The sequence below is a fragment of the Streptomyces sp. NPDC093510 genome, assembly GCF_040683555.1.
Classification (GTDB): domain Bacteria; phylum Actinomycetota; class Actinomycetes; order Streptomycetales; family Streptomycetaceae; genus Streptomyces.
The window spans coordinates 1-55,428 of the sequence record NZ_JBFBEE010000021.1 but is presented as its reverse complement, the minus strand read 5'-3'; the positions used below and the strand labels follow the sequence as shown (position 1 = coordinate 55,428).

The following is a 55,428-nucleotide window of genomic DNA, read 5'->3' as shown; positions in this document are numbered from 1 at the left end:
TGGGTCTCCCTCGTCAGTGGTAGGAGTGCAAGCGCGCGGACGCGGTGCGTGCGGCGCGGAGCCCCTCATCTCGCGACAGCTCCCGCGCGAGGGTGCGTTCGTCGGCGCCGAGGTGAGGGGCGTGATCGTGGGCGATGGCGTCGGCGAGGACTCGTACAGCAGCTAGTCCGTGTTGTCGTCGGGCGGCATCTGCCACGCGGTGCTGTCGTGGATGGCGAGGCGGGCGGCGACGTCAGCGTCCAGGCGGGGGGCGGCCTCCATCGCGCGGACGGGAGCCATCCGTCACCTCTGCTGGCGGGGTGGACGTGCTCGATGCCGTCATCGCCGACAGGTCTGTGGCCACCGTGCACGGCGTCGCGGTGTGCCTGCTAATCGGCCTCCACGTCGGCTTGTGGTCGCGTCTCGCGGGCGCCTCCGTGCGGTACTGACGGCAGGTGTACAGGTACGGCACAAGGGCTCCGAGGGGCTGCTACGACGGTCCGCTACAGCCGTAGCGGGGTTGGCTACATGGCTGGCCAGGGCGCAGCTACAGCGGTCGCTACGGGTCATGGGCCGGGGCGGGCTCCTCGTCTGGGGAGGGGCTGAGAGCGGCCGCCCGGTCGTCCCGGTGCACACCTGATTCACGCGGCCGTGGACGTCTCGGACGGAGGGCCGCAGGGGCACTCGCAGGGCCGCGAGTTTGGCCTCCACTACAGCCTTCGAGGGGCGGCTCCTGCCCCCCACCTCCGCAGCCCCCTTCTCGAGGTGCTTCCCGAGGGTCTTCAGGTGGGTTCCGGGGGGGCGTCCGCGATGAGGTGCCACAAGAGTGCGACGAGGGGGTTCGCCAGGGGCTCCTCCGCGGGCTCCGCCTCTTCCTCGGCGGCGACCTGTTGGCGGGCCTCGATGCGGGCGGTGAGCCGGTCGACGGTGGCGCCCGGCAGGAACGAACCGACGCCCGTGAGGAGGGCGGCCGCGACACCGACCGTGGCCCATCCGCCGTAGAACACGGCGGCCCACAGGGCGAGTCCGTGAACCCAGTACGTCACGGTGACGCTGGTTCGGCCGGTGCACCAAGCGAACCACCCGCGCACCGCGGTGGTCAGGGCCTGCGGCAGGCTGGGCACCTCGTCGGTGTCCTCGGCGGGGGCGGCCTGCTCGTCGACGGTGGTGTCGTCGACCTTCGCGGGCTCGGGGTCGGGTGTCTTCTTGCGCAGGCTGAAGGCTGATGTACATCACTGGAGTCCGATCCGCGCGTTCTCGATGGCGTCGGAAGGTACGTCCAGTTCCCGCCGGCGCCCTGCGCAAGGTAGAAGAACAGCAGCGCGACGAAGCCCAGTTGCTTGGTCGTGAGCTTCTTGTAGAGGACGAAGATCGCCACTGTGAGCGTGAGCGCGGGGATCGTGAGGCCCTTGATCAACCCTCGCATGAAATCGATGACGGTTCCGGCGGCGTCGGGCACGATGGTGAAGGGGCCGCCTGCGGCCTTGTAGGCGCTGGCCGCGAGCATGGCCACGGGGAGCGTGGTCCACCAGCCGAGCGGCTTGAGCTTCCCGTCGCCCGGGATACCGGAGATGAGCAGCGCGGTCAGCGCCGTGGCGATGCCAGCAGGGCCGAGGTCTTCAAACACGGGGTGCCCTTCAGGCGGTGGGGGCGTACAGGAGTACGCCGAGGACGGCGGAGGCGGCGGGGACGGAGGCGAGCCAGGCGACGGGTGCCGACTTCCCGCGGCCGACCTGGTGGAGGGCCAGGCAGGCGATGCCGACGCAGAACCAGAAGATCGACTGCACGTCGGCGGGCCCGTGCAGGTCGACCCACGCGCAGATGTCCTGGGTTAAGGCGACGAGGTGCAGTGACCACCCGAGTCCGGCTGCTGAGGCGTTGGCGATCAGGCGGCGACGCGGTGGGGCACGGCGTCCCAGGCCCCGACGAGGGACCTACGCGGGTCGGTGACGGCGGGGTGGTCGACAGCCGGCCCCGCCCTCTTGCCCCTACGTGGACCGGACTTGGGCCAGATCGTCTGGCGGCCGGGACACCAGTGCTGCGGGGCGTCCCCTCGGACGGTTCGGCCCCGGGGCGCGGAGTGGCCTGTGCTGGCGCGGGCTCGAAGGTGTTGCTGTCGAGAATGTCGTCGAGCCGGTCACGCGGGGACGCAGTCGGCTTCGGCGGTACGGGCGGCGCCGTGGCGTCCGGGCCGACGCCGCAGGCGCGGAGGATGCCGCGCACGCGCAGCTCGTCGGCGCCGGGCCACAGACCGAAGATGTAGCCGTGCGCGCACACCGCGCCCCCGGACACGAGCAGGGCCACGTGTCCGGCGCGTCGGGCGAGGGCGGCATGTTCGGAGTCGTAGCGGAGGAGCCACTCGACTGCCATGCACATGATCCATGTGGCGGACGGGCCCACTCAATCGGTAGTGCCGTACCGTCGACGTATGACTGTGAATCTCGTAGTGCTCGGCAAGGACGGCCAGGCCTCGGAGGAGCAAGGAGAGGAGATACGCTTCACCGACAGCGAGAAGGGTCAGTACTCGTACTCGATCGAGGGCGGGGCACTGCTCGTTTGGAAAGCTGACCGCAGCAACGCCGCGCTCGTTGAGGTCGCTTACGCGCCCCATTCCTGGATCAAGGTGAGCGGCGCCCGGAAGACGGGCTGATCGGCAAGCTCCACTTGTCTGCCCGCGCTGCGACTTGCGCCTGAGGTCGTCGTGCGCGGCCACGTGCGCGTGAGCACGCTTCCAGCGGCGGACGTGCCGCTCCCTCTCCCACTGCCGCTGTGTGTCATCGGTGCGGCTGCGCGGCGGTCGATCGGAGCGCCCCTCCGCCCTCATCCCGTAGCTCGACCGGTGCAGGCGGAGTCGGCCGAATGGTCCGTGCGATTACGCCCTTCGTTGCTCATCGGGTGATCCGGCGTGTCCATGAGCGAGGTTCAGCGTTGATCTTGCCGGGTGCCCTCACGGAGTGCTGCTCCGGCCGCGCGACACGGCCAGGCGCCCGCAAGCTGAACCGAACCACAAGGAGAACCACCATGAAGAAGACGATGAGTGTGGTGCTGGGCACCGGCGCCCTCGTGATGGGCGCCGCCGGTATGGCGACCGCCGACTCCGGTGCTCAGGGCGCGGCCGTGAACTCGCCGGGCGTGATCTCGGGCAACAACATCCAGGTCCCGATCCACATCCCGGTGAACGCCTGCGGCAACACCGTCGACATCATCGGCCTGCTCAACCCGGCCTTCGGCAACACCTGCGTCAACGACTGATCCGACGCACCTCACTGCAGGGGCCCTCGCGGCACCGTGGTCCGAACGAGCGCGCCACCGACCTTCCCTATCGGTGGCGCGCTCGTGGCGTATGCGGAGCAGTTGAGGGGCGCGTGTCGCATCGCGGCCACTTTCGCGAGCCTGCGAAAGGGTGAGTCCGCGTGTCGGCGATCACGTGGCGCAGGTGTGCGGTAGCTGACAGTTCCGATTGTCGTAGCCATCCCCTAGGCTGACGCCATGCCCTTAACCCCTCCACCCCATGGTTCCGTGCGGTCTTCCGTCGAACTGAACGAGCGGATCCGCGGCCTGTGGCTGCGCGCCGGCGGCCGGCTCTCCGCCGAACAGCGCCGGGAGTACGAACGGTTGGTGACGGAGTGGGCCGCCGCGGTCCGCGAGGAGATGGTCAAGGCTGCGTAGGGGTTCCTCAAGCCCCTCGAGCCCCTTGATCCCCTCAAGTTCCTCAAGCCCCTCAAGTCCCCTCCCCTCGTCCGCATACCGCCAAGAAGCCGTCGATCCTCCGCAGCGTGTCCGCCACGCCGGTGTGCACGTGGTGGCCCGCCACCCCCAGGGACCGCGCGGCCCCGCCGGTCGCGGCCGTGGGCAGGTACTCCCGGACCAGCACTCCGCCAACACCGATCAGCACGCCCTCTTGGCTCGGCACCTCCCGTGCCCAACACTGAGCCGATGACGCAGCGCGTGGAACTCGCCGCCGTGATCGACCGGTTGGCCGTCGATGCCCTCATCACCGAGTACGCGGTGACCGTCGACGACGGTGACTGGGACGCCTACCGACAACTGTTCGCCCCAGGAGGGCGCGCCGACTACCGCTCCGCAGGCGGCATCGAGGGAGAAGCGGACGCGATCACCGCGTGGCTCGCGGAGACGATGCGGATGTTCCCCATGCGCCAGCACCTGATCACCAACCGCAGGCTGGAGTTCGGCACGCTGGACCAGGACATCGGCGACACGGCCCACGTACAGGCCGACTATGTGAACCCCATGCGGTTCGCGGAGCGCGCCGGCCCCGCGCAGTCCGGGGAGCCGTCCACTGCCCCGGACTTCGTCTGCGGCGGCCGTTACGGCTTCGGACTCCTCCGTACGCACAATGGCTGGCGCTTGCGCCAAGTGGTCGTCACGGAGAAGTGGCGCCGGCTCGCGGACGAGGGGCAGCGGCGGAAGCCGCCGGAACGGCAGGAGCCGTCCGAGCAGCGGGAGCCGTCCGAGCAGCGGCCGCCGTCCGAGTGGCGGGCGGCGGCCTCCGACACGTGACCCCCTCTCAAGATTCCCCCTGAGCTTCCCTTCTCGTCCCGGTTCTGGTCCCGGTTCTGGTGCCGGTTCTGGTGCCGGTTCTGGTGCCCGGCCCACTGTCCTAGATCGTCTATGGCGCGCACACTGATAAGTACGACCGGCGTCGGGCACCAGGGAGGCACTGCATGGACCAGTTCGGCGACGGCCGATGGGAGCGGCACCGGCGGCGCGCCGTGCACATGCTCGCGTCGCGCTGGTGGCGCGGCGGCCTCGCCGTCACTGCCGGGGCACTGCCCGCTCTGGCGTTCCCCGCCCCGTCGCTCTGGTGGTTCGCGTACGTGGCGCTCGTGCCCTGGATGCTGCTGGCCAGGTCGGCCCCGACCCCCCGGCGGGCCGCGCTCGACGGCTGGCTGGGCGGCCTCGGCTTCATGGTCGCCGTGCACCACTGGCTGCTGCCGAGCCTGCACGTGTTCACGGTCGTCATCGCCGCGCTGCTCGGCCTGCTGTGGGCGCCCTGGGGCTGGCTGGTGCGCCGGTTCCTCGGCGGTGTGCCCGAGTCCGGGCGGGCCGCGGCCGCGCTCGTGGTGCTGCCCTCGGGCTGGCTGATGGTCGAACTTGTCAGGTCCTGGGAAGGGTTGGGCGGGCCGTGGGGGCTGCTCGGCTCCAGTCAGTGGCAGGTGACACCCGCGCTGCGGCTCGCCTCGGTGGGCGGGGTATGGCTGATCAGCGCGTTCGTCGTGGCTCTGAACACGGGGGTCGCGCTGCTCGTCCTCGCCGCGGCCACCCGCCTCTCGGCCGCGCGTGCCGTGGCCCCCCGCCCATCCGCTTCTCGCACATTCCCCCTGGGCACAGCCGCTTCGCTTGCCGTACGGCGACCCGCCTCGTTCGGCACCCCGGGCGTCGCCGCCGTCCCCGCCGTCGTCGGGATACTCGCCGTCGCCACCGCCACCACCGCCGCCTGGGCCTGGGCGCCCCGTCCCGAGCCCGCCGGACACATCCGCGTGGGCGTCGTCCAGCCGGGCGTCATAGAGGACGGGATCGCGAGCGCCGACAAGCGCCTGGCCCGCGAAGAGGCGTTGACCCGGACGCTGGCTGACCGGGACCTGGACCTCGTCGTCTGGGGCGAGAGCAGCGTCGGCTACGACCTGTCCGACCGGCCGGACGTCGCGCGCCGGATCGCCGCGCTCTCCCGCGAGGTCGGCACGGACGTCCTGGTGAACGTCGACGCGCGCCGCTCCGACCGGCCCGGCATATTCAAGAGCTCCGTCCTGGTGGGCCCGGACGGGCCGACCGGCGACCGCTACGACAAGATGCGGCTCGTGCCCTTCGGGGAGTACATTCCGGCGCGGTCCCTGCTCGGCTGGGCGACGTCCGTCGGCAAGGCCGCGGGCGAGGACCGCAGGCGCGGCGACCGGCAGGTAGTGATGAACACCGGGCACGACCTGCGGATCGGGCCGCTCGTCTGCTTCGAGTCGGCGTTCCCCGACATGAGCCGCCGGCTCACCCGCGACGGCGCGCAGCTGCTGCTCGCCCAGTCCGCCACCTCGTCGTTCCAGTCCAGTTGGGCGCCCCCGCAGCACGCGTCGCTCGCGGCGGTGCGGGCCGCCGAGACGGGCCGCCCCATGGTGCACGCCACGCTCACCGGCGTCTCCGCCGTCCACGCGCCGGACGGCTCCCGCGTCGGCAGCCCGCTCGGCACCTCGGCGAGCGCCGCGGCGGTGTACGACGTACCGCTGGCCACGGGTGAGACGGCCTACGTCAGGTGGGGCGACTGGCCCGTGCACGCCGCGCTCGTCGTGCTTGCGGCGCTGTGCGTGGCCGAGGGGAGGCGTGCGCTCAGGCGGCCTGCTCCAGAGCGGCACGGACCACGCGCTCGCACAGTTCATGAGTCGCCAGTGCGTCCCGGGCGCTGAGCACCTTTCCGGCGCGCACGGCGTCGAGGAAGGCGAGGACGACCTGCTCGATGCCGCGCTGGCGGGCCATCGGCACCCAGTCGCCGCGCCGCCGCAGACTGGGCTGGCCCTTGTGGTCGACGATCTCGGCGAGGTTGAGCACCTGCCTCTTGGTGTCCTGTCCGGAGACTTCGAGGATCTCCTCGGCGGAGCCGCTCAGCCGGTTCATCATGCCGATCGCGATGAACCCGTCGCCGGCCAGTTGCACCACCACGTGGTGCATGAGCCCGTCCTCGACGCGGGAGCGCACCGTGATGTCGTCGATCGTGCCCGGCGCCAAGAAGCGCAGCGTGTCCAGGACGTGGATGAAGTCGTCGAGCACGAGCGTGCGCGGGTCCTCGGGCAGTCCCACGCGGTTCTTCTGCAGCAGGATCACCTCACGCGGGTGCTCGACGCACTGCGCGTAGCCGGGTGCGTAGCGGCGGTTGAAGCCCACGGCGAGGCTCACCCCGCGCTCCTCGGCGAGCCGCACGAGCCGCTCGGAGTCGGCGAATTCGTACGCGATGGGCTTGTCCACGTAGGTCGGCACGCCCGCTTCGACGAGGCGGGTGACGATCTCCGGGTGCACGGCGGTCGGCGCGTGCACGAACGCGGCGTCGAGGTCCTGGGCGAGCAGCGCGTCCAGGTCGGTGTGGCAGCGGGACTCCGGGATGTGGTGGACGCCTGCGACCCGGGCGAGGGTCGCGGGCGTGCGCGTCTGCAGGTGCAGTTCGACCCCGGGCTGGGTGGTGAGGACCGGCAGATACGCCTTCTGCGCGATGTCGCCCAGTCCAATGCAGCCGATCTTCACCACTGTCTCCCTACCGACCACTACCACTGGCCTACCGCTGTGCTGGCTCACGATCCGTCGCCTCCGCACTCCGCTGGGCGGCTTCGATCGTCGTTCCGGCAGCATACGGGGCCTGCGGGGGACGCCAGTCGGCGATGGAGGAGAAGCTGCGCATGACGAAGTCCGGGCCGATCCGCGTGGCCGCCGAGATGAGCGCGTTGCGTACGGCGATGAGCGGGGCACTGTCGAGGTGCGTGACACGGGAGGCACGTGCGGCACGCCGGACGATCTCCGTGGTGCGAAGGACGCGGGCCGCGCTGTAGGCGGCTAGGCCCGCGGCGAGGTCGCCGCCCGGCGCCGTGTGGTGGGCGAGGACGACGGCGTCCTCGATGGCCTGGTTGCCGCCCTGGCCGAGGCTCGGCGTCATGGCGTGCGCGGCGTCGCCGATGAGGGCGACGCGGCCGCGGTGGTACGCGGCGAGCGGCGTCGCCAGGTGACGGACGTCGTTGCGCAGGATGTCCTCGCTCCCGACGGCGGCGATCAGACCGGGGATCGGGGCGTGCCAGTCGGCGAAGCGGCGCTCCAGCTCGGCCTTCTCGCCGTCGGGCGCCCTGCCGCCTTCGGGCAGCCGGGCGGTGGCGTACGCGTACACGCGGCCGTCCCTGAGCGGGTGCGTGCCCCATACGCCGCCGCGCCCCCAGGTCTCGTGCGGCGCGAAGGCCTTGTCGGGCGCGAAGACCTCTTTCGGCGCGGGGACGACGAAGCGCCAGGCGGTGAACCCGGCGTACACGGGCCCGGGGTGGGCGGGGAAGAGGGCCGTGCGCACGGCGGAGTTGATGCCGTCGGCCCCGACGACGAGGTCCGCCTCGATGTCCCCCTCGTCGGTGGTGACGACGGCGGGGCGGTCGGCCGCGCCGGGATCCGTGAGACGGGCCCGCGTGCCGGTGCGCACCGCCTCCTCGGGCAGCGCGGACACCAGGAGGTCGACGAGGGTGGCGCGGTGCAGCATGACGAGTGTCCCGCCGTACGTCGCCTCGGCCGCGGCCGCGTTCGTGCGCACCAGCCAGCGGCCGCCCTGGGCGCGCATGCCGCCGTCGCCCTCCCAGGCGGCGAGGGCGCGGACCCGGTCCCCGAGGCCGAGGACGTCCAGGGCGCGCTGACCGTTGGGGGCGAGACCGATGCCGGAGCCGACGGGGTCCAGGGAGGCGGCGCGTTCGAGGACCGTGACGCTCCATCCGGACTCGTACAGACCGATGGCCGCGGCGAGTCCGCCGATGCCGCCGCCGATGACGACTGCGCGGGGCTGCTGCTTCATGGCTCCTCCTCTGCGGTTCCGCACGCGACCGCCGCGTGCGCGCCGCCCACTCCTGGACCACGGATGCTGAACTACAGCTGTAGTGAGCGACGGGATGACCGTACTACACCCGTAGTGAGCGGGGTAGGGTTTCCACCATGTCCGTACGCAGCGCGGGGGCCGCCCGCACCGAACTCATCGCCGACGCCGCCCTCGCCCTGCTCACCGAACGCGGCATGCGCGGCCTCACCCACCGGGCCGTCGACGAGGCGGCGGGGCTGCCCCAGGGCTCCACGTCCAATCACGCGCGCACCCGGCTCGCCCTCCTGGAGGCGGCGGTACGACGACAGGCCGAACGGGAGGCGGAGGTACTGGACCCCGCCGAGCTGCCGGACCCGGCGGCCGGCCGCGAACAACTGGCCGCGGGCCTCGCCCTGGCCCTGCACCGGTACCTGACCGGCGACCACCGTCAACTCCTCGTGTCTCGCTACGAGTTGGCCCTCGAAGCCACCCGCAGGCCGGAGCTGCGCGCCCACTACGACACGGCGGGCGCCCAGTTCAGAGAACCCGTGGAATCACTGCTCCGCGCCGCGGGCTCCACCGACCCCGCACGCCACACGCTCTCCCTGGTGGCCTGGTGCGACGGCATGATGTTCTCGTGCGTGGCCGGTTCGTACCACGCCACGACACCGACCCAGGAAGAACTGCGGAGCAGTGTGCGGGAGCTGCTGCGCGGGATGCTGGACGGATGACGGATGACGGGTGACGGATGACGGGTGACGGGTGACGGGTGACGGGTGACGTGTGTTGAGGGCCTGTGATGGGTGACGGGCACGGGGGCCCGGGCGCGACTCCGCCACCGTCACCCGTGCGGGCCAACCTCACAGGTTTCTGCGCCAAGGCCCCACGGGCACAGCAGAGTTGTGCGGGTGCCCCGACCCAGGACCACCACCGCGCTCCTCGTCTCCGTGGCCGTCTCGGCCGCCGTCTCCGGCTGCGTGAGCGTCGAGCGGCCCACGGGGGCCGGCCCCACCACGGTCACCGCGCCGCCGCCCGCGCCCCGTACCGACGGGAAGAACCGGCCGCGGATCGTGCAGGCCCCGGCCCGGGAGGCCCTGGAGCGCATGGGCCCGACCGGGCGGCCCTCCCCGAAGAGGACCGCCGCCGGGCCCGAGCCGTCGCCCCCGCCGCCCAGCCCCGACCGCCCGGCAGCCGCTCCCCCGCGCGCACCCGCGCCAGCGGCCCCGGTACGCAGACCTGTGGCGACACGGCCCGACGCGGGAGCCACCCGCCCCGCCCGGACCACGCCCCCGACAGCAAAGGGCTCGGACGTCTGCGCGCTCGGCGAGACGTACGGCAAGTGGGCCCCGGGCAGCCCTCAAGCCGTCATCTGCCGGGAGACGTACGGACGTTGACGCTACGGTGCATGCGCGGTGCCTCACGCCAACGACACCACGACGCCATGACGCCACGACGTGAGCACGGGTGGCTGTGCAGCGGCGACACCCCCGTGGCCGCCGCTGCACAGCCTCACCCCCGCCACGCCCCACCCCGTACACAGCCGTACCTCTCCCCCACCCCCCTTAAGCCCCCCGTTCCTCGCCCCCCCGCTCCCTCTACTCCTCCTCGCTCCCCTCCCCCACCTCCCTCTCCAGCCTGGTGATGGCCTCCTTGATTCCCCTGCCGTAGCCGTCGTCCTCCAGTGCGCCCACCGCTCTGCGGGCCCGGCGCAGGTGGCTGCGGGCGGCTTCGGGGCGGCCCAGCTTCACGTAGTCCGCGGCGAGGTTCAGGTGCAGGGAGGGGTAGAAGCCGCGCACCGCCAGCGAGCGGTGGTGTTCGCTCAGGCGCTCGTCGGTCAGCTCGTGCGCCGCCGACAACGCCCGGAGGTCCCAGGCGAGTTCATCCGACGGGTCGGCCTGCGTGTCCGCCATGTAGTGCGCGAGTGTGCAGCGGTGCAGCGGGTCGCCGGCCTCGCCGATCTCCCCCCACAGGCCGAGGAAGCGGTCCTGCGCCTCCTCGCGGTCGCCGCCGTGATGCAGCATGACCGCCTGCCCGATCCGGGTCATCATCGCGTCCTCCGCCGTGTACTCCTGCTGCTCCGTCACCGGGTCCTCCGTGGTCGTACGGCCATCGCCCCCATCCCTGACGACGCTAGCGGCCACCACTGACAATCGCGGTCAGGCACGTTCGGACGCGGGGTGCTCACGCGTACCGCTGGGCCAGCCCGGTGACGCTTCTGGCCACCTCGGCGCGGAGTTCGGGCGGGCCGAGCACCTCCGCCTCCAGGCCGAGCCGGAGAATGTCGCCGACCGCGACCGGCAGGCCCTCCACGTCGAGGTCCACCTCGGCCCAGCCGTCGGCGTCCGCCTCTCCCGCCCCTTCCACGGCCCGCGCCCCCGCCGCCCCGAACATCGCGGGCAGCAGCCGCCGCCCCGCCGGGGAAACCCTCAGCCGCGCCGTGCCCTGCAACACCCGCGCCTCGAGGCCGCGCGACGACGCCTCCCAGTACGCCACCAGGTCGAAGCCACCGGGACGCTCACAGGGCTCCTGAGTTCCCGTCACCGCCAGGAACCGCGACACACGATACGTACGGACGTCACCGTCGGCCGCCGCCACCAGGTACCAGATGCCCGCCTTGAGGACGAGCCCCAAGGGATGCAGCTCGCGCCGGACTTCACCGCCCCAGCGCCGGTAGTGGGCCCGCAGCACCCGCTGCCGCCACACCGCGTCGGCGGCCACGGCGAGCAGCGGCGCCGGTTCCGCCGTGCGGAACCACGCGGCCGCGTCGAGGTGGAAGCGCTCCTGGATGCGCCGCGACCGCTCGCCGAGCCCGGCGGGCAGCGCCGCCGCCAACTTCAGCTGGGCGGTGGCCAGTTCCGCGCCCAGGCCGAGCTCGGCGGCGGCCCCCGGCATACCGGCAAGGGCCAGCGAGTCGGCCTCGTCGTCGGTGAGGCCCGTCAGCCGGGTGCGGTAACCGTCAAGGAGGCGGAAACCGCCCGCCGGGCCGCGTTCCGCGTAGAGGGGCACTCCGGAGGCGGCGAGCGCCTCGGCGTCCCGGTAGACGGTCCTGACGGAGACCTCCAGCTCTGCGGCGAGCTCGGGCGCGGTCATGCGGCCCCGGTTCTGGAGCAGCAGGAGAAGAGCCAGCAGCCGGTCGGCACGCACGCGATCAGATCTTCCTCAGTACGGGTCTTCCTCGGGGCGGGTCTTCCTCAGTACGGGTCTCCCTCGGGGCGGCCCTTCCTCTGGACGGGAGTCGTCCTCAGTGCAAGCCCACCCCGGTACCTGACAGAAGGTGTCAGGTACAGCTGACAGTGTGCTTCTCACGGCGCCCACGGCAGTCGGGCCCCTTAACCGTCGAGGAGAACCATGACCAAGGAACCCATCGGCACGACGACCACCGACAAAACCACCGGCACGGTCACCGGCACCTTCACCTTCGCCGGCTGGGACGAGCAGCCCGTCGTCGGCGCGGACGGCGGCGCGCGCATCGCACACGCCGCCGTCGTCAACGACTACACCGGCGCCGTCGAGGCGACGGGCACCTCCTGCGAGTACACCATCGCGTACACGAGCGAGACGGTCGGCGCCTTCGTCGGCTACGAGTTCGTCGACGGGAAGCTCGACGGCCGCGCGGGATCGTTCGTCATCGAGCAGCGCGGTTCCTTCGGCGCCGACGGAACCATCCGGTGCTCCTTCACCGTGCTGCCCGGCTCGGGCACCGGTGACCTGGCGGGGCTCACCGGAGCCGGTTCGTTCACCGCGCGGGAGGGGCAGTCCACCACCCCGTACTCCCTCGACTACGCGGTCGAGGGCTGACGTCAGCCCATGTCCGGGATGCGCCAGTCGATCGGCTCGTGCCCCTGCGCCGCGACCGCTTCGTTGATCTGCGTGAAGGGGCGCGAGCCGAAGAACCTCTTCGCGGACAGCGGCGAGGGGTGCGCGCCCTTCACGACGACATGCCGCTCCTCGTCGATGAGCGGCAGCTTCTTCTGGGCGTAGTTCCCCCACAGGACGAAGACGGCGGGGTCGGGGCGGTCCGCCACCGCCCTGATCACCGCGTCCGTGAACTTCTCCCAGCCCTTGCCCTTGTGGGAATTGGCCTCTCCGGAGCGGACCGTCAGGACCGCGTTCAGCAGGAGGACGCCCTGCTGGGCCCACGGCATCAGATAGCCGTTGTCCGGCACGGGGTGACCGAGCTCCTCCTTCATCTCCTTGTAGATGTTCCGCAGGGAGGGCGGGGTCCGCACACCGGGGCGCACGGAGAAGCAGAGACCGTGCCCCTGGCCCTCGCCGTGGTACGGGTCCTGGCCGAGGACCAGGACCTTGACCTGGTCGTACGGCGTCGCGTCGAGGGCGGCGAAGACCTCCTCGCGCGGAGGGTAGACAGGGCCCTTCGCCCGCTCCTGCTCGACGAACTCGGTGAGCTCTTTGAAGTAGGGCTTCTGGAGCTCCTCGCCGAGGACTCCGCGCCAGGACGCGGGCAGCATGGCGATGTCGGTCACGTCAACAACCTCCGGTGTGCGGTCACTTCTCACCACAGAACCTACCGGCGACCACTGACAATCGACCGCACCGCCCGGATGATCACCGTCCGGACCGTCGACGCCGGGACTGCCCCACCCGCTACCAGCTGGTCTTGCGCTGCAGCTCCCACATCATCATGATCGCCGAGGGGTCGAGGGCGCGCTCGCCGCCCGCGATCTCCTCGCTGGACATGATGTACTGCTTGCCCTGCCACAGCGGGAGCAGCCTGACATCGTCGACGAGGATCTCCTGGGCCCGCTCGAACTCGTCGACCACCGCGCCCCGGTCGGTCTCCCTGCGCTCGCGCGGCAGCACCTGGTCGGTGATCTCCTTGGACAGGTAAGGCGTGTTCAGCACGTTCTCGGGGCCGACGAACGGCGCGATGAAGTTGTCCGCGTCGGGGAAGTCGGGGAACCAGCCGCGCCCGAAGACGGGGTACTCGCCCTTGCTGTACCCCTCCTGGAACTCGGTCCAGGGACGGCTCTTGAGCGTGATCTTGAAGAGGCCCGACGCCTCCAGCTGCCGCTTGAGCTCGGCGAACTCCGGCTCGGTCGCAGACCCGTAGCGGTCGGTGGTGTACCAGAGAGTGAGCGGCACCGGCTGGTGGATGCCGGCGTCGGTGAGGATCTTTCTGGCCTTGGCCGCGCTGGGGTTTCCGTAGTCGTCGAAGAACCCGGTGGCGTGGCCCGTGAGCCCCCTCGGGACCATCGAGTACAGCGGCTCGACGGTGTCCTTGTAGATCTTGTGGGCGATGGCGCCGCGGTCGACGACCTGGGCGAACGCCTTACGGACCGGGAGCTTCCGCGCCCACGGGTCCTTGGTGTTGAACACCAGGTAGCGGATCTCGGTGCCCGAGCCCTCGACGAGCTCGATGTCCTGCTCGCGCCTGCCCCTGCCCTGCATGGCGATGATGTCCTCGGAGGCCAGGCCTCGGAAGGTCACGTCGATCTGCTTGTTCTTGAGGGCGTCGACCATCGCCGACGACTTCTTGAAGTAGCGGATGGTCACGGCGTCGTTCTTGACGTCGGCCGCGCCCTTGTAGTGGTCGTTCTTGACCAGCTCGACCTTCTGGTTCGGGGAGTACGCCTTGAGGGTGTACGGGCCGGAGCCGGTGAGCGAGTTGCCCTCGCGAAGCTTGTCCGCCGGGTACTCACCGGGGTCGACGATGGACATGGCCGGTGTCGCGAGCACGAAGGGGAAGGTCGCGTCCGCCTTCTTGAGGTGGAAGACGATGGTCCGGTCCCCCTTCGTCTCGATCTTGTCGAGCGAGCCGAGCAGACCGGCGGGACCGCCCTTCACCACCTTCTTGGCGTCGAGGGTCAGCATGCGGTCGAAGGAGTACTTCACGGCCGCCGCGTCCAGCTCGTCGCCGTCGGAGAACTTCAGGCCTTCGCGTAGCTCACAGGTGAAGACCGTGCTGGAGGGGTCGCTGAACTCGCAGGACTCCGCGGCGTCCGGTTCGGGCTCGGTGGCCCCCGAGGGGAAGCTGAGCAGCGTCTGGAAGACGTTCCTGTAGAGCTCCCATGAGCTGTCCCAGGCCTTCGCGGGGTCCAGGGTGCTGGGCGCGCTCATGGTGCCGACGGTGATCTGCTCCTCGTCGTCCGACCCTTCGGACGACAGCACCCCACAACCGGCGAGCAGGGATATGGACGCGATCGCCGCCACCGGGCGCAGACCCCTGGTCCGCTTGACAGGGGGGACTTCACTGAACACGCGCACGCTCCTCGATCGGCCATGCCATGGGGTCGGGAGACAATATCGCAGTGCCCTGCCGGGCCAAGTCTCGGCGCCGACAGGGCACTTGATGCGCGAGTACGTCACTGAAAGCGGCGTACGCGCCGTCCTCGGTGGGTGTGCGGCCTTCGTCAGCCGACGCCCGCATTGAGGAAGATGCCGCCATCGACCACGAGTGTCTGGCCCGTGATCCAGTCGGACTGGCCGGACGTGAGGAACGCTGCCGCGCCCCCGATGTCCTCCGGCACACCGAGCCTGCCGAGCGGGTAGGAGGCGGCCGCCTCCGCCTCGCGGCCCTCGTACAGCGCCTGGGCGAACTTGGTCTTGACGACCGCGGGCGCGATGGAGTTGACGCGCACCTTCGGCGCGAACTCGTGCGCCAGTTGCAGGGTGAGGTTGACCATGGCGGCCTTGCTCATCCCGTACGCCCCGATGAACGGCGAGGCGGAGACGCCGGCGACGGAGGCGATGTTCACGATCGCGCCGCCGTTCTCGCTCTGCCAGGCCCGCCACGTGTGCTGGGCGAAGCCGAGCGCCGAGATGACGTTGGTCTCGAACACCTTGCGCGCCACGTTCAGGTCGAGCTCGGCCATGGGGCCGAAGACCGGGTTCGTGCCCGCGTTGTTGATCAGGAAGTCGACCCGGCCGAACGCCTCCATCGTGCGTTCGACGGCGACCGCCTGGTGCACCTCGTCGTGGGCCTTGCCCGCGACGCCGATGACCCGGTCGGAGCCGAGCTTCTCGACGGCCTCCTTGAGGGCGTCCTCGTTGCGTCCGGTGATGCAGACACGGTCGCCGCGGGCGACCAGCGCCTCGGCGATGCCGTATCCGATGCCGCGGCTCGCGCCCGTGATGAGCGCCGCCTTCCCGCTGTCCTGCACAGCCATGATCTTCGCCTTCCAGCTTTCCAGGTCAGTTGAGCGGGCCGCCGGCGACGTACATGACCTGTCCGGAGACGAAGCCCGCGGCGTCGCCCGTGAAGAAGGCGATGGCGTTGGCGATGTCCTCGGGGCGGCCGACGCGCTGGACCGGGATCTGGGTGGCGGCCGCGGCCTGGAAGTCCTCGAAGCCCATGCCGACGCGGTCCGCGGTGGCCTTCGTCATCTCGGTGACGATGAAGCCCGGGGCGACGGAGTTGGCGGTGACGCCGAACTTGCCGAGCTCCTTGGCGAGGGTCTTCGTGAAGCCCTGCAGGCCGGCCTTGGCGGCGGCGTAGTTGACCTGGCCGCGGTTGCCGAGCGCGGAGGACGAGGAGAGGTTGACGATACGGCCGAAGCCCGCGTCCACCATGTGCTTCTGGCAGGCCTTGGACATCAGGAAGGCGCCGCGCAGGTGCACGTTCATGACCGTGTCCCAGTCGCTCGCGCTCATCTTGAAGAGGAGGTTGTCGCGGAGCACACCGGCGTTGTTGACGAGGATCGTCGGCGCGCCGAGCTCCTCGGCGATGCGGGCGACGGCGGCCTCGACCTGGGCCTCGTCGGACACGTCGCAGCCGACGGCGAGCGCCTTGCCACCGGCCGCGGTGATCTGCGCGACGGTGTCCTTGCAGGCTGCCTCGTCGAGGTCGATGACGGCCACGGCGCGGCCCTCGGCCGCGAGCCGTACGGCGGTCGCCGCGCCGATGCCTCGCGCTGCGCCGGTCACGACAGCGACGCGCTGCTCTGTGGTGGACATGCTGGTTCTCCTCGCCCTTGATACGGCTCTACGGATACGGCTCTACGGATGCGGCTCTGCGGGATGCGGGCCCACGGTACGCCTGATGGTGAGCGACCGCTTAGTACCTTCAGCTGGACGAGACGCTAGAAGCCCTGGCACCGGGTGTCAACGGCAGGCAGGTGAGCCGGGCCGCTTTACCTGACCAACAGGTCGAGGAGACGGTCCACCTCGGCCTCGGGATCCGCCGTCAGACCGGTGTGCACCGGCCCCGGCTGGACCACCGTGGAGCGGGGCGCGATCAGCCAGCGGAAGCGCCGCCCCGCGTCGTCGCGCTCGGCCTGCCCCGCGGCCTCGCCGCCCCGGCAGACCCGCTCGACGGCGCCGAGAGCGGCCCTGATGCCCGCCACGTCGGCCGCCGGGTCCAGGGCGAGGAGCTTCGCCTCGTCCAGGTGTGTCCTGGCGGCCACGAAGGACTTGGCGCGGCAGTAGACCACGACACCCGCGTTGAACTGTTCGCCGCGCTCCACCCGTGGCACGACGCGCACCAGCGCGTACTCGAAGACGTCCCGCACGGGCCCGGTCTGCTCGGTCACTTGGTGGCGCCCTTCGGCTCGGTCCCCGGCAGGGTGATCCGCTCGTGGATGGTCGCGGCCCGGGGCAGCAGAGCGGCCACGTACGCGTGGCGCACGTCGTCCGGACCGTCGAAGCCCGGCTCGTCCCTCAGCCACTCCTCGGGCACCTCTGCCACGACCTCGGTGAGGAGTTCCTCGGTGACGAGGGGCGCGAGCTCGGCGGCGGCCGCCGCCACGTCGGGCCCGTAGGGGGCGAGGACGTGGTCCGACGCGTCGTACGGCTTGGCGGCCGCGGTCTGCGCGGTGCGCCAGTTGTGGTGCCAGATCATGCTCGCCCCGTGGTCGATGAGCCACAGGTCACCGTGCCACATGAGCAGGTTCGGATTGCGCCAGGACCGGTCCACGTTGTTGATCAGGGCGTCGAACCAGACGACGCGGCCCGCCTCCGCCGGGTCCACGTCGTAGGCGAGCGGGTCGAAGCCGAGGGCGCCCGACAGGAAGCCCATGCCGAGGTTGAGCCCGCCGCTCGCCTTGAGCAGTTCCTGCACGCGCTCGTCGGGCTCACCGAGGCCCAGAATCGGGTCGAGCCGGATGCCGACGAGCCGCGGCATCCGCAGACCGAGCCTGCGGGCCAGCTCGCCGCAGATCACCTCGGCCACGAGCGTCTTGCGCCCCTGTCCCGCGCCGCTGAACTTGATGACGTACGTCCCGTACGTGCCGTGGTCGTCGGCCTCGACGACGCCGGGCAGCGAACCACCTTCCCGTAGGGGCGTGACGTAGCGGACCGCGGTGACTTCGCTGAGCATTGCCCCAGGTTACTGCCGGTCCCACGCTGTTCGATCACATGGCCCGCTGTCTACAGTGCCCGGCATGGACTCCCCTGATCTTCCTCGGCAGTTCGCCCGCACCCGCCGCTTCTCGCTGGGGGTGCCCCGGGGCTTCACGGTCTCACCGGACGGTGAACGGGTGCTGTTCGTGCGGTCCACCGCGGGCGACGACCCGGTGGGCAGGCTGTGGGTGCACGAGCAGGGGGCCGAGCGCATGCTGGTCGATCCGCCGGCGTTGGGCGAGACGGGGCCGGTGCCGGAGGCGGAGCGGATCCGTAGGGAGCGCGCTCGGGAGACGTCACAAGGAGTGGTGGCTTTCGCGACCGACCACCACGCGCGCGTGGTGGCCTTCGCTCTGGGCGGCGCGCTCTGGGTGGTGGAGACGGACGGCGGCACGCCGCGCCGCATCCGCACGGCGGGCCCTGTGGTCGACCCGCGACCGTCGCCCGACGGGAGCCTCATCGCATACGTCACCGGGGGCGCCCTGCGCGTCGTCGGCGTCGACGGCGCGGGCGACCGGGCGCTCGCAGAGCCGGAGGGCGACGAGGCCACGTACGGTCTCGCCGATCATGTGGCCGCCGAGTCGATGGGCAGGCAGCGCGGTTTCTGGTGGTCTCCGGAGAGCGACGCTCTGATCGTCGCGCGGGTGGACGCCTCTGAAGTACGACGCTGGTGGCTGTCCGATCCGGCCAGGCCCGACCTGCCGCCGCGCGCGATCCGCTATCCGGCGGCGGGCACCGCCAACGCCGAGACGTCGCTGCACATCCTGCGCGTGGACGGGACACGCGTCGCGGTGCGCACCCCGGAACACGTGTCGGAGCACCATCTCCACGGCGAGTGGACGGACGGCGCCTTCGAGTACGTCCCCACGGTGTGCTGGGACGCCCACGGGCCGCTGATCACACTCCAGACCCGCGACCAGCGTTCCCTGTACGTACTGGAGGTGGATCCGGGCACAGGCGACGCGGCGGCGGTCGGACACCGGCGCGACCACGCCTGGCTCGAATTGATGCCGGGCGCTCCGCTGCGCCTGGCGAGCGGCCGGGTCGTGACGCACTGGAACGTGCGCGGCGGCACACGCGGCCTACGGGTCGGCGACACCAGGACGCCGCGCGGCCTCCAGGTCCGCGAGGTCCTGGGCGGCGTGGGCGACCGGGTCTGGTTCACCGCCTCGTACGAGCCCACGGAGGTGCACGTCTGGTCGTTCGACCACCAGGACGACGAGCCCGACCCCGAGCGACGTACCGGCACCCTGCGACAGATCAGCGAGGGCCCCGGAGTGCACACCGCGGCCGTCGGCGGCGACACCGTGGTCCTCGACAGCAGGACGCCCGAGGGTCAGACGGTGACGGTGCTGCGCGGGGGCGAGCCGGCCGGGCGGATCGCGGTGTTCGCGGAGGAGCCGGTGGTGACGCCACGGCCCCGCCACCTCACGCTCGGGAAGCGGGAGCTGCGGAGCGCGCTGTACCTGCCGTCCTGGCACGAGCCGGGCAGCGCGAAGCTTCCCGTCCTGCTCTGCCCCTACGCGGGTCCAGGAATCCAACTCGTGGTCCACGCGCGCGCGTGGTGGACGATCGTGGCGCAGTGGTTCGCGGAGCAGGGGTACGCGGTGCTGATCACTGACGGGCGCGGCACGCCCGGCCGCGGCGACGACTGGGAGAAGGCCGTGCACGGCGACCAGCTGACGCCGGTCCTCGACGACCAGGTCGACGCGCTGCACGCCGCCGCCGAGCGGTTCCCCGACCTCGACCTGGGGCGCGTGGGCATCCGCGGCTGGTCCTTCGGTGGCTTCCTCGCGGCGGGCGCGGTGCTGCACCGTCCCGATGTCTTCCACGCGGCGGTGGCGGGTGCCGCGCCGACGGACCTGCGGCTGTACGACACGCACTGGAAGGAGCGCTATCTCGGCCATCCCGACGTCCGGCCCGACCAGTACGAGCGCTGCTCGCTGGTCGCGCACGCGCACCTCCTGGAGCGGCCGCTGATGCTGGTCCACGGGTTCGCGGACGACAACGTCCTGCCCGTCCACATGCTGCGGTTCTCCGCGGCGCTGCTCGCCGCGGGCCGCCCGCACACCGTGCTGCCGCTGCCCGGGGCGAGCCACCTGGTACAGGACGAGGCGGCGGCGAACCTGCTGCGACTCGAACTCGACTTCCTGGGGAAGTCCTTGAACGCCTGAACACGGCGGCCCGCGCCTGCGTACCACCGGGCATGACGACTTCCGAAGAGCCATGGACGACTTCCGAAGAGCCATGTATGACGACTTCCGAAGAGACCGTCTCCGCGCCCTGCCGCCGCACGGTCGTGGCCACGATCGGTGCCGCGGGCATCGCCGCCGCCCTCACCGCCTGCGGGGCGGGCGACGACAAGAGCTCCTCCGCGCCCGCGGGCGGGAGCGTGCTGGCCAGGACGTCGGACATTCCCGTGGGAGGCGGCAAGGTCTTCAAGGACGCGGAGATCGTGGTCACCCAGCCCACCGAGGGCGATTTCAAGGCGTTCTCCAGCCTGTGTACGCACAAGCGGTGTCCGGTGGCGAGCGTCGAGGGCGGCACCATCAACTGCCCCTGTCACGGCAGCAAGTTCGACATCGCCGACGGCGGTGTGCGGGGCGGCCCCGCACCGAAGCCGCTGCCCGCGGCCGGGATCACCGTCACGGGCGACTCGATCAAGCTGGCCTAGCCGGTGCGGCCCGGCCGCTTCCAGGCGCCGAGCACGTCCTGTGTGGTGGTGACGGTGGCGACGAGCGCGAGGGTGTTGCGGACCATGGCCGGGGTGTAGTCGGCGGGGACTCCCGCGATGGCGTCCGCGGGCACGACGGCCGTGTAGCCGAGGTTCACGGCGTCGAACACGGCGTTCGGGATCGCGACGTTGGCGGAGACCCCGGTGACCAGCAGGGTGCGGCAGCCCAGATTGCGCAGCAGCGGGTCCACGTCGGTGCCCGCGATGGGTGACAGACCGTGCAGGCGGCGTACGACGAGGTCCTCGTCGGCGACTTCGATGGGCGGGGCGATCCGGACGGCCGCGGTGCCCGAGTGCTGCTGCACGGGCAGCCGTTCGACGGCCCGGAAGAGCCGGGCGTTGTGGCTGGCCCCGCGTCCGTCGGGCCGCCGCTCGGCGACCGCGTGCAGGACCTGGACACCGCTCCGGTGAGCCGCGGACACCAGCCGGGCGATGTTGGCGAGGGCGCCCGACTTCCTTGCCTCCGTGGCGAGTTCGGGCAGGGCACTCTCGGCGCCGACGACGCCCTGCTGGCACTCGACGGTCAGCAGGGCCGTGGTTGCGGGGTCGAGGAGTTCCGTGAGCTGTTCGTACGACGGCATGGCTTCCCCCTGTCGCGGACGTCGCGCGAGGCTAACGGCCATTGCGTCACGAAGGAAGAGCCCGCATCCTTTCCTGACGTACGGTCAGAAGTCCGTGTGGAACGCCTTGTAGTGCCCGTGAAACACCTTGAAGTGCCCGTGGAACGCCTTGAAGTGGAGGACACATGGCCGTCACTCAACGCCGGGGTCGCAGGATCATGATGACGCCGGACGAGCTCGACGCGTTCCTCGCCGCGGAGCGCACATGCCGGGTGGCGACCGTGTCCCGGGACGGCGCCCCGCACGCCAGCCCCCTCTGGTTCGCCTGGGACGGCACCTCGCTGTGGCTGTACTCCATCACCCGCAGCAAGCGCTGGTCCGACCTGCGCAAGGACCCGCGAGTCGCCGTGGTGGTGGACGCCGGTGAGGAGTACGGAGAGCTGCGCGGCGTGGAGCTGACGGGCACCGTGGAGTTCGTCGGCGAGTGCCCGCGCGTGGGCGACCCGTGCCCCGAACTCGACGCCCCGGAGCGGATGTTCGCCCGCAAGGTGTTCGGTCTGGACGAGATGCCGCACGACGGCCGCCATGCCTGGATCCGCCTGACGCCGGACTCCGTCGCGTCCTGGGACTTCCGGAAACTGGCCGCGCTGGGGTAGCCGGAAGCTCACTGCCACGCACTCGTAGGAGCCCCGCACCCACCGGCACCCCCACACCTACTGGAGCCCCGCACCCACCGGCACCCCCACCTACCGGAGCCCCGCCCCCGCCGCCCTCAGCGCCTCCGCCGCCGCCCTGATCGACGGGCGGCGGTCCGCGTCCGCCCGCCACACCACGTACACGTGCCGACGCACGCGCTGGCGCACCGGGACCGCGCGCACCCCCGCCGGCATCGGGTCACGGCCCAACTGCGGGGCCACGCACACGCCCAGACCGGCCGCGACCAGCGCGAGCTGCGTGTGGTGCTCCTCCGCGCGGTGGGCGACGCGCGGCTCGACGCCCTTGCCGCGCAGGGTGAACATCAGCCACTCGTGGCAGAACTCGCCTTCCGCCCAGGTGATCCATTCGTCGTCCGCGAACTCCTCCAAGTCCACTTCGGCGCGGTCGGCCAGGGGGTGCGCCGCGGGCATCGCGATGTCGGCGGGGTCGTCGAGGAGGGGCACCTTGACCAGGCCGTCTGGGACCGGCAGCGGCTTGTTGTACCAGTCGAGGACGATGGCCATGTCGATGTCGCCGCGCACCACCGCCGCGATGGCGGGCATCGGCTCCAGTTCGTGGCAGCACACCCGCAGCCCGGGGTGGTCGGTCCGAAGCGCGGACAGCGTGGCGGGCATCAGGCCGCGCATGGCCGTGGGGAACGCGCCGATCCGCAGCTCGCCGACCGCCTTGCCGCGCTGTTCCTCCAAGTCGGCCTGGGCGAGCTCGACCTGCGAGAGGATGCGCGCGGCATGCTCGGCGAGGAGCCGTCCCGCGTCGGTCAGACGCACACCCCTGCCGTTCTTGGCGAGCAGTTGCTGGCCCACCTCGCGCTCAAGCTTCGTCATCTGCTGCGAGACCGCGGACGTCGTGACGTGCAGACCCGCGGCGGCCCCGCTGACGGAGCCGTGCCGGGCGAGGGCGTCGAGCGTACGCAGGCGCTCCAGGTTCAACATGTAAGCGATGCTACGCGATACAGCGCAGGAAATCTCGCTTGTGCTACGAGATCGTGGGAGTCCATCGTGAGTCGCATGAGCACCGTGCCCGCACCGCCCCGACCACCGGCCGCCACCGCCTCCACCTCCACCTCCACCTCCACCTCCACCTCCACCTCCGGCCCTACCTCATCCAGTCCGACTGCGTCCCGTCCCACACCTGCCGCGCCGGCGCGCCCCGCCCTCGACTGGCGTGTCCGCTTCGGCATCCTCTCGCTGATCTGGGGCTTCAGCTTCCTGCTGATCAAGGTGGGCACGGAGGGGTACGCGCCGTTCCAGGTCACCCTGGGGAGGCTGGCGTTCGGCACGGCCGTGGTCGCCGCCGTGCTCGTGGTGAAGCGGGAGCGGCTGCCGCGCGGGACGCGGACCTGGCTGCATCTGACGGTGGCGGCCTTCCTGCTCAACGCACTGCCGTTCTCGCTCTTCGCGTACGCGGAGCTGACGATCCCGTCGACGCTCGCCGGGATCTGCAACGCGACGTCGCCACTGTGGGGCATGGCCCTCTCCCTGGTCGCGCTCTCCGAGGACCGGCCGACCCGGCGCCGCGTCGCGGGCCTCGGCATCGGCTTCTTCGGTGTGCTCACCGTGCTCGGCGCGTGGCAGGGCTTCAGCGGCCTGGACCTCCGCGGCACGGCGATGGCGCTGCTCGCCTCGCTCAGCTACCCGATCGGCTGGATCTACGTACGCCGCACGCTCGCCGGATCCGGCCACTCGAACCTCTCCCTGTCCGGCGCCCAGTTGCTCGTGGCGACGGCCGAACTGGCCGTGGTGACACCGTTGTTCACCTCGATGCCGACGCACTTCCCGGTCGTGCCGCTGCTGGCGATCGTGGCACTCGGCGCCCTCGGCACCGGGCTCGCCTTCCTGATGCAGTACGCGCTGGTCGCCGAGGTCGGCCCGACGACCGCGCAGATGGTCACGTACTTCATCCCGGTCATCGCGACCGCCGCGGGCGTCGCGGTGCTCGGCGAGTCCTTGAGCTGGTCGACGCCGGTCGGCGCGGTCATCGTCCTGGCGGGCGCCGCGCTCACCCAGTCCAGGCCCCGCAAGGCGGCGCCCCCGCAAGCGCGTCCACCCCGTCAGTCGTAGCGCCGCACGAGAGCGGGCCCGGTGGCGGAGGCGACGGCGTCCGCCACCACCGCGATCTCCTCGTCGTCGAGCGCCGCCACGGTGATCCGCACCGCGGGCGGCGTGCCCAGCCGGAACCGCGCCCCCGGGGCCACCGCCCACCCCGCGTGCAGCAGCCGCGCGACCGCCCCCGTCTCGTCGGGCACCGGCACCCACACGTTCATGCCACTGCGCCCGTACGCGGACACGCCCCGTTCGGCGAGCGCCGCGATCAGCGCGTCCCGGCGCCGCCCGTAGGACGCCGCCACCACGCGGGCGTCGACCGCGTCGGAGGCCCAGAGCTGGGCGACGGCGCGTTGCAGCAGCCGGCTCACCCAGCCGGGCCCGAGACGCTGGCGCCCCTGGAGCCGGTCGACGGTGACAGGGTCCCCGGTGAGCACGGCGAGCCGCAGGTCGGGACCGTACGCCTTGGCGGTCGAGCGGATGAGGGCCCAGCTGCGGGTCGCCCCGGCCAGCGGATGCAGCGGCAGGTCGACGATGCCGTGCCCGTGGTCGTCCTCGATGAGCAGCACGTCCTGGTGCGCGGCGAACACTTCCCGCAGGGCACGCGCGCGTGGAGCGGTGACGGCGGCACCCGTGGGGTTCTGGGCGCGGTCCGTCACGATGGCCGCCCGCGCGCCGGACGCCAGCGCCCGCTCCACATCGCCGGGCAGCGGGCCCTCGTCGTCCACGCCCACCGGAATCGCGCGCAGCCCGAGGGCGGGGACGAGGTCGAGCAGGCTGCCCCAGCCGGGGTCCTCCAGGGCGACGCCGTCGCCGGGCTTGAGATGGGCGGCGAGCACGCGCTCGATGGCGTCGAGCGATCCGGAGGTGACGGCGAGGGGACCACGAGGAACGCCGTCGGCGTCGAAGGCCGCGCGCGCGTGGCGTTCGAGTTCCGGGTCCACTGCCCCCTCTCCATAGAGGACGGGGCGCTCGTCGCTCTGTGCCGCGGCCGCCGCGAAGGCGTCGGCGATCGCGGGCAGCAGCTTCGGGTCGGGATTCCCCAAGGAGACGTCCCGCACGCCGGGCGGCGCGTCCACCCTCATCAGTTCGCGCGCGGTGGTCGCGGGCTTGGGGCGTACGCGGCTCCCGCGCCGCCCCGACGTCTCGATGACCCCGCGTTCGCGCAAGGTGCGGTAGGCGGCCGCCACGGTATTGGCGTTCACTCCGAGGCGTACCGCCAACTCCCGCATGGGCGGCAGCAGTTGCCCCGGTTCGAGACCGCCCTCACCCACGGCGCGCTCCACACTGGCCGCGATCTCGGCTGCGCGCCGACCTTCGATCCGATACTCTCCTAGCACAAAGCAGATTATGCACTAGAGCAATAGCCCTCGCAAGTACCAGAGCAGTACCAAAAACAGCAGCAAGAGAAGCAGCAGTAGGAACCGCAGTACAGGGAGAGCCATGCAGACGACGCCGAGCACCACCGACACCACTGCGCCGGACAGCGCCGCCTACGCACCGACCGAGCGCACGATCCCGACCCGCTCCCGCGAGCGCGCTTCGTACGACCACGAGTCGGTGCACGCGATACTCGACGAGGCCTACGTCTGCCATCTCGGGTTCGTGCGCGACGGCGCGCCCGTGGTGCTGCCGACGCTCTACGGACGGGTCGGCAACCACCTGTACGTGCACGGCTCGACGGGGTCCCGGCCGCTGCGCATGGCGAGCAGCCCCTCCACTTCCGCCGCCTCCTCCTCCACCTCCACCTCCGCCGAGCAGGACCCGGGCCTCCAGGTGTGTCTGACCGTCACCCACGTCGACGGCCTGGTCCTGGCCCGCTCGGCGTTCCACCACTCGATCAACTACCGCTCCGTCGTGGTCCACGGCACGGCCCACCAGGTCACCGACCCGGAGGAGAAGCGGCTCGCGCTGGACGCGCTGGTCGACCACGTGGTGCCGGGCCGCGCCGCCGACTCCCGCCCCGCCGACGCCAAGGAGCTCGCGGCCACCGCCGTGCTCCGCCTCGACCTGAACGAGGTGTCGGCGAAGACGCGCACCGGGGGCCCGAACGACGAGCCGGAGGACATGGACCTCCCCCACTGGGCGGGCGTGGTCCCGCTCCGCAAGGGCTACGACGCCCTGATCCCCTCCGCCGACCTCGCGCCGGGCATCGAGGTGCCCGACTACCTGGCCGGGTCGTGATGCTGATCCATCTCTGGGACGCCGCCCACACCGACACCGAGTGGCAACAGTGGCTCGCCGCCCACGACTTCGGGCAGCTCGCCGTGAACGGCCTGCCGGGCGAGCCGCCCCACGCGCAGCCGCTCACCCCCTGTGGCACGCGCTGGAGGCAGACCCCGAGGTGCTCCTGAGCGTGGTCGACGACTACGTGTGCGTGCCGGGGCCGTGACAGGCGAGGGCGGCTCCGCACGCGCGGCGGTGGGCGAGGCCCCGTACGACCGCATGCTCTCCGGCCTCCGTGCGCTGTGCCTCGAAGTGACCGGCGTACACGCGAAGTTCAAGTACGCGGGTCACAAGCCGGCCGAGGTGCAGGACCGCATCGCCGCGGGCCTCGCCGAACGGCAGGGCCCGGGCGACGCGGCCGCGCGCGCCCACCAGGCACGCCGCTGCGCTTCCTGACGGGGCCGGGCGGGACGCGAGGCCGGGACCAGCCCGACAGGGCGGGGCAGGACGCGAGGCCGGGACCAGCCCGACAGGGCGGGGCAGGGCGGGGTGAGAGGGAGAGCCGCCCAACCCGCGCCCCCTACACCGGCGCGACTTCCCGCCGCTCCGCCACCACGCCCCGCGCCTCCGTGACCGCGAGACCCGTCACCGCGGCCAACATCAGCGCCGTGCCCACCACGGTCGCCACCGTCAGGGCCTCACCGAGCAGCGCGATCGCGATGACCGCGGCGCCCACCGGTTCGAGCAGCGTGATCACGGAGACGGTGGCGGACCGCACGACGGCCGCACCGGCGAAGTACAGCGCGTACGCGACCGCTGTCGGGACGGCGGCGATGTACAGCAGATAGACGCCCACGCGCGCGGGTTCCGCGGTGTGCGGCATCAGGCCCTCGGCCGCGGCGAGCGGCAGCAGACAGAGCGAGACGACGGCGAACGCCCAGACCGTGGTGTCGGACGAGTCGGCTCCGCCGCCCCGGCCCCACCACCGCGTGAGCAGCGTCATGGCGGCGTACGCGGCCGCGGAGACGAGCCCCCAGGCCACGCCGGCCGGCCGCACGGTCGCGTCACCGCCGCCGTCACCGCCGCCGTCACCGCCGAGCACGAGCACGACAAGGCCGGCGAGGGCACCCACCACGGCCACCACGCCGGCTCGCCCGAGCCGCTCCCCCAGCGTCAGCCGCGCGCCGAGCGCGATGAGAACGGGCCCCGACCCCATGGTGACGACGGTGCCGACCGCGAGGCCGGTCGCCTCGACGGAGGCGAAGTAAGCGGTCTGGAACACCGCGAGGGCCACGCCCGTCCCAACGATCCGCCGCACCCGCCGCAGCCGCCGCACCCGCCGGGCCGTCGGCTCACCGACCGCGGCGTACGCCTCCGCCTCCGCATACGCCTCCGCGTACGCGTGCGCCGGGATCTGCGTCCGTGTCCGGCGCGACCGCACCAGACGTGCGACCGGGCGTGCGGCGAGCAGCAGCACGAACCCGCCCGCGCACCGCCAGAAGGAGAGGCTGACAGGACCCATGTCGCTGGACCGGAAGACCAGCGCGGCGGCGGCGCCCGCGGTCCCCCACGCGACACCGGCGACGATCAGATAGAAGAGGCCGCGCCCGACGGGCAGGCCTGGAACAGCACTCGAAACAGTGGACACTTCCGAGAAAGTGGACACAGTGGACGTGGTCGAGAAACCCGACGGGCTCGACACGTTCGACGACTTCGACACGTGAGTTCTCCGCAGCAGAGAGGAATGGCTGGCTCCGTCTGCGGGCAGCACCGTTCCGCCCGGCCACCGGCTCGGGCGTGATCCGTGAGCGTCCCGCGCTTAAGCGGCGGGAGGCGGAAGAACGAGTGCGTGTGCGTGCATGACCGGCACCCTAGGACGAGCTTTCGCTGTGCGACAACTCCGTTTCGGCATCCGGGACCGCGCCCGGCACGACGGGCTCGGCCGGCGCCGACGACTGGGCGATGAACGCGCCCACGAGCACGACCGCGCCACCGATGACCTGCGGCGCCGAGAGGTGCTCGCCCAGGACGACCCAGGCCAGGGCGGTCGCGATGACCGCTTCGAGGCAGGCCACGACGCCGGCCACCTGCGGCGAGAGTCTGCGTACGGACAGGACGCCGGTGACGTAGGCGACGACCGTCGCGATGAGCACGATCCAGGTGAGCAGGGCCCAGGCAGGGACGGCCGAGCCGTCCAGGTCCGCGTCGCCCGCGAGCACCGACCAGTCCATGCCCCACGGCCGCGCGACGACGGTCAGCACGGCGGTGCCGACGAGCAGGCCGTAGGCGATGACGCCGAGCGGGTCGGGGGCGTCGTCGCCCGCGTCGCTGCCCTGGTCGGACAGGACGAAGTAGCCGACCTGGCAGCAGGCGGCGCCGAGCGCGAGGAGGAGTCCGACGGCGTCGAAGCTCAGCCCCGCCCACACTTCGACGACGCAGGCGAGCCCGCCGACGGCGAGCACCACACCGAGTGCGGCGGCCCGCGTCACCGGCCGCCGCTGCACGAAGCGCACCCAGCCGAGAACCAGCGCGGGAGCGAGGTACTCGATCAGCAGCGCGACACCCACGGGGATGCGCGAGAGCGCGGCGAAGTAACAGGCCTGGACACCCGCGACGGCGAGGAGACCGAATCCGGCGAGCAGGGCGGGCCTGCTCCGCAGCAGTCCGCGGTGGCGCCACGCGACGGGCAGCATCACGAGGGCGGCGCCCGCGACCCGCAGCCACACGACGTGCAGCGGGTCGAGCCCCGCTTCGATCAGCGGTTTCGCCGCGACGCCGGAGCCACCGAAGGCGATCGCCGAGACCAGGGCGAGGCCCAGCCCGACGCCCCTGCCACTGTCACTGTCACCGGTCTTGTCGCTGCCAGTACCAGGACCAGTGCCTATGGCACTGCCACTGCTCTCCTGAAGCCCCTCGGACGCTCGCACCGGCACATCATGGCAGGCAACGTCAGGAGCGTCATCCCGCTAGACCCCTGTCTCAATCGGCGGACGCCACGCCGCCGTGCTCCCCGGCCGCGTACTGCCTGCACCCCGCATCGATGCGCCGCAGCAGCGCCGGTACGTCGACATGCGCTCGCCCGAGGACCTCGACGGCCCGGCAGTCCGGGTCGGTGACGAGCCCCGCGAGCAGGTCGGTCCCGAGGGCGCGCGGCTCTCCGCGCAGCTCGGCGCGTTCCAGGGCCACGTCCATCGCGGTGGTGGCGGCCGGCGACCAGCCGGTCTCCTTCACCGGTGTCACCACCGGCACGGCACCGGAGTCCTCGACCGTGCCCTGCCACTGCAGGCCGTAGCCGATGCTGCGCTGCACGAGGTAGCCGAGAACCCGCACGGCCTGCGCACCACTGTCGAAAGCGGCGCGCGCCTCGGGGTCGGTCTCCAGGAGGGAGTGCAGCAGGTGCGCGGTATCTATCTGCCGATCCCCGTCACGGACGGCGCGACGACGCGCGCCGACCACCACCGACGCCAGTTCCGCGCTGAGTCCGGAGTCGAGTTCTGCTCGGGTCGGGCCGGGCTCGGCGCCCGGCGGGGTACGGCTTTGCACATCTCCCACCACATCAACCCCCAGGGGCATATGCATCGGCGGCGGGAAGCATCTTGGCGTCCGACACAGGTTGGGCAAGCATGCGATGGTTGTCCTCCTTACGGATGAGATCCACCCCGTCCGCGCGAAGGCGCGCGCGCCGCCTTGCCCCGTGCCGTGCGGGCAACCATCACGTGGCTTCGCACGTCCCACAGACATGGAGAGCAGGAGCTGGATCGTCGCCCTGCCGGCGGTCGACGGCAGGCAGTACGTCTATCGCGTGTACGCACCCGACGACGCACTGCCCGCCGACCTGTTCTGGGAGGCCTGGCACTGCCACGACGAGGGTCCGTTCCCGAGGGCGTCGGACCTTTTCGACGCGGCGGAGATACGACGCGTGAGCTGATCCGTGTCCAGCCTCCGGTGTCCCCCTCAGGACTGACCCGCGCCGTCAGGCCGTCCCGCGCTCCCCGGCCGCCCGCGTCCCGATGACCACGGTGGCGTACAGCGTGTCGTCGCTGACCACCCGGGCCACCAGACCGGCCCGCTCGACGGCGTCGACGGCCGCGGCCACCTGCGCCTCGCTCGTCTCGAAGAGCAGGTGGCCGCCGGGGGCCAGCCACACGGGCGCCTCCTCGGTCACCCTGCGCAGCACGTCGAGCCCGTCCGCGCCGCCGTCGAGCGCGACCCGCGCCTCGTGGACGCGGGCCTCGGCGGGCAGCAGGCCGACCTCTTCGGTGGGGACGTAGGGGACGTTCGCGAGGAGGATGGCGACGCGGCCTCGGAGCGTGCCGGGCAGCGGGTCGTACAGGTCGCCTTCGTAGACGTCGCCCCCGGCGTCGGTGACGTTGCGGCGGGCGCAGCGGACCGCCGCCGGGTCGATGTCGGCGGCGTGCAGTTCCACCCGGTCGAGACCCGCGGCGAGTGCGGCCCCGAGCGCCCCCGACCCACAGCACAGGTCGACGACGACGGCTTCACGCCCGGCGAGCGCGGCGGCCTGGCCGACGAGGAACTCGGTGCGGCGGCGCGGCACGAAGACACCGGGGTCCACGGCTATGCGCAGACCGCGGAACTCGGCCCAGCCCAGAACGTGTTCGAGCGGCAGACCGTCCGCGCGGCGCACGACCATGTCGGCCAGTTCGTCCGGGGTGCGCGCGGTGGAGAGGATCAACTCCGCCTCGTCCTCGGCGAAGACGCAGCCCGCGGCGCGCAGGGCGTCGACCACGGAGGAAGGGTGTGTTGCGGAGAGAGCTGAAATGGGCGTACTCGACATGCTGATGAAAACCTTTCGGGATCCCGATGGGGCTCCCTCGGATCACCTATGCCGGGTGAACCGCGCGGTCGCGAAGGGGGAGCACCCGACCTGCCACTGCGGTAATGGGTCTCACCTCCAAAGCGCGCTGCCTGCGTCTGTCACAGGGCAGGGGAACAGTACCTCACCCTCGGCGAGGGAAGTTACCTGACTGTTCATCAGTATTGAATGTTCCGGGCCCGGCGGCTACGTTCCGCGACACCGTAGCTGCGGCTGTCGCAGCGCCCGACGGGAAGAGGTGGCCGCATGGCCGAAGTCAGCGCGGAAGCACGGATGGAGGCGCCCGCCGAGAAGGTGTGGGCCCAGCTCACCGACTTCTCCTCGTACGGCGAATGGAACTCCACGCACACGAGCTTCCCCCAGGGCGGCCCCACCGCGCTGGAGGTGGGCGGCACCTTCGTGGAGAACATGAAGCTGATGGGCTTTCCCGCCGAGGTCGACTGGACCATCGAAGAGCTGGAGACCGCCCGCACCCTGGCCATCGCGGGCAAGGGTCCGATGGGCGTCCACGTGAGCACCCGCTACACACTCTCGCCCGAGGGGAACGCGACGGTGGTCCGCATCGAAGGGGAGTTCACCGGCGCGGCCGTGTCCCTGATGGCGGGCAAGCTGAAGGACTCGGCGACCGCCGCCCTGAACGAGTCGCTGCGCAAGCTGGACGGCCTCGTCACCTGACGCGCGCCCGACGGACGGGACGCGCGGGACCCCATGCAATGAACGAGGCGCCCCACACAAGCGTGCGGGGCGCCTCATCTGCGACAGGGGCCGTCGGCCCCCACCACGTCAGTCCTCATCGGCGAGGATCAGGTACATCTTCTTGCGGGCATCGTTGACGACCGAGAGCGCCTTTTCGCGCTGCTCCTTGCTGCCGGTCTTCCAGACCTGGCCGAACGCCTCCATCAGCCCGAAACCGGCCTGCCGGACCTCGTTCAGCGTCTCCCAGTCGACTCCGCGGCCGGCCTCTTCCCAGGGGGCATCGGGGCCCTCGGCGGCGGCCTCGCGGCCGGCGTCGGTGAGCGAGAAGAGCTTCTTGCCGCCCTCGCTCGCGCTGCTGATCAGGCCCTCGTCCTCCAGAAGCTGAAGGGTCGGGTAGACCGAACCGGGGCTGGGCTTCCACGCCCCGCCGCTGCGCTCGGCGATCTCCTGGATCATTTCGTAGCCGTGCATGGGGCGGTCCTTCAGGAGGGCCAGGATCGAGGCGCGTACGTCGCCGCGCCGCGCCCTGCCGCGCGGGCCGCCACGCCCGCCCCGGCCGCCGCCCCAGGGGCCACCGGGCCCGCCGAAGCCGGGACCGAACGGACCGAACGCACCGCGGCGCTCCTCGAATCCCCCGAAGCCGCCGAATCCTTCGCGGCCGAAGCCCTCACGGCCCTCGGGGCCGCCGCGGCGGCCGGGTCCGTGTCCACGGCCGTGCTCGTGTTCAAAACCATGGGAACGCATGGCGATCACTCCTTGATGTATCGGATCGATTGAGCAGTCGCGAACCTGTCGCGATGCCTCAACGATATATCGGAATAGTTCGCCTGACAATCCCCGGTCCGGAACACGGTCCTGACCTGCCCGGACGGTCAGCGCCCAGGTCGTCTTCAGCGCGCCGCGCGCAGCGTGAGGAGGTAGGTCGCGGTCACCGCGACGGCTCGGTCCTCGTCCTGCGCGAGGTCCTCGAGGGCACGCGACGTCACGTCCCCCGGGATGTCCGCGAGCGCCTGCGTCAGCCGTCGGCGTGCGGCCGCTCCGGTGGCGCCATCGGTGACGCGGTCGACGAGCCCGCCGGCGATCCGGTCGGCCAACGCGGGATCGGCGGCCAGCGCGCTCAGCGCGTCGGCCGCGTCGACGTCGTTCCTCTCACCGACGACCATGTCGATGAGCGTCGGAACGGCGTCGGACACGCCGCGCGCGCCGAGCGCCAGAGCCGCGCGCCCACGGACCAGCCGGTCGGGGTCGGCGAGGGCGTCCCGCAGCAGCGCGGTCGTCGCCTCGCCGTCCGGCATCGCGGCGATGGCCTGGACGGCACGCTCTCGCACCTCGGCCACCGGCGAACCGAGCCCCTCCGCCAACAGCGCCGGCCCGGCCCCGCCCTCACCGTCACCCCCGCCCGACCGCGCGAGGGCCCAGCGGAGAGCTCCGGCAACGTTCGTGTCCGTCTCGTTCAGCACCGCCTCGACCAGTGCCTCCACCGGCACCGGCGCCTCGTCGACCGAGGACAGTGCCGCGCGTTGGCGCGTCCCCGCGCTCTTCGACCCCAGCCCCTGAAGGAGGGCGACGGTCTGGAGGACGTCCTCCCAGCCCGCGGGTTCCGCGACACCGATCCGGCGCAGCCGCGTGAGCAGCTCCACCTCGGCGGCGATGCGTTCCCGCGTCTGGCGCACGAGGTCGTCGACGAGCTCCGTGGGCGCGAAGCCGGGATCGTCGAGCGCGCGCCCGACTTCACGCAGCGAAAGTCCCAGCGACCGCAGGCTCTCGACATGGAAGATCCGCCGGATGTCGTCGTCGGAGTACTCCCGATAGCCGGCGCCGGTGCGCCCCGTCGGCCGCACCAGGCCGAGCGCTTCGTAGTGCCTGAGCATGCGGGCACTGACCCCCGACCGCCGTGCCACGTCACCGATCAACACGGTCCAGGACTCCTCATCACGGATCAGCACAGTTCAGCACAGCTCAACACAGATCAATACGGATCAAGACGGATCAAGACGGATCAAGACGGATCAAGACGGTCTAGGTGTCCTCCTGGCCGCTCACACCGAGGACCGCCACACGCTTCGCCTCCTCGACCGCGAACTCGAACCCCGCGTCCGGGTCGTGCAGCAGCCGTTCGGTGGCGCTCGCATGCCGGCGTACGAGCGGGTCGGGCCCCGTCATCGCGTCGCGCAGGACCGGCACGATCAGCTCGCCCAGCGCGATCAGCGCCCGGCTGAGGCTCAACTGCGTCTCACGGCCGCCGCGCCCGAGCTGGGTCGCCAACACCCGGGCGAGCTCGGGTGCGTCGTCTTCGGGCACGAGCACGACCGCTGCCCGCCAGGCGCTCCGCGCCACCTCGTCGTCCGCGTCGGTCAGCAGCTCCCGTGTGATCGCCGGCCACGCCTGCCGGTCCCCGATCTTGGACAGGGTGTGCAACGCCTGACTCCGTGCCTGCGCACCCTCCGAGCGGAGTTCACCGACGAGCCGGGGAACCGTCATCGCCGACGAGTGGCGTGTGAGCGCCCATGTGAGCATCTCGCGCACGGAGAACTCCGGTTCGACCGCGCACCGTTCGACGAGCTTGTCGACGCAGCGCGGGTCCGGGGACGTGCCGACCGCCAGCGCCGCCCGCAGCCGCACCGAAGAGCTGCCGCTCTCCAGTGCCCGGAGCGCGCTCACCGTGTCCGCGTCCTCTTTCTGCATGGTCATCGGGACCACCTCCTCGCCCGCAGTGAAGACCTTGTCACGGTGTCAAGGTCAAGCGGAGGCACGCCGGGAGACGCCCCGGAGAACCCGCCCGGCCCACGCCCCGCACAGACATCGGCGCCGACCACCGCCAGTCCAATTCATTCACGACGACCAGTCCGCGACCAGGCCAGCCACTCCGAATTGGCCTTACCTACCGCGCTCCGCGGCCCTCTACCGTGATGCCCATGCCGACTTCCGACGCCCCTTCCCCCGCCGCGCCCCGCACCTCCCACCGCATCCGCGTCGTCGACGCCTTCACGGACCGTCCCTTCGCCGGCAACCCTGCCGGGGTCCTGCTCCTCGACGCCTTCCCCGACGACACCTGGCTGCAGCACGTCGCCAGGGAGGTCAACCACGCCGAGACCGCCTTCGCCCACCCGCTGCCCGCGGGCGGCGACGCCGACTGGGCGCTCCGCTGGTTCACGCCCGCCACCGAGGTCGACCTCTGCGGCCATGCCACTTTGGCCACGGCCCACGTCCTGCACACCACCGGCGCCGCCTCGGGCACCGTCCGCTTCACCACCCGCAGCGGCATCCTCACCGCGACCGCGCACGAGGACGGCACCCTCACCCTCGACTTCCCGACCGCCCCGCTCACCCCGGCCGAGCTCCCCGACGGCATCGCCGAGGCCCTGGGCGCCGAGCCGCTCGCCGCGTACGACACGGGCCGCAACATCGGCGACCTGCTGGTCGAGCTCGCCGACGAGAAGACGGTCAGGTCGCTCGCACCGGACCACAAGGCCCTCGTCCGCCACTCCGAGCGCGGCATCATCGCCACCGCCCTGGCCGAGGACCCCACCGGCGGCTACGACTTCGTCTCGCGCGGCTTCTTCCCGCGCGTCGGCATCGACGAGGACCCGGTGACGGGCAGCGCGCACACCGCCCTCGCCCCCTTCTGGTCCGAGCGGCTCGGCCGCACCGAACTGACCGGCCTCCAGGCCTCGGCCCGCACCGGCCTGGTCCGCACCCGGCTCCATGGGGACCGCACCCTCCTGACGGGCCGCGCGGTCACGGTCATCGAGGGCGAGCTGTTCGCCTGACACGGCGAGGAAGCCGACACGGACAAGAACCGGGCGCTGCCTACGACGGCGTAGGCAGCCAGCCCACCTTCCCCGCGAGCAGCGCGTAACCGACGAACGCCCCGATGTCGAGCAGCGAGTGGGCCACGACCAGCGGCCCGACCCGGCCCCACCTGCGGTAGAGCAGCACGAAGACCACACCCATCGCGAGGTTCCCGACGAACCCGCCGATGCCCTGGTACAGGTGGTAGGAGCCCCGCAGCACCGAACTGCCCACCAGCGCGGCCATCGGCGTCCACCCCAACTGCCCGAGCCTGCGCAGCAGATAGCCGACGACGATGACTTCCTCCAGGACCGCGTTCTGTACCGCGGACAGCACGAGGACGGGGTACTTCCACCACACGTCCGGCAACGCCTCCGGCACCACGGTGAGGTTGAACCCGAGCCCACGGGCCGCCAGATAGAAGGCGATCCCCGTGCTGCCGATCACCGCGGCGATCGCGGTGCCGCGCCCCAGGTCCGGCCATGGACTCGTCCGGTCGAAACCGATCGTCCGCAGTCCCGCCCGCTCCCGCAGCAGGAAGTGCGCGACCAGCGCGACCGGCACCAGCGCGGTCGTGATGCCGAACAACTGCCACGCGAGATCCAGCCACGGCCGCCCCGGCGCCGCCGACGCGTTCAACGTGGCCGCCTGGTCTTTCAGACCACCCGGCTTGGTGACCGAGCCGACAAAGCTGATCAGCGCGGACACACCGCTCGCCCCGAGCGACACGGCCAGGACGAGCAGCGTCTCATCCCTCAGGGTCCGCCGCGAAGGCCCGTCCGCTGGAAAAGAACCGGCCACCGGCCCGGACTCCGCTTGCACTTACGCCTCCAGTTGAGTAATCCCGCCTCATCCCCATCCTCGTCCCGCTAGGGTCTCGAAAGAAGTTACGAAGACCGTGCGCGACAGGCCGAGGGGGGCGGACGCCGGTTCCGGGCGTACAGCCCCCTCTTTCCTTGCTTCACCGTTCAAGGAGGGGCACCACCGCCATGGGACGTCACAGCTTGCCCGATGAGCGCGGGACGGCAGCGCCCGACCCCCGGCCGCGTGCACGCGTACGCACGGTCGCCATCGCCACGGCGCTCGTCCTCATGGTCGCGGGAGGCGCGGCGGCGGCCGTCCGCGGCGGACTTCTCTCCTTCGGCGACACCTGCGGCGACGACGCGGTGCGCCTCCATGTCGTCGCCGCCCCCGATGTGTCTCCCGCCCTGCGCGAGGCGGCCGACGACGCCCGCGAGAAGGAGATCACCTCGGACGGGCACTGCATCGACGTACGGGTCACCGCGCGTGATTCGTACGAGGTCGCGGCCGAACTCCGCGCCGGCAAGGGCGATCCGGAGTACGACGTGTGGGTGCCGGACTCCGATCTGTGGGTGGAGCGCGTCGGCCTCGGCGCCAAGCGGGCCAAGATCTCCCCCGCGGGCAACATCGCCTCCTCTCCCGTCGCCATCGGCATGGTCCCCACCGCCGCCGCATCGTTGGGCTGGCCCAAGAAGACGTACGACTGGCCGCAGTTGGCCGAGGCCGCCACGAAGGGCGACAAACTGCGTCTGGGCGCGGCCGACCCCGCGCGCAGCGCGACCGGCCTGCTCGCCCTCGCCAAGCTGGGCGCGTCCGCGAAGAAGCAGGGCGGCGAGGAGGGCAACACCCGGGCCGCCGCCATGGCGAAGGCCCTGTCGGCCCGGACGGCCGACAGCGACGGCCGGCTCCTGGACACCCTGGCCCGCGACGGCTCCGGCGCCGAACAGGGCAACCCCCGCCGCAACCAGGCCCTGATCCTCTCCGAGCAGGCCGCGTACGCGCACAACGCGTCGGCGGGCGAGGAGAACAGCCTCGATCTGTTCTACCCCAAGGACGGTTCACCCCGGCTCGACTATCCGTACACGCTCGTCGAGGACGACCGCATGTCCACCGACACGAGCCGGGCCGCCCTGCGCTTCATGACGATGTTCAGCGACGAGGACGGCAAGCAGATCCTGACGGAGCACGGTTTCAGGACCGACCCCGACGAGCCGTCCGACGAACTGGTCGCCGCCGCCGGAGGCCGCGCCCCGCAGCCCTACGCGGACGAGGCCACGGAGCCGCCGTCGGACAAACAGCTCCAGGAGACCCTGGGCATGTGGACGATCACGGTGCAGAGCGCCCGCCTCAGCACGGTCGTCGACGCTTCGGAGTCCATGCGTCAACTCGTCCCCGGCCGCAACCAGTCCCGCATGGAGGTCACCAAGGCCTCGCTGCTTCAGGCACTCGCCGGCTTCACCGACGAGGACGAGATCGGCCTGTGGGAGTTCGCCACCAGCCTCGACGGCACCCGCGACTACCGCGAACTGCAGCCGACCCGGCGCCTGGGCGGCCGCAAGGGCGGTGTCACCCACCGCGACAAGCTGTCCGAGGCCTTCGGCGCCCTGCAACCCGTGCCGGGCGGCGCCACCGGTCTGTACGACACGACGCTCGCCGCCTACAAGAAGGCCCGGTCGACGTACGCGAGCGGCAAGTTCAACGCCCTCGTGATCCTGACCGACGGCGCCAACCAGGACCCGGACAGCATCTCGCGCAGCTCCCTGCTCTCCCAGCTGAAGGGCCTCACCGACCCCAAGGAGCCGGTGCCGATCATCGCCATCGCCGTCGGCCCGGAAGCGGACAAGGACGAGGCCGAGCAGATAGCCGGAGCGACCGGCGGCTCCGGCCACCAGGTGGACGACCCGGCGCAGATCCACGCGGTGATCCTCAAGGCCATCATGGAGGCGGGCAGCAACCAGGGCTGACCCCAGGGCTGCCCCCGGGGTCTGTCCCCTCAGGGCCTCCGTCAGCCCAGCGGCACCGCGGGCTGCCGGAGCCCCACGGGCCACGTGTGCACCGGCTCTCCCTCGTGCATCAGTGCGCAGTACCTCTTGGTGGTCGCGGCCAGCGCCTCCTCCCTGGCCATCCCGCTCTCCAGGGCCCGGTGGTACGTCGCCGCCTGCCACGACGCGCCGTTGACCCGCCGCCGGCACCGCTCCTCGATCACCCCGAGGTACAGGTCCCGGTCGGCGGCCTCCACGCCCCACGCGTCGAGCCCGGCGGCCGCGAGCGGCAGCAGCTCCTCGCGTACGAGCCGGACGGCCGCCACCTCGACGAGGCCGCCGAGCCTGCCGCGCCGCGGCCACCGCAGTGTGGCGTCGATGCCGTGCCGGCAGGCGGCGTCGAAGTTGCGGGCGGCGGCCTCGAAGGGCAGCCGGGACCACACGGGCCGCGCCTCCTCGGCGAGCGCCCGCACCAGCCCGTAGTAGAAGGCGGCGTTGGCGATGACGTCGGTGATGGTGGGGCCCGCGGGCAGCACCCGGTTCTCCACCCGCAGATGCGGTACGCCGTCGGCGATGCCGTACACCGGGCGGTTCCAGCGGTACACGGTGCCGTTGTGCAGGACGAGTTCGCCGAGCCGCGGCACGCCGCCCGCCTCGAGGACGCCGAGCGGGTCCTCCTCCTCCATCAGGGGCAGCAACGCCGGGAAGTACCGCAAGTTCTCCTCGAAGAGCTCCAGCGGCTCGGTGATCCACCGCTCCCCGAACCAGGTGCGCGGGCGCACGCCCTGGACCTGCAGCTCGGGCGGCCGCGTGTCGGTGGACTGCAGGAACAGCGGTGGCCGCGACTCGCGCCACAGCTCACGGCCGAACAGGAACGGCGCGTTGGCGCCCACGGCGACCTGTGCCGCGGCGATCGCCTGCGCCGCGTTCCACACGTCGGCGAACCGGCCCGGCGTGACCTGAAGGTGCAACTGCACGGACGTGCACGCCGCTTCGGGCGCGATGGACGAAGAGGTGCAGGTCAGCCGCTCCACACCCTGGATGTCGAGGGCGAAGTGCTCGCCGCGCGCCGCCACGATCTGATCGTTCAGAAGGGCGTAGCGGTCCACGTCGGAAAGGTTCGCGGAGACCAGATCGGCGCGGTTCAGAGTCGGCAGAATTCCGATCATGACAATGCCGGCGTCGAGCTCGTTCGCTTTCCTGTGGGCGTAGTTGAGACCCGTGCGCAACTCCTCGGCGAGGCGGTCGAGAACGCGTCCGCCGAGCCGGTGCGGGGCAATGTTCACTTCCAGATTGAACATTCCGAGTTCCGTCTGGAAATCCCGGCTCGCGATGCGCTCAAGCACCTGCGCATTCAACATCCTCGGCAGTCCGTCGGGCCCGGCGAGATTCAGCTCGATCTCCATGCCCATCAGATTCTTGGGACGATCGAATCGCTGCTCCTCCAACAAGCGCTCCAGCCCCGTAAGGCACTCTCGGAGCTTGCCTCGGTAGTGGTGCCGATCGGCCAGGTCGAACGTGCCCGCTACGACCTTCTCCCCCATCGAAGCGTCCCTCCTCGATCGGGCAGCCAAGGATCCGGCCGCTGTGTACGGGTGATGATGCCCAGGCAATGTGATCGATAACGCCCCGCGCGGGACCACCGGCCGGTACGCTCGACACGGCGGTTGTCCGGCACATTCACCAGGCATGCGGCACAGTGAAGATTCCCTTCCAACGCGCCTGGTCAAAGTACCGGCAGAAATCGGCCGACCGCACGCCCGGAGAAATCCGAGGTCATGACACCAGGGGCCCTGCGAAATCGGGAGAAAGGCCCCACAAGTGCGACTCATAAAAGCCTTGCTCGTAATATGCGCAGCGTCTAGATGAAACACTGCTCGAACACGTCTCGTATAAACTGCGCAATCTAGGCAGAGAGTTGGCGCTCGCGGCCCCAGCCCCCGCCCCTCTGGCCCAGAGCTGACAGCGCCGTCACGCACCTGCCCCCGCTCCACCGTGCCTGTCGAATGAGAGAGGCGACCCACCATGCCGCTGCATGTCCCCCCGGCTCCCGCGCCCGCCCTGCGCAGCGTCCTCGCGGCACTCGGTTCCCCCACGGCCGTACGCGAGGCCCGCACGCCGTCCCTGCGTACCGCACAGGGTCCGGCCAGCCCTGAACTCCCGTTGCCGGTACACGTGTTGGACCACATCACTCCAGAGGGCACCTCGCCCACCCGGCTCGCCGGCTGGCGCTTTCTGATCCGCTGCTCGGAACGCGCCGTCGCGGCGGCCGACACGATGCTCACTCCCGACGGCTGGGCGTTCTCCCACTTCTTCGAAGGGCCGTACATCGCCTCCACCGAACGCGCCCTGCGGCACGCCGAAGCCATGCCGATGCCCTGCCAGCCGCGGCTGCTCTCCGTGCCCGAGCTCTATATGCTCACGCTCTGGCTGCACCGCGACTGCACGGACGACGGCGCCGAGGGGTCCTTGGCCGCCACCGACCTGCTGGTGCCGCTGGCCCCCGCACCGCCCGGCATCGCCGCCCACCGCCCGCACCGCGTCGCCGAACTGCTGCCGATGCTCAACCACCGTCTGACACCGGCACCGCTGCTGAGCTCACCCGCCTGACAGCATTCCTTGCGCTTCCTGTGCCCCGCTGCCCCCGGCATCGGGGCACAGCGCTGCCCACCCAGGTGGACTAGCCCGGTCAGGTCACCCCGAACCACCCGAAGAGACAGGGAAGTTGGGCTGAACCGTCCGGGCGGGTGATACGTCATTAAGCAGTAGGAGCTGCTGCGGCAAAATCCCTGCGGATTGACGCCCGGAGGGCAACACTGGGATCGGACCGACTACATACGGGGGGCGGTTATGAATACCGCATCGAGCCACAGGACCGACGTCACAGCCATCTCATCGCAGCGAAAGAACCCTTCCATGTGCCAGCACCAACCCGCGTGCCCGACAGCCGACTCCGCCGACCGGGAAGCCGCGCTCCTCATGGCGAGCCACCCGGAGCAGGGCTGGAGCCTGCTGTGCAACGGCGTCCTGCTCTTCGAGGACACCGGTGAGCTGCTGCCGGACGGCCAGATCATCGCCCCGCACCGACCGCTGGGCACCGACCAGGTCATGACAGCCGCCTGAGCACCGACGGCACATCCGCGCGACCGCACCACACCGCAAGTCCGCAGCAGCGCACCACCGCACCACCGAAAAGACGAGGGGCCGGCCCGGAGAGAACTCTCCGAACCGGCCCCGCCGCATGCCCGCTCCGCACGGGCGCGGGCACTCAGTCCTCGTACGCATCCAGCGGCGGGCAGGAGCAGACCAGGTTCCGGTCGCCGTACGCCTGGTCGATACGGCGCACCGGCGGCCAGTACTTGTCCGCGGCGACGACACCGGCCGGGAAGACGGCCTCCTCGCGGCTGTAGCCGTGCTCCCACTCACCGCTCAGGGTGGCGGCGGTGTGCGGGGCGTTGCGCAGCGGGTTGTCGTCGGCGGCCCACTCGCCGGAGCCGACCTTCTCGATCTCCCGGCGGATGGCGATCATCGCCTCGCAGAACCGGTCGATCTCGACCAGGTCCTCGCTCTCCGTCGGCTCGATCATCAGGGTGCCGGCGACGGGGAACGACATGGTCGGCGCGTGGAAGCCGTAGTCGATGAGCCGCTTGGCGATGTCGTCGACGCTGACGCCGGTCGCCTTGCTGAGCGGCCGCAGATCGACGATGCACTCGTGCGCGACGAGGCCGGCCGGGCCGGTGTAGAGCACCGGGTAGTGCGGCTCGAGGCGCTTGGCGATGTAGTTGGCGGAGAGCACCGCGACCTGGGTGGCGCGCTTGAGGCCCTCGCCGCCCATGAGACGCACGTACGACCAGGAGATCGGCAGGATGCCGGCGGAACCCCACGGCGCCGCGGAGATCGGGCCGACCCCGGTCTCGGGACCCGCCGCGGGCTGCAGCGGGTGGTTGGGCAGGTACGGCGCGAGGTGCTCGCGCACACCGACCGGGCCGACGCCGGGGCCACCGCCGCCGTGCGGGATGCAGAAGGTCTTGTGCAGGTTCAGGTGCGAGACGTCGCCGCCGAAGTGGCCCGGCTTGGCGAGACCCACCAGGGCGTTGAGGTTGGCCCCGTCCACGTACACCTGGCCGCCGGCCTCGTGCACCGACGCACAGATGTCGGCCACGTGCTCCTCGAAGACGCCGTGCGTCGAGGGGTACGTGATCATCAGCACGGAGAGCTCGTCGCGATGCTTCTCGATCTTGGCGCGCAGGTCCTCGACGTCGATCTCACCGTCGTCCGCGGTCTTCACGACGACGACCTTCATGCCGGCCATGACGGCGCTCGCGGCGTTCGTGCCGTGCGCGGACGACGGGATGAGGCAGACGGTGCGCTGCTCGTCGCCGTTGGCCCGGTGGTAGCCGCGGACCGCCAGCAGACCCGCGAGCTCGCCCTGCGACCCGGCGTTGGGCTGCAGGGAGACCTTGTCGTACCCGGTGACCTCGGCGAGCCGCTCCTCCAGCTCACGGATGAGCGTGAGGTAGCCCTGGGCCTGCTGGGCGGGCGCGAAGGGGTGCAGCTGCCCGAACTCGGGCCAGGTCACCGGCTCCATCTCGGTGGTCGCGTTGAGCTTCATGGTGCAGGAGCCCAACGGGATCATGCCGCGGTCCAGCGCGTAGTCACGGTCGGCGAGCCTGCGCAGGTAGCGCAGCATCGACGTCTCGGACCGGTACTGGTGGAAGACCGGGTGCGTCAGGTAGTCGTCGCCGCGCAGCAGGCCCTCGGGCAGGGTGTCCGCGACGGCCGCGTCGAGCGCGTCGACATCGGCCTGGACGCCGAACGCGCCCCACACGGCGGTCAGCTGCGACCGCGTGGTGGTCTCGTCGCAGGCGAGGGAGACGTGGTCGGCGTCGACCAGGTGGATGTTCACGCCGCCTTCGCGGGCGGCGGCGACGAGCTGCTCGGCCTTGCCCGGCGCGCGCACGGTCAGCGTGTCGAAGTACGCGCCGTGGACGACCTCGACGCCACCGGCGGTGAGCCCGGCCGCGAGGAGCGTCGCGTACCGGTGGGTGCGCCGCGCGATGGCCTTCAGGCCCTCGGGCCCGTGGTAGACGGCGTACATTCCGGCCATGACGGCGAGCAGCACCTGAGCGGTACAGATGTTGCTGGTGGCCTTCTCACGGCGGATGTGCTGCTCGCGGGTCTGCAGCGCGAGCCGGTAGGCCTTGTTGCCGTCGGCATCGACGGAGACACCGACGAGCCGTCCGGGCAGGCTGCGGGCGAACTTCTCGCGGACCGCCATGTAACCGGCGTGCGGGCCGCCGAAGCCCATCGGTACGCCGAAGCGCTGCGTCGTTCCGACGGCGATGTCGGCGCCGAGCTCGCCGGGCGAGGTGAGCAGCGTCAGGGCGAGCAGGTCGGCGGCGACGGTGACGACCGCACCGAGCTCGTGCGCCTGGTCGATGAGCGGCTTGATGTCGCGTACGGCACCGGAGGCGCCCGGGTACTGGACGAGCACGCCGACGACACCGCGCTCGGCGACCTCGGCGGGCAGGCCCTCGCTCAGGTCGGCGACGACGACCTCGACGCCGGTGGGCTCGGCGCGGGTCTGTATGACGGCGATGGTCTGCGGCAGAGCGTCGGCGTCCACGACGAACACGCCGTTCTTGACCTTGCCCATGCGGCGCGAGAGCGCCATGGCCTCGGCGGCCGCGGTGCCCTCGTCGAGGAGCGAGGCCCCGGAGGTGGGCAGGCCGGTCAGCTCGGCGACCATGGTCTGGAAGTTGAGCAGCGCCTCGAGGCGGCCCTGCGAGATCTCGGGCTGGTACGGCGTGTAGGCCGTGTACCAGGCCGGGTTCTCCATCACGTTCCGCAGGACGACCGGCGGCGTGAAGGTGCCGTAGTACCCGAGTCCGATCATGGAGTCGAGGACCTGGTTCCGGTCGGCGAGGGAGCGCAGCTCGGCGAGCACCTCGGCCTCGGAGCGCGCGCCGGGCAGCTTCAGCGCCTCGGCGTTCTTGATCACATCCGGCACCGCGGCGGCCGTCAGCTCGTCGAGCGAGCCGTACCCGACCTGGGCGAGCATCTTGGCCCGCGCTTCCGCATCGGGCCCGATGTGCCGCTGCTCGAAGGGGATGCCCTGCTCGAGCTCGGAGAGCGGGATGCGATTGGTGGCAGTCATTGCGGAGGCCTCCTGGTCTGCACGACCTGCGAGGGGTACCACGGCGCGGGTACCCGGACGGCCTCCCCCTCTGTCATCTCAACCTGAGAGCTTCACAGACCCGTCTGTCGACAGATCTGCTTTCACCGTCGGTGAGGAAGGGTTCCGAACGTGCCCGCCCGACGCCCGCCCTGCTTTCCAGAGTGACCTCGTCCGTGCGGTACGTGTGCCTGAGAGATTCCGGGGAGGATTTGCTCCTTCGGCGCCTCCGGAAGCGTGGTCCGGAGAGCTCTCCCGCACGGGGTCAGCAGCCAAGCGCCAGCCTACCAGCGAGGACCTCGGCCGTTCCCTCGAGTGGCCACCTGCCCCGAAGTGCTCTTTCGTAGTGACTACGAATGATTAAAGATGAGTTACGCCCGTTTTCGACAAGCCGCGACCAGCTGGAGGGCCCGTGCAGACCGATATCGATCCGCGCAACCTGATCGGCCGCAAGGCGTTCGACCGGAACGGGACCAAGATCGGCACGATCGACGAGGTCTACCTCGACGACGCCACCGGCGCCCCGGAGTGGGCCGCCATACGCACCGGCCTGTTCAGCCGCGACGCCTTCGTCCCGCTGGAGCCGAGCGAGCTGGTCGAGGACGGCACCCTGCACATCCCCTTCGACCGCGCCCTGATCAAGGACGCCCCGGACTTCGGAGTGGGCCGCCACCTCTCCCCCGAGCAGGAACTCCAGCTCTACCACCACTACGGCCTGGACATGGCACCCCCGCGGGACCCGCGTCCCGCCCCTCCCCCGGACCAGGACTTCGGCCGGATCGCGGGCACGGAAGCCCCCTGACCCGCCGGCCGCGGGCCTCACCCCACGTCCTCCACCACCACCCCAGCCGCGCCGGACACCGTCTCGAGCCCCGCTGCCGCGCCCTTCTCGCGCCGCGCCCCCGCGGCGACCAACGGCAACGGCTCCGCCGGCTCCAGGTCAGGGTCGTCCGTCCGGAACGTCCGCACCCGTCCCGGCGCCGAGTACGGCGTCTCGAAGCGCACCGTCACCCGGCCGAGGCCGCTCCCCTGCACCCAGCCGTGCCCGTACTCGGCATGCCGCACATCGTGCCCGGCCGCCCACCGCCGCTCGACCGGCACCACCGGCTCCTCGGCCCGCTCCTTCTCCGGGCCCCCCGCGGCCGCCTCCCCGGCCACGACATCGCCGCCCTCGCCCCCGGCCACCCCCTCACCTGCGGCCGGCGCCGCCCCCGTCTCCTCGGCCGCCTGAGCCTGAGCCTGCGCGAACAGGTCCTCCTGCGTGTAGTCCGCCAGGCCCGTGACGCCCACTCCGAGCAGCCGCACCCCTCCCGTGGTGTCCACGGCCTCCAGCAGCCGAGCGGCGGCCTCCCGCACCACTCCAGGGTCGTCCGTGGGCCCTCTCAGCGTCTCGGACCGCGTCAGCGTCGAGAAGTCGAACCTCCGCACCTTCAGCACGATGGTCCGCCCCGAGTGCCCCGCCGCCCGCAGCCGCTGCACACACCGCTCGGCGAGCCGCGCGACCTCCGCCCTGACCCGCACCCTGTCGTGGATGTCCACGTCGTACGTGTCCTCGACGCTGACCGACTTCGACTCCCGCTCGGCCACCACGGGCCGCTCGTCGTGCGCCAGCGCCATCGCGTACAGCGATCCCCCGTGGGCTTTGCCCAGCAGTCGTACGAGCTCGTCCTCGCCGGCCTCCGCGAGCTCCCCGACCGTGGTGATCCCGGCCCGCCGCAGATGGTCGCCCGTCGCGGGCCCCACGCCGGGCAGCGTCCGCACGGACATCGGCCCCAGCAGCGCGCGCTCCGTCCCCGGCGCTATCAACACGAGTCCGTTCGGCTTGGCCTCCTCCGAGGCGATCTTCGCGAGCATCTTGGAGACCGCGAGCCCCACCGACCCGGCGAGCCCCGTCACCGCCTTGATGTCCGCCCGCAACCGCTCCCCCACGGCCCTGGCCGACTCCTCGTCGTCGGCGACACCCCCGGCCTCCAGGTCCACGAAGGCCTCGTCCAGGCTGAGCGGCTCCACGAGCGGCGACAGCTCCCGCAACAGCCCCATGACCTGCTCGCTCACCTCGCGGTACAGCCCGAAGCGGGGTACGAGATAGGCGGCGTTCGGCGCCAGCCTGCGCGCCTGCCCCATGGGCATCGCCGAGTGCACCCCGAACTTGCGCGCCTCGTAGGAAGCGGTGGCCACCACGCCCCGCGGCCCCAGCCCGCCCACGACCACGGCTTTCCCCCGCAGGCTGGGCTTCGCGGCCTGCTCTGCGGACGCGTAGAAGGCATCCATGTCCAGATGCAGGATCGTCGGGGCGCTTCTCACATCTCCGATGCTGCCCTACGCCACTGACAACGCGGCCTCAGACCGCCTTGTTGCGCCTTCTGGCCAGCTCGTCCGCCGGGTTCTGCCCGATGAGGGTCTCCCCGGTGTCGATGCGTTCTCCGTGCAGCTGGGACAGCGCCGCCTCGACGTCCCTCCAGACGACGCCCACGGCGATGCCGAAGACCCCCTGCCCGCCCTGGAGCAGCTCGTGGACCTCACTGGACGACGTGCACTCGTAGACCGTGGCGCCATCGCTCATCAGCGTCATCCGCTCGAGGTCCCGGAAGCCGCGCTCCCGCAGATGCTGGACCGTCGTGCGGATGTTCTGCAGTGAGACCCCGGTGTCGAGGAACCGCTTCACGATCTTGAGGACGACCACGTCGCGGAAGCTGTAGAGCCGCTGGGTCCCGGAGCCGCCCGCGGCACGCACACTGGGCTCGACCAGGCCGGTACGGGCCCAGTAGTCGAGCTGCCGGTAGGTGATGCCCGCGGCCGCGCACGCGGTGGGCCCGCGGTAGCCGACCTGCTCGGAATGCTCGGACGTCGTGTCCCCGCTCCCCTGGACCGCCATAGGTCGGTTCGGAGAGTGATCGGCCGCGCCGCCGTGGAGCGGGTACGGACCGCCCATCGCCGTACCGTCGCCGCTGCTTCTCACGCCGACCTCCCTCCTTGACCTGCCTTCTCGACGGTAGGCAGTCGCCAGGGGCTCGTCAACGATCGCCACACTCGGCACGCCGAGTGATAATCACCCTGAGAGTGGTTTCCCGTGCCTCACCGCGGGGAAAGGCTAGCCGAATGGTCCGACGCGGGCCGCCGGAAGCGGCTCACTGGCTGTTGGTGCCGAAGTCCTCGGGCGAGATCTGGTCGAGGAACTCGCGGAACTTCTCCACCTCGTCCTCCTGCTCGTCCGGGATGGCGATGCCGGCGTCGTCCAGGACGCCGTCGCTTCCGAAGATCGGCGTCCCGGTGCGCAGCGCGAGCGCTATGGCGTCGGACGGACGCGCGCTCACCTCCACGCCGCTGGCGAAGACCAGCTCCGCGTAGAAGACCCCTTCCCGCAGGTCCGTGATGCGCACTTCGGAGAGCTCCTGGCCCACCGCTTCCAGCACGTCCTTGAACAGGTCGTGGGTCAGCGGCCGTGCGGGTGCCATGCCCTGCTGTGCGAAGGCGATGGCGGTCGCCTCACCTGGTCCGATCCAGATGGGGAGGTACCGGTCGCCTCCCACTTCACGCAGGAGCACGATCGGCTGGTTGGAGGGCATTTCGACCCGGACACCTACGACGTCGAGCTCGTTCACACAGCAACCCTAGGACGTGGCTGGCAGGTTTGGGTAGTCGGGCACCCGCCGAGTAGCGGCCGGGCGGGGGCGAGTCAGGGCAATCTGACGCCGAGCGCCATCTGTACGAGCGCCGAGTGCAGCCGTCCCGTAAGGCCCGCCAGCTCTTTGGCGCGGGCCTCCGCATGGGCCCTGGTCTGCGGATTGCGGTGCCGCCGCAGCGGCGCGACCACCTGGTCGACGAGCCCGGCCTCGCGCTCGGCGGCGGCCTTCATGGCCCGCAGGTGCCGTGGCTCGATACCGAACCGGCCGAGTTCGACCACAAGTGAGGCGACCGTGACGGCCTCCGCGTCGTACCCGCCGTCCGGCAGGGGTGCGACGAGGCCGTACGTCTCCCACTCGGCGAGCTGTCCCTCGTCGATCTCGGCGGCGGCGAGCAGCTCGTCACGGCCCACGCGGGCCGCCGTGGGCCCCTCGGCCTCGTCCTGGCCGTCACCGGCGTCCCGCTGCCGTCCCAGGGACGGCAGCGGAGGCCTCTCGCCGCGCTCCAGCGCGTCGAGGTGCTCACGGATGACCTTGAGCGGCAGATAGTGGTCCCGCTGCATCCGCAGGACGTGGCCGAGCCGCTCGACATCCTCCGGGCTGAACTTCCGGTAGCCGGAGGGGGTGCGCTGGGGCTCGATGAGCCCCTCGGACTCCAGGAAACGAATCTTGGAGATCGTGACCTCGGGGAATTCGTCACGCAGTTCGTTCAGCACGGTACCGATGCTCATCAGCCGACGGTCCGCGGCGGCGGTGCCGTTGCCGGCACCGCCCCTCGGTGTTTGAAGCATGGACCTTCCCTGGGGGGTCCCCCCAGACGGCGTCTGGGGGTGGGTCAGAGACCGGCGGCCCGCTGGCTCGCGTAGAAGACCAGTCGGTACTTGCCGATCTGCACCTCGTCGCCGTTCGACAGCGAGACCGAGTCGATCCGCTCCCGGTTGACGTACGTGCCGTTGAGGCTGCCCACGTCGGCGACGGTGAAGGAACCGTCCGCGAGACGACGGAACTCCACGTGGCGACGCGACACGGTCACGTCGTCCAGGAAGATGTCGCTCTGCGGGTGACGCCCCGCCGTGGTCAGCTCGCCGTCGAGCAGGAAACGACTGCCCGAGTTCGGACCGCGGCGCACGACGAGGAGCGCCGAGCCGAGCGGCAGCGCGTCGACGGCCGCCTGCGCCTCCGGAGAGAGCGCGGGAGACGGGTTCGTGCCCGTCACCTCGGCGTCGTAGGCCTCCAGGCCCGAGATGGAGATCGTCGAGGTCGTCTCGGACGCGCGCTCCGGCGCGGCCCCGGCCCGCAGCGGCGCGCCGCAGTTGGAGCAGAACCGGCTCGCCTCGGCGTTGCGGTTCCCGCACCTCGTACACACCAGGGCCATGGACGGGTCCTCCTGCCGTGGCTGCCCCGCAGGGGCATTCGATGCGTACGGGTCGGAGGCATACCCTCCACCCGCACTTGAGGTTGAAGGTTCTCCGAAACCTATGCGGCCGGGACCGGCAGGGTCAACAGATGACGCGCCCTGTCCGCCCGAAATGTCACCGCCTGGACCAGCGACCTGATCGCGGAACATCGGGCGCCCCGCGCCCTGCTCCTCGGCGTCTCCATGGCGTGGGGCACGATGGCGGGCAGTGGCCGGATTGCCGCTGTCCTCTCCTCGTGCGCTCTTGCCGAACAACTTCGCAAACAACTTCACGGGCGATTCCCCTTGACCGAAACAGACCCGCCCGTGGGGCAGGACGAACCCTGATTGCACACACCGGCATTCATCGGTGAGCCAGACATCCTCACAACGTCCGTGACCACCAAACAGTTTCCACCACGCACCACGCTTCCAGTGCGCCGACCCCCCGCAACCTCATGCCCCCGCCTGACGGCCCCCATGCGTCCGCCCCTCACTGGGAGGACGACCGAGCGTAGTCAGGCTGCTTCGCGGGTCGCAAGGCGCTCACGACGATCTTCTCCGAGCGTTCCACGGTGACCGTGGCCTGCTCCTTCTCCAGAGTCTGCACCACGCCTCCCGGGATGTTCAGCGCAGGTTCGAGATCCTGCGGCTTGCCGATCACCTTGAAGAGGTACGGTTCGCCGACCTTGCGGCCGTCCACCCGTACGCCACCACTGCCGGCGTCCGACAGATAGGTGTTCGCCACGACACGTACGTCATTGATCTGGATCGCCTCGGCGCCCGCGGCGCGCAGCTCCTGAATGGCGTCGAGCAGCATGTCCGCCTCGATCGCCCCCTTCTTGTCCTCGATGGTCAGCGTGATGCCGGGCCCCTGGGCCGCCACCGTGCCGGCCAGGATGCCGAGTTGCCGCTCCCGCTCGACCGTCTGCTTGCGGGCCTCCTCAGCCTGGTCCGAGCTGTTCTCCAGCCCGGTCCGCTGCTCCTCGAGGCGCCGCTTCTCTTCTTCCAGACGCTCGGTACGGTCATCCAGTTCATCGAGGATGCGTACGAGATCTTCTTGTCTCGCGCCGCGCAGCGCGCTGCTGTCGTTGTTGGACCGCACCTGGATGGCCAGGCCGAGCCCCAGCACGAACAGCAGCAGGGCGACGATGAGTTGAGGCCGGGTCACCCTCGGAGGCCACAGGCCCTTCGCCAGCCGCTGACGGCCGGTGACCTGCGGCTTCCCCTCCGGCTCTGCGGCCGCGGACGTCTCGGGCGCGCTGGGGACCTCGGCGGGGAGTTCCCTGCGCCGGTTGTACTCGGGCTTCTCGTCGGCACTCATCGGCGTCACGCCCTGAAGACGTGCCGACGGATCGCCGCGGCGTTGGAGAAGATCCGGATGCCGAGGACCACGACGACGCCGGTGGACAGTTGCGCGCCGACCCCCAGCTTGTCGCCGAGGAAGACGATGAGTGCGGCCACCACGACGTTCGACAGGAACGACACCACGAACACCTTGTCGTCGAAGATGCCGTCGAGCATCGCCCGCAGCCCTCCGAACACGGCGTCGAGAGCCGCGACCACGGCGATCGGAAGGTACGGCTCGACCACCGCCGGAACCTCGGGCCGAACCAACAATCCGGCCACGACTCCCACGACGAGGCCCAGTACGGCGATCACGATGTGCCCTTTCCTGCCTTCGGCTCTGCTGTTCGTACGGTCACGCTCGGCGCAGCAGGCAGCAGGAGCTCGTCCGACACGGAAATGCTGGTCCTGATGCCGAAGTTCTCCTGCAGAGCATGCAGGTACTGACCGTCGCGGCTGTTCTGGAAACGGGTGCTCAGGCGTTTCCCGTCACCTACCGCGAGCACCGTATACGGCGGCACCAGCGGTCTGTTGTCGACCAGTATCGCGTCACCCGCGGCCCTGATCGCCGACAGAGCGGTGAGACGCTGGTCGTTGATCGAGATCGCCTCGGCGCCGGACTGCCACAGGCCGTTGACGACGCGCTGCATGTCGCGGTCGCGCACCCGTCCGGTGTCGGAGAATCCGGAGCTCTCGCGCGGCCCGCCGCCGCCCTGCTCGGCTTCCTTCTTGTCGTCCACGACGAGTTTCACGCCGGGTCCTTGGACCTCGGTCGCTCCGGAGAGGAGGCCCATCAACTCGCCCCGGCTGCCGCCGTGCTTCTTGAGCGCGGCACGCTGCCGATCGCCGACGTCGTCACGGAGCTCGTCCACGTCGTCCTCGAGCCGGTCGGCTCCCGCCGTCGCCTCTTCGACGCGGTCGATGAGCTCCTCGCGCTCCTTGGCCAGGACCGGGGCCTCTATCCGCGCCTGCGCGGCTCCCACGGTGACCACCAGTGCGGCGAGCACGAGCCCTGCCGCGAGCCCGAGTTTGGCCCGCAGCGGACGAGGGACACCACTGTCGCCTCTGGCCTTCTTGCGGGCCGCCGCCTCCGCGTAGCCCTCGTCCAGACTGTGGTCCATGACGGTGGTGAGCAGCGACATGGACGCGTCCGGGCGCCGGGGGCGCGAGGGGGTGCTCCGAACGGGGGGCTGCTGCGGCATGCCGCACATCGTCGCACGTCGCGGGCGCTACCTCCGAATGGCCCCACCGGCGCGCCGGGCAGCACCTGTTGCAGGTGCCGCCCGGCGTCCGAGAGGTCAGCGACCGGCGCTGTCCACCACCGTGGACCACTCGTCGAGCAGCGCCTGGGCGGACGCGTCGTCGGGTCCCTCGGCCCACAGATGAGTGACGGCCTCGGCCGGGTCGGGCAGCACTAGCACCCACCGCCCGTCGGCCTCCACGACCCGCACTCCGTCGGTGGTGTCCACGGACCGCTCTCCGGCCGCTTCCACCACGCGCCGCATCACAAGTCCCTTGACCGCCCACGGAGTCGCGAGATCCCGCCGCAGCACGTGGGCGCGCGGGATGCGCGCGTCGATCTGGCTCAGGGTGAGCTGCGTACGCGCCACCAGACCGAGGAGCCGCACAAACGCGGCGGTTCCGTCGAAGACGCCGCTGAACTCGGGAATGATGAAGCCGCCACGCCCGTCACCGCCGAAGATGGTCGAGTCGGCCCGGCCCACCCTCGTCAGATCGTCGGGCGACGTCGTCGTCCAGTCCACCTGGGTCCCGTGGTACGCGGCGACCTGCTCGGCGATACGCGTCGTCGTCACCGGCAGCGCCACCCGCCCGCTGCGCCGCTCGGCGGCCACCAGGTCGAGCATGACCAGCAGGGCCCGGTCGTCCTCGACGATCCGTCCCTTCTCGTCCACGAGCGACAGCCGCTCACCGACCGGGTCGAACCGCACCCCGAAGGCCGCACGCGCGGACGCCACGATCTCCCCGAGCCGCACGAGCCCGGACCGGCGGGCATCCGCGGTCTCCGTGGGTCGCGACTCGTCGAGTCCCGGGTTGATGGTCAGCGCGTCCACCCCGAGCTTGCCGAGGAGGCTCGGGAGCACCAGCCCGGCGCTGCCGTTGGACGCGTCGACGACGACCTTGAGCTCCGACTCGGCCACACCGGTGGTGTCCACGTTCCGCAGCAGCGACCCCGTGTAGGAGTCGTAGACACTGGACGGGAAGTGCAGGTCGCCGATCTCCCCGGGGAAGGCCCGCCGGTACTCCTGGCGCGCGTAGACCCGGTCCAGCTTCCGCTGGCTCCCTTGCGAGAGGTCCCCTCCCTGCCCGTCAAAGAACATGATGTCGACGGAGTCCGGCACTCCGGGCGTCGTCCGGATCATGATTCCGCCGGCGCTTCCTCTGGCCGTCTGCTGCCGCGCGACCGGCAACGGCACGTTCTCGAGATCTCGTACGTCGATGGCGCTGGCCTGCAGCGCCGAGATCACCGCCCGCTTCAGCGCACGCGCACCACGCGAGTGGTCACGCGCGGTGGTGACGGTGGAGCCCTTCTTCAGGGTCGTCGCGTACGCGCCGGCAAGGCGCACGGCGAGCTCGGGGGTGATCTCCACATTCAGAATGCCGGAGACCCCTCGCGCCCCGAACAGGTGCGCCTGTCCCCGGGACTCCCAGATGACCGAGGTGTTGACGAACGCGCCGGCCTCGATCGTCTTGAAGGGATAGACCCTGACGTTGCCCTGAATGATCGATTCTTCGCCGACCAGGCACTCGTCGCCGATGACGGCGCCGTCCTCGATGCGGGCGGCACGCATGATGTCGGTGTTCTTCCCGACGACGCAGCCCCGAAGGTTGCTGTGCTGCCCGATGTAGACGTTGTCGTGCACGACGGCCTTGTGCAGGAACGCGCCGCTCTTCACCACGACGTTCGAGCCCACGACGGTGTGTTCGCGGATCTCGACGTCCGCCTCGATCTTGGCGTAGTCCCCGACGTACAGCGGTCCGCGCAGTACGGCGTCGGGATGCACTTCGGCGCCTTCGGCCACCCAGACCCCGGGCGAGATCTCGAAGCCGTCGAGCTCGACGTCGACCTTGCCCTCCAGGACGTCGGCCTGCGCCTTCACGTAGCTCTCGTGGGTGCCGACGTCTTCCCAGTACCCCTCGGCGATATAGCCGTAGACGGGCTTGCCTTCCTTCATGAGCTGCGGGAAGACATCTCCTGACCAGTCGACAGGCACATCGGCCTCGACATAGTCGAAGACTTCGGGCTCCATCACATAGATGCCCGTGTTCACCGTGTCGGAGAAGACCTGCCCCCAGGTCGGCTTCTCGAGGAAGCGCTCGACCTTCCCTTCTTCGTCGACAATGGTGATGCCGAATTCCAGCGGATTGGGTACGCGCGTCAGACAGACGGTGACGAGCGCGCCCTTTTCCTTGTGGAAGGCAATCAGATCGCTGAGGTCGAAATCGGTCAGAGCGTCACCGGAGATCACGAGGAAGGCATCGTCCTTCAGCGCTTCCTCGGCGTTCTTCACGCTGCCTGCGGTACCGAGCGGCTTCTCTTCATTGGCATAGGTGAGCTCCATCCCAAGCTCTTCGCCGTCGCCGAAGTAGTTCTTGACGAGGGATGCCAAGAACTGCACTGTTACTACGGTCTCGGTGAGCCCATGCCTTTTCAGCAGCCGAAGCACATGCTCCATGATCGGCCGGTTGGCCACGGGAAGGAGCGGCTTGGGCATGCTTGAGGTCATGGGGCGAAGGCGTGTGCCCTCACCACCGGCCATCACGACGGCCTTCATGTCGGAAGCGTCCTCCTCAATAGACGACGATTTAGCCGACCCAGCTCACCTGAATGGTCCCGCATACGTCAGACGCGGGACCATCGAGCCTCTACAGCCATCGTATCGGCGAGCTCAATCGGCCGGGCTGTCCGCCTTGACAAGGCGACGGACCTGAACCACGTATAGGATCCCTGCCCACCAATACAGAGTTGTACCCCATCCGGCGAACGCCCATCCGAAAATAGCAGCGAGTGTGGCGAGCCAGCCACTTCCGTCACTGAGGAGCAGTAGTGGAAAGGCGTACATCAAGTTGAAGGTGGCGGCCTTGCCCAGGAAGTTCACCTGCGGCGGAGGGTAGCCGTGGCGACGGAGGATCCCGACCATCACCAGCAGAACCAGTTCCCGCAAAAGCAGGGCCGCACTCAGCCAGAGCGGAAGAATCTCGCGCCACGTCAGTCCGACGAGGGTGGAGAGGATATAGAGCCGGTCGGCCGCCGGGTCGAGCAGCCGGCCGAGCTTGCTGATCTGGTTCCAGCGGCGCGCGAGCTTGCCGTCGAGGTAGTCACTGACACCGCTGAGCGCCAGGACCAGCAGCGCCCACCCGTCGCTGTTGGGCCCTCCGAACTCGGGCCTGAGGATCAACCACAGGAACAGGGGCACGCCGGCGAGGCGCGCCATGCTGAGGATGTTCGGGATGGTGAGGACCCGGTCCGTCTGGACACGAGTCTCCTGGACCTCCACCCGGGGGCCTCCTGTGGGGAAAAGAACCAATGATGCCCCCTGACCCTACCCTCAGTTGCGGCAGGTCGGTGCAGAGGGGTGACCGGGCGCCTCGGGCACAAAACAAAAAAGCCGTGGCCCCTGGAACTTAATACAGGGGCCACGGCTATAAAAGGAGTTCGGCGGCGTCCTACTCTCCCACAGGGTCCCCCCTGCAGTACCATCGGCGCTATGAGGCTTAGCTTCCGGGTTCGG

General features: G+C 70.9%; 56 protein-coding genes, 1 rRNA gene, 2 pseudogenes and 1 riboswitch. Of the genes and pseudogenes, 22 read left to right on the top strand and 37 right to left on the bottom strand.

From position 1 onward, the window contains the following. The first annotated feature begins 299 nt into the window (after window positions 1-299). Window positions 300-428 (top strand): hypothetical protein, encoded by a 129-nt coding sequence (locus AB0N81_RS30055; RefSeq protein ID WP_365363784.1) that lies wholly within the window; start codon window positions 300-302, stop codon window positions 426-428. Window positions 429-761: 333 nt separating this feature from the next. Here the strand turns inward: AB0N81_RS30055 and AB0N81_RS30050 are convergent, their stop codons facing one another. From AB0N81_RS30050 to AB0N81_RS30040, 3 genes are read right to left on the bottom strand one after another with little or no spacing between them, the layout of a single operon-like run. Beyond that, a complete protein-coding gene (locus AB0N81_RS30050; RefSeq protein WP_365363782.1) occupies window positions 762-1,025 on the bottom strand; it encodes a hypothetical protein in 264 nt (87 codons plus the stop codon). A gap of 53 nt (window positions 1,026-1,078) precedes the next feature. After that, entirely contained in the window at window positions 1,079-1,606 is a 528-nt protein-coding gene (locus tag AB0N81_RS30045; protein ID WP_365363779.1) for a hypothetical protein, read from the bottom strand. Between the two features lie 10 nt (window positions 1,607-1,616). Then, on the bottom strand, window positions 1,617-1,766 hold the full coding sequence (locus AB0N81_RS30040; RefSeq protein WP_365363778.1) for a hypothetical protein: 150 nt from the start codon (window positions 1,764-1,766) through the stop codon (window positions 1,617-1,619). A 641-nt stretch (window positions 1,767-2,407) separates the two neighbouring features. Here AB0N81_RS30040 and AB0N81_RS30035 point away from each other — a divergent pair. The 5 genes and pseudogenes from AB0N81_RS30035 to lnt all read left to right on the top strand — a co-directional run bounded on the left by AB0N81_RS30035 (window position 2,408) and on the right by lnt (window position 6,392). After that, entirely contained in the window at window positions 2,408-2,629 is a 222-nt protein-coding gene (locus tag AB0N81_RS30035) for a hypothetical protein (RefSeq protein ID WP_365363775.1), read from the top strand. A gap of 371 nt (window positions 2,630-3,000) precedes the next feature. Then, window positions 3,001-3,231, top strand: a complete 231-nt coding sequence (locus tag AB0N81_RS30030) for a chaplin (protein WP_365363772.1) — start codon at window positions 3,001-3,003, stop codon at window positions 3,229-3,231. A 237-nt stretch (window positions 3,232-3,468) separates the two neighbouring features. Further along, complete coding sequence (locus AB0N81_RS30025) at window positions 3,469-3,648, top strand: hypothetical protein (RefSeq protein ID WP_365363770.1); 180 nt, start codon at window positions 3,469-3,471, stop codon at window positions 3,646-3,648. A gap of 267 nt (window positions 3,649-3,915) precedes the next feature. Then, window positions 3,916-4,392, top strand: a pseudogene (locus tag AB0N81_RS30020) (nuclear transport factor 2 family protein); the annotation flags it as partial. Between the two features lie 326 nt (window positions 4,393-4,718). Continuing rightward, complete coding sequence (gene lnt / locus AB0N81_RS30015) at window positions 4,719-6,392, top strand: apolipoprotein N-acyltransferase (protein ID WP_365363928.1); 1,674 nt, start codon at window positions 4,719-4,721, stop codon at window positions 6,390-6,392. Here the strand turns inward: lnt and AB0N81_RS30010 are convergent. Then, complete coding sequence (locus AB0N81_RS30010; RefSeq protein WP_365363768.1) at window positions 6,316-7,221, bottom strand: Gfo/Idh/MocA family oxidoreductase; 906 nt, start codon at window positions 7,219-7,221, stop codon at window positions 6,316-6,318. The two genes, lnt and AB0N81_RS30010, sit on opposite strands and share 77 nt — an antisense overlap. Window positions 7,222-7,252: 31 nt before the next feature. Then, window positions 7,253-8,515 (bottom strand): FAD-dependent monooxygenase, encoded by a 1,263-nt coding sequence (locus AB0N81_RS30005; protein WP_365363766.1) that lies wholly within the window; start codon window positions 8,513-8,515, stop codon window positions 7,253-7,255. A 137-nt stretch (window positions 8,516-8,652) separates the two neighbouring features. Between AB0N81_RS30005 and AB0N81_RS30000 the strand changes: the two genes are divergently transcribed. Together AB0N81_RS30000 and AB0N81_RS29995 are read left to right on the top strand one after the other, a co-directional pair. Then, window positions 8,653-9,246 (top strand): TetR family transcriptional regulator, encoded by a 594-nt coding sequence (locus AB0N81_RS30000; RefSeq protein WP_365363764.1) that lies wholly within the window; start codon window positions 8,653-8,655, stop codon window positions 9,244-9,246. Window positions 9,247-9,423: 177 nt separating this feature from the next. Then, window positions 9,424-9,909 carry a hypothetical protein gene (locus AB0N81_RS29995; protein ID WP_365363762.1) on the top strand — a complete coding sequence of 162 codons (486 nt, stop codon included), beginning with the start codon at window positions 9,424-9,426 and terminating at the stop codon, window positions 9,907-9,909. A gap of 201 nt (window positions 9,910-10,110) precedes the next feature. Here the strand turns inward: AB0N81_RS29995 and AB0N81_RS29990 are convergent, their stop codons facing one another. Further along, on the bottom strand, window positions 10,111-10,599 hold the full coding sequence (locus AB0N81_RS29990) for a hypothetical protein (RefSeq protein ID WP_365363760.1): 489 nt from the start codon (window positions 10,597-10,599) through the stop codon (window positions 10,111-10,113). Window positions 10,600-10,696: 97 nt separating this feature from the next. Then, a complete protein-coding gene (locus tag AB0N81_RS29985) occupies window positions 10,697-11,659 on the bottom strand; it encodes a WYL domain-containing protein (protein WP_365363758.1) in 963 nt (320 codons plus the stop codon). A gap of 204 nt (window positions 11,660-11,863) precedes the next feature. On the opposite strand from AB0N81_RS29985, the gene AB0N81_RS29980 reads away from it, so the two are divergent. Then, window positions 11,864-12,313 (top strand): DUF3224 domain-containing protein, encoded by a 450-nt coding sequence (locus AB0N81_RS29980; protein ID WP_365363756.1) that lies wholly within the window; start codon window positions 11,864-11,866, stop codon window positions 12,311-12,313. Between the two features lie 2 nt (window positions 12,314-12,315). On the opposite strand, the gene ung is transcribed toward AB0N81_RS29980, so the two are convergent. The 6 genes from ung to AB0N81_RS29950 form a co-directional block, all read right to left on the bottom strand. Then, window positions 12,316-12,999, bottom strand: a complete 684-nt coding sequence (gene ung / locus AB0N81_RS29975) for a uracil-DNA glycosylase (RefSeq protein ID WP_365363754.1) — start codon at window positions 12,997-12,999, stop codon at window positions 12,316-12,318. A gap of 121 nt (window positions 13,000-13,120) precedes the next feature. Continuing rightward, the gene (locus tag AB0N81_RS29970; protein WP_365363753.1) at window positions 13,121-14,734 is read right to left on the bottom strand and encodes an ABC transporter substrate-binding protein; all 1,614 of its coding nucleotides are present in this window, start codon (window positions 14,732-14,734) and stop codon (window positions 13,121-13,123) included. A 152-nt stretch (window positions 14,735-14,886) separates the two neighbouring features. Then, on the bottom strand, window positions 14,887-15,642 hold the full coding sequence (locus AB0N81_RS29965; protein ID WP_365363750.1) for an SDR family oxidoreductase: 756 nt from the start codon (window positions 15,640-15,642) through the stop codon (window positions 14,887-14,889). Between the two features lie 25 nt (window positions 15,643-15,667). Continuing rightward, window positions 15,668-16,429, bottom strand: coding sequence for a 3-oxoacyl-ACP reductase FabG (fabG, locus tag AB0N81_RS29960; RefSeq protein WP_365363748.1), 762 nt, complete (start codon window positions 16,427-16,429; stop codon window positions 15,668-15,670). Between the two features lie 176 nt (window positions 16,430-16,605). Further along, complete coding sequence (locus AB0N81_RS29955) at window positions 16,606-17,004, bottom strand: DUF3037 domain-containing protein (protein WP_365363746.1); 399 nt, start codon at window positions 17,002-17,004, stop codon at window positions 16,606-16,608. Next, on the bottom strand, window positions 17,001-17,789 hold the full coding sequence (locus AB0N81_RS29950; protein ID WP_365363744.1) for a HipA family kinase: 789 nt from the start codon (window positions 17,787-17,789) through the stop codon (window positions 17,001-17,003). The genes AB0N81_RS29955 and AB0N81_RS29950 overlap by 4 nt, the downstream gene beginning before the upstream one ends. Window positions 17,790-17,853: 64 nt before the next feature. Between AB0N81_RS29950 and AB0N81_RS29945 the strand changes: the two genes are divergently transcribed. Continuing rightward, window positions 17,854-19,986 (top strand): prolyl oligopeptidase family serine peptidase, encoded by a 2,133-nt coding sequence (locus tag AB0N81_RS29945; RefSeq protein ID WP_365363742.1) that lies wholly within the window; start codon window positions 17,854-17,856, stop codon window positions 19,984-19,986. Between the two features lie 77 nt (window positions 19,987-20,063). Next, a complete protein-coding gene (locus tag AB0N81_RS29940) occupies window positions 20,064-20,486 on the top strand; it encodes a Rieske (2Fe-2S) protein (protein ID WP_365363740.1) in 423 nt (140 codons plus the stop codon). On the opposite strand, the gene AB0N81_RS29935 is transcribed toward AB0N81_RS29940, so the two are convergent. Further along, the gene (locus AB0N81_RS29935) at window positions 20,483-21,127 is read right to left on the bottom strand and encodes a cysteine hydrolase (RefSeq protein WP_365363738.1); all 645 of its coding nucleotides are present in this window, start codon (window positions 21,125-21,127) and stop codon (window positions 20,483-20,485) included. The genes AB0N81_RS29940 and AB0N81_RS29935 overlap by 4 nt on opposite strands. A 164-nt stretch (window positions 21,128-21,291) precedes the next feature. On the opposite strand from AB0N81_RS29935, the gene AB0N81_RS29930 reads away from it, so the two are divergent. After that, window positions 21,292-21,762, top strand: a complete 471-nt coding sequence (locus tag AB0N81_RS29930; protein WP_365363737.1) for a pyridoxamine 5'-phosphate oxidase family protein — start codon at window positions 21,292-21,294, stop codon at window positions 21,760-21,762. 90 nt (window positions 21,763-21,852) lie between these two features. Here the strand turns inward: AB0N81_RS29930 and AB0N81_RS29925 are convergent, their stop codons facing one another. Next, window positions 21,853-22,755 carry a LysR family transcriptional regulator gene (locus AB0N81_RS29925; RefSeq protein WP_365363735.1) on the bottom strand — a complete coding sequence of 301 codons (903 nt, stop codon included), beginning with the start codon at window positions 22,753-22,755 and terminating at the stop codon, window positions 21,853-21,855. 75 nt (window positions 22,756-22,830) lie between these two features. Between AB0N81_RS29925 and AB0N81_RS29920 the strand changes: the two genes are divergently transcribed. After that, window positions 22,831-23,883 carry a DMT family transporter gene (locus AB0N81_RS29920; RefSeq protein WP_365363733.1) on the top strand — a complete coding sequence of 351 codons (1,053 nt, stop codon included), beginning with the start codon at window positions 22,831-22,833 and terminating at the stop codon, window positions 23,881-23,883. On the opposite strand, the gene AB0N81_RS29915 is transcribed toward AB0N81_RS29920, so the two are convergent. Continuing rightward, the gene (locus AB0N81_RS29915; protein ID WP_365363731.1) at window positions 23,874-25,205 is read right to left on the bottom strand and encodes an aminotransferase class I/II-fold pyridoxal phosphate-dependent enzyme; all 1,332 of its coding nucleotides are present in this window, start codon (window positions 25,203-25,205) and stop codon (window positions 23,874-23,876) included. The genes AB0N81_RS29920 and AB0N81_RS29915 overlap by 10 nt on opposite strands. Window positions 25,206-25,308: 103 nt before the next feature. Between AB0N81_RS29915 and AB0N81_RS29910 the strand changes: the two genes are divergently transcribed. Both AB0N81_RS29910 and AB0N81_RS29905 read left to right on the top strand, forming a co-directional pair. Beyond that, window positions 25,309-26,049 (top strand): pyridoxamine 5'-phosphate oxidase family protein, encoded by a 741-nt coding sequence (locus AB0N81_RS29910; RefSeq protein ID WP_365363729.1) that lies wholly within the window; start codon window positions 25,309-25,311, stop codon window positions 26,047-26,049. After that, a pseudogene (locus AB0N81_RS29905) lies at window positions 26,049-26,487 on the top strand (hypothetical protein). Before AB0N81_RS29910 ends, AB0N81_RS29905 begins: the two are co-directional and overlap by 1 nt. Window positions 26,488-26,611: 124 nt before the next feature. On the opposite strand, the gene AB0N81_RS29900 reads toward AB0N81_RS29905, so the two are convergent. From AB0N81_RS29900 to AB0N81_RS29890, 3 genes are all read right to left on the bottom strand, one after another. Continuing rightward, window positions 26,612-27,679 carry a DMT family transporter gene (locus AB0N81_RS29900; protein WP_365363727.1) on the bottom strand — a complete coding sequence of 356 codons (1,068 nt, stop codon included), beginning with the start codon at window positions 27,677-27,679 and terminating at the stop codon, window positions 26,612-26,614. A gap of 223 nt (window positions 27,680-27,902) precedes the next feature. Continuing rightward, the gene (locus AB0N81_RS29895) at window positions 27,903-28,916 is read right to left on the bottom strand and encodes an EamA family transporter (protein WP_365363926.1); all 1,014 of its coding nucleotides are present in this window, start codon (window positions 28,914-28,916) and stop codon (window positions 27,903-27,905) included. Window positions 28,917-29,010: 94 nt separating this feature from the next. Next, entirely contained in the window at window positions 29,011-29,574 is a 564-nt protein-coding gene (locus AB0N81_RS29890; RefSeq protein ID WP_365363725.1) for a Clp protease N-terminal domain-containing protein, read from the bottom strand. A gap of 196 nt (window positions 29,575-29,770) precedes the next feature. Here AB0N81_RS29890 and AB0N81_RS29885 point away from each other — a divergent pair, with 196 nt between their 5' ends. After that, window positions 29,771-29,959: a hypothetical protein gene (locus AB0N81_RS29885; RefSeq protein ID WP_365363723.1), complete on the top strand. Its 189-nt coding sequence runs from the start codon at window positions 29,771-29,773 to the stop codon at window positions 29,957-29,959. A gap of 45 nt (window positions 29,960-30,004) precedes the next feature. Here the strand turns inward: AB0N81_RS29885 and AB0N81_RS29880 are convergent, their stop codons facing one another. Next, window positions 30,005-30,826: a putative protein N(5)-glutamine methyltransferase gene (locus tag AB0N81_RS29880; protein WP_365363721.1), complete on the bottom strand. Its 822-nt coding sequence runs from the start codon at window positions 30,824-30,826 to the stop codon at window positions 30,005-30,007. A 285-nt stretch (window positions 30,827-31,111) separates the two neighbouring features. On the opposite strand from AB0N81_RS29880, the gene AB0N81_RS29875 reads away from it, so the two are divergent. After that, window positions 31,112-31,540, top strand: a complete 429-nt coding sequence (locus AB0N81_RS29875) for an SRPBCC family protein (protein WP_365363719.1) — start codon at window positions 31,112-31,114, stop codon at window positions 31,538-31,540. Window positions 31,541-31,648: 108 nt separating this feature from the next. On the opposite strand, the gene AB0N81_RS29870 is transcribed toward AB0N81_RS29875, so the two are convergent. From AB0N81_RS29870 to AB0N81_RS29860, 3 genes are all read right to left on the bottom strand, one after another. Next, window positions 31,649-32,305 carry a PadR family transcriptional regulator gene (locus tag AB0N81_RS29870; protein ID WP_365363717.1) on the bottom strand — a complete coding sequence of 219 codons (657 nt, stop codon included), beginning with the start codon at window positions 32,303-32,305 and terminating at the stop codon, window positions 31,649-31,651. A gap of 146 nt (window positions 32,306-32,451) precedes the next feature. Then, window positions 32,452-33,477, bottom strand: coding sequence for a MerR family transcriptional regulator (locus AB0N81_RS29865; protein WP_365363715.1), 1,026 nt, complete (start codon window positions 33,475-33,477; stop codon window positions 32,452-32,454). 103 nt (window positions 33,478-33,580) lie between these two features. Continuing rightward, a complete protein-coding gene (locus AB0N81_RS29860) occupies window positions 33,581-34,252 on the bottom strand; it encodes a HEAT repeat domain-containing protein (RefSeq protein WP_365363714.1) in 672 nt (223 codons plus the stop codon). Window positions 34,253-34,476: 224 nt separating this feature from the next. Here AB0N81_RS29860 and AB0N81_RS29855 point away from each other — a divergent pair, with 224 nt between their 5' ends. Further along, the gene (locus tag AB0N81_RS29855; protein ID WP_365363712.1) at window positions 34,477-35,331 is read left to right on the top strand and encodes a PhzF family phenazine biosynthesis protein; all 855 of its coding nucleotides are present in this window, start codon (window positions 34,477-34,479) and stop codon (window positions 35,329-35,331) included. 40 nt (window positions 35,332-35,371) lie between these two features. Here the strand turns inward: AB0N81_RS29855 and AB0N81_RS29850 are convergent, their stop codons facing one another. Next, window positions 35,372-36,175, bottom strand: a complete 804-nt coding sequence (locus tag AB0N81_RS29850; RefSeq protein ID WP_365363710.1) for a type II CAAX endopeptidase family protein — start codon at window positions 36,173-36,175, stop codon at window positions 35,372-35,374. A gap of 167 nt (window positions 36,176-36,342) precedes the next feature. Here AB0N81_RS29850 and AB0N81_RS29845 point away from each other — a divergent pair, with 167 nt between their 5' ends. Then, complete coding sequence (locus tag AB0N81_RS29845) at window positions 36,343-38,118, top strand: substrate-binding and VWA domain-containing protein (protein ID WP_365363708.1); 1,776 nt, start codon at window positions 36,343-36,345, stop codon at window positions 38,116-38,118. A 41-nt stretch (window positions 38,119-38,159) separates the two neighbouring features. Here the strand turns inward: AB0N81_RS29845 and AB0N81_RS29840 are convergent, their stop codons facing one another. Continuing rightward, window positions 38,160-39,680 carry a glutamate--cysteine ligase gene (locus AB0N81_RS29840; RefSeq protein WP_365363706.1) on the bottom strand — a complete coding sequence of 507 codons (1,521 nt, stop codon included), beginning with the start codon at window positions 39,678-39,680 and terminating at the stop codon, window positions 38,160-38,162. Window positions 39,681-40,161: 481 nt separating this feature from the next. Here AB0N81_RS29840 and AB0N81_RS29835 point away from each other — a divergent pair, with 481 nt between their 5' ends. Then, a complete protein-coding gene (locus AB0N81_RS29835; protein ID WP_365363704.1) occupies window positions 40,162-40,746 on the top strand; it encodes a hypothetical protein in 585 nt (194 codons plus the stop codon). 306 nt (window positions 40,747-41,052) lie between these two features. Continuing rightward, on the top strand, window positions 41,053-41,259 hold the full coding sequence (locus AB0N81_RS29830) for a DUF5999 family protein (RefSeq protein WP_362995214.1): 207 nt from the start codon (window positions 41,053-41,055) through the stop codon (window positions 41,257-41,259). Between the two features lie 145 nt (window positions 41,260-41,404). Here the strand turns inward: AB0N81_RS29830 and gcvP are convergent, their stop codons facing one another. Next, a complete protein-coding gene (gene gcvP, locus AB0N81_RS29825) occupies window positions 41,405-44,293 on the bottom strand; it encodes an aminomethyl-transferring glycine dehydrogenase (RefSeq protein ID WP_365363702.1) in 2,889 nt (962 codons plus the stop codon). 187 nt (window positions 44,294-44,480) lie between these two features. Then, a riboswitch (glycine riboswitch) is annotated at window positions 44,481-44,579 on the bottom strand. Window positions 44,580-44,723: 144 nt separating this feature from the next. Here gcvP and AB0N81_RS29820 point away from each other — a divergent pair. After that, complete coding sequence (locus tag AB0N81_RS29820) at window positions 44,724-45,113, top strand: PRC-barrel domain-containing protein (protein WP_365363700.1); 390 nt, start codon at window positions 44,724-44,726, stop codon at window positions 45,111-45,113. A 17-nt stretch (window positions 45,114-45,130) separates the two neighbouring features. On the opposite strand, the gene AB0N81_RS29815 is transcribed toward AB0N81_RS29820, so the two are convergent. The 11 genes from AB0N81_RS29815 to rrf form a co-directional block, all read right to left on the bottom strand. Continuing rightward, window positions 45,131-46,615, bottom strand: a complete 1,485-nt coding sequence (locus AB0N81_RS29815; protein WP_365363697.1) for a DNA polymerase IV — start codon at window positions 46,613-46,615, stop codon at window positions 45,131-45,133. 37 nt (window positions 46,616-46,652) lie between these two features. After that, a complete protein-coding gene (locus AB0N81_RS29810; protein ID WP_365363694.1) occupies window positions 46,653-47,270 on the bottom strand; it encodes a MerR family transcriptional regulator in 618 nt (205 codons plus the stop codon). 169 nt (window positions 47,271-47,439) lie between these two features. Further along, window positions 47,440-47,913, bottom strand: a complete 474-nt coding sequence (locus AB0N81_RS29805; RefSeq protein WP_063795355.1) for a bifunctional nuclease family protein — start codon at window positions 47,911-47,913, stop codon at window positions 47,440-47,442. Between the two features lie 74 nt (window positions 47,914-47,987). Then, complete coding sequence (locus AB0N81_RS29800; protein ID WP_365363691.1) at window positions 47,988-48,725, bottom strand: MerR family transcriptional regulator; 738 nt, start codon at window positions 48,723-48,725, stop codon at window positions 47,988-47,990. Between the two features lie 44 nt (window positions 48,726-48,769). Next, on the bottom strand, window positions 48,770-49,741 hold the full coding sequence (locus AB0N81_RS29795; protein ID WP_365363924.1) for an FHA domain-containing protein: 972 nt from the start codon (window positions 49,739-49,741) through the stop codon (window positions 48,770-48,772). Window positions 49,742-49,823: 82 nt separating this feature from the next. Further along, complete coding sequence (locus AB0N81_RS29790) at window positions 49,824-50,654, bottom strand: DUF881 domain-containing protein (protein ID WP_365363689.1); 831 nt, start codon at window positions 50,652-50,654, stop codon at window positions 49,824-49,826. Between the two features lie 5 nt (window positions 50,655-50,659). Further along, entirely contained in the window at window positions 50,660-50,992 is a 333-nt protein-coding gene (locus tag AB0N81_RS29785) for a small basic family protein (protein WP_003988855.1), read from the bottom strand. Continuing rightward, window positions 50,989-51,888, bottom strand: coding sequence for a DUF881 domain-containing protein (locus tag AB0N81_RS29780; protein WP_365363686.1), 900 nt, complete (start codon window positions 51,886-51,888; stop codon window positions 50,989-50,991). The genes AB0N81_RS29785 and AB0N81_RS29780 overlap by 4 nt, the downstream gene beginning before the upstream one ends. Before the next feature lie 87 nt (window positions 51,889-51,975). Beyond that, a complete protein-coding gene (locus tag AB0N81_RS29775; RefSeq protein ID WP_365363684.1) occupies window positions 51,976-54,471 on the bottom strand; it encodes a mannose-1-phosphate guanyltransferase in 2,496 nt (831 codons plus the stop codon). A 114-nt stretch (window positions 54,472-54,585) separates the two neighbouring features. Beyond that, window positions 54,586-55,194 (bottom strand): CDP-alcohol phosphatidyltransferase family protein, encoded by a 609-nt coding sequence (locus AB0N81_RS29770; RefSeq protein WP_365363682.1) that lies wholly within the window; start codon window positions 55,192-55,194, stop codon window positions 54,586-54,588. Between the two features lie 156 nt (window positions 55,195-55,350). Then, window positions 55,351-55,428, bottom strand: a 5S ribosomal RNA gene (rrf, locus tag AB0N81_RS29765); the annotation flags it as partial.

What these genes read in the sequence shown, in the direction of transcription:
- AB0N81_RS29880 (WP_365363721.1), bottom strand. Translation starts at nt 30,826, where the DNA reads ATGTCGAGTACGCCCATTTCAGCTCTCTCCGCAACACACCCTTCCTCC.
- AB0N81_RS29845 (WP_365363708.1), top strand. Translation starts at nt 36,343, where the DNA reads ATGGGACGTCACAGCTTGCCCGATGAGCGCGGGACGGCAGCGCCCGAC.
- AB0N81_RS29930 (WP_365363737.1), top strand. Translation starts at nt 21,292, where the DNA reads ATGGCCGTCACTCAACGCCGGGGTCGCAGGATCATGATGACGCCGGAC.
- AB0N81_RS30035 (WP_365363775.1), top strand. Translation starts at nt 2,408, where the DNA reads ATGACTGTGAATCTCGTAGTGCTCGGCAAGGACGGCCAGGCCTCGGAG.
- lnt (WP_365363928.1), top strand. Translation starts at nt 4,719, where the DNA reads ATGCTCGCGTCGCGCTGGTGGCGCGGCGGCCTCGCCGTCACTGCCGGG.
- AB0N81_RS29980 (WP_365363756.1), top strand. Translation starts at nt 11,864, where the DNA reads ATGACCAAGGAACCCATCGGCACGACGACCACCGACAAAACCACCGGC.
- gcvP (WP_365363702.1), bottom strand. Translation starts at nt 44,293, where the DNA reads ATGACTGCCACCAATCGCATCCCGCTCTCCGAGCTCGAGCAGGGCATC.
- AB0N81_RS29920 (WP_365363733.1), top strand. Translation starts at nt 22,831, where the DNA reads ATGAGCACCGTGCCCGCACCGCCCCGACCACCGGCCGCCACCGCCTCC.
- AB0N81_RS29780 (WP_365363686.1), bottom strand. Translation starts at nt 51,888, where the DNA reads ATGTGCGGCATGCCGCAGCAGCCCCCCGTTCGGAGCACCCCCTCGCGC.
- AB0N81_RS29940 (WP_365363740.1), top strand. Translation starts at nt 20,064, where the DNA reads ATGACGACTTCCGAAGAGACCGTCTCCGCGCCCTGCCGCCGCACGGTC.
- AB0N81_RS29885 (WP_365363723.1), top strand. Translation starts at nt 29,771, where the DNA reads ATGGAGAGCAGGAGCTGGATCGTCGCCCTGCCGGCGGTCGACGGCAGG.
- AB0N81_RS29870 (WP_365363717.1), bottom strand. Translation starts at nt 32,305, where the DNA reads ATGCGTTCCCATGGTTTTGAACACGAGCACGGCCGTGGACACGGACCC.
- AB0N81_RS29950 (WP_365363744.1), bottom strand. Translation starts at nt 17,789, where the DNA reads ATGCTCAGCGAAGTCACCGCGGTCCGCTACGTCACGCCCCTACGGGAA.
- AB0N81_RS30005 (WP_365363766.1), bottom strand. Translation starts at nt 8,515, where the DNA reads ATGAAGCAGCAGCCCCGCGCAGTCGTCATCGGCGGCGGCATCGGCGGA.
- AB0N81_RS29925 (WP_365363735.1), bottom strand. Translation starts at nt 22,755, where the DNA reads ATGTTGAACCTGGAGCGCCTGCGTACGCTCGACGCCCTCGCCCGGCAC.
- AB0N81_RS29840 (WP_365363706.1), bottom strand. Translation starts at nt 39,680, where the DNA reads ATGGGGGAGAAGGTCGTAGCGGGCACGTTCGACCTGGCCGATCGGCAC.
- AB0N81_RS29875 (WP_365363719.1), top strand. Translation starts at nt 31,112, where the DNA reads ATGGCCGAAGTCAGCGCGGAAGCACGGATGGAGGCGCCCGCCGAGAAG.
- AB0N81_RS29800 (WP_365363691.1), bottom strand. Translation starts at nt 48,725, where the DNA reads ATGCTTCAAACACCGAGGGGCGGTGCCGGCAACGGCACCGCCGCCGCG.
- AB0N81_RS29775 (WP_365363684.1), bottom strand. Translation starts at nt 54,471, where the DNA reads ATGAAGGCCGTCGTGATGGCCGGTGGTGAGGGCACACGCCTTCGCCCC.
- AB0N81_RS30025 (WP_365363770.1), top strand. Translation starts at nt 3,469, where the DNA reads ATGCCCTTAACCCCTCCACCCCATGGTTCCGTGCGGTCTTCCGTCGAA.
- AB0N81_RS29835 (WP_365363704.1), top strand. Translation starts at nt 40,162, where the DNA reads ATGCCGCTGCATGTCCCCCCGGCTCCCGCGCCCGCCCTGCGCAGCGTC.
- AB0N81_RS29830 (WP_362995214.1), top strand. Translation starts at nt 41,053, where the DNA reads ATGTGCCAGCACCAACCCGCGTGCCCGACAGCCGACTCCGCCGACCGG.
- AB0N81_RS29860 (WP_365363714.1), bottom strand. Translation starts at nt 34,252, where the DNA reads ATGACCATGCAGAAAGAGGACGCGGACACGGTGAGCGCGCTCCGGGCA.
- fabG (WP_365363748.1), bottom strand. Translation starts at nt 16,429, where the DNA reads ATGTCCACCACAGAGCAGCGCGTCGCTGTCGTGACCGGCGCAGCGCGA.
- AB0N81_RS29910 (WP_365363729.1), top strand. Translation starts at nt 25,309, where the DNA reads ATGCAGACGACGCCGAGCACCACCGACACCACTGCGCCGGACAGCGCC.
- AB0N81_RS29945 (WP_365363742.1), top strand. Translation starts at nt 17,854, where the DNA reads ATGGACTCCCCTGATCTTCCTCGGCAGTTCGCCCGCACCCGCCGCTTC.
- AB0N81_RS30000 (WP_365363764.1), top strand. Translation starts at nt 8,653, where the DNA reads ATGTCCGTACGCAGCGCGGGGGCCGCCCGCACCGAACTCATCGCCGAC.
- AB0N81_RS30030 (WP_365363772.1), top strand. Translation starts at nt 3,001, where the DNA reads ATGAAGAAGACGATGAGTGTGGTGCTGGGCACCGGCGCCCTCGTGATG.
- AB0N81_RS29965 (WP_365363750.1), bottom strand. Translation starts at nt 15,642, where the DNA reads ATGGCTGTGCAGGACAGCGGGAAGGCGGCGCTCATCACGGGCGCGAGC.
- AB0N81_RS29935 (WP_365363738.1), bottom strand. Translation starts at nt 21,127, where the DNA reads ATGCCGTCGTACGAACAGCTCACGGAACTCCTCGACCCCGCAACCACG.
- AB0N81_RS29855 (WP_365363712.1), top strand. Translation starts at nt 34,477, where the DNA reads ATGCCGACTTCCGACGCCCCTTCCCCCGCCGCGCCCCGCACCTCCCAC.
- AB0N81_RS29790 (WP_365363689.1), bottom strand. Translation starts at nt 50,654, where the DNA reads ATGAGTGCCGACGAGAAGCCCGAGTACAACCGGCGCAGGGAACTCCCC.